This is a genomic window from Arthrobacter sp. 05T47 (genome assembly GCF_056395825.1).
Map to the genome: position 1 here is coordinate 57,672 of NZ_JBFTKG010000013.1, position 50,280 is coordinate 107,951.

A 50,280-nucleotide genomic window follows, 5' to 3' on the forward strand; every position below is an offset into this window, starting at 1 on the left:
GGGCCGGGCTGCCGGAGGCGGCGCGGTGTCCGATCTCGGTGAAGGATTCCTCGCTGAAGGACAGGCAGAGATCGCCGGTCAGGATGGCCGCCGCATGCCCGAACCGCTCGCTGTCCAGCGCCCAGCCCTGGGCCTCGTGCAGTTCGATGAACCGGCGGTGGACGCTGGGGCCGCCCCGCCGGGTATCCGAGCGGTCAATGATGTCATCGTGGATCAGGGCCGCTGCCTGGAACAGCTCCAGGGCCGAGCCTGCCGTGACCACCTCAGCCGCGCCGGCCTCGCCGCCGGCGCCACGCCAGCCCCAATAGCACATGAGTGCCCGCAGGCGCTTTCCGCCCGTGACCAGGTTTGAGATCGAGCCCATGAGCGGATCAATGTCCTGGGAGATCGAGGACATGACGGCCTGGCGGCTGGTCAGGAAATCCGTGAGCTTGCCGGCGACGGCGGCCACGAACTCCGCCTGCTCGAGCCGCAGCTGTTCAGCGAGACTCACTTGACGGACTCGGCAGCCACGTTCGCGCCAATGGTGAAGGTGGACACACCCGATTTCTCCATGACGGAGATGTTCACGGTCTCGTTGTCCCCGCGAAGGAAGTCCTTGGAGGGCACGGCGCCTACGGATTCACCGGGCACCGCCTTGAAACCCTGTGCCTCCAGCCCCTTGGTATAGAAGGCCAGGACGTCTGCGGCAGGGGCCGTGATGCTGCCGACCAGTGCCACGGTTGCCGGCACGGTTGTCTTGTCAAAGCTGCTGGACACCACCTTGGCTCCGGGCATGAGTGGCAGGAGCGCCTGCGGGAAGCCGGGAACCAGGGCGCCGACCGTGGCCGAGGTGCCGGGCTCCGCGGAGGGGCTGGGAGGAGCCGTGGTGGAGGACTGCGGCGATGCGGAGGAGCCCGACGCCGACGTCGCCGGGCTCCCGCTGCCGGCTGGCGTGCATGCCGCCAAGGCCAATAACGTGCCCGCCGCCGCGAGGGCCGCTGCGGCACGTTTGCGCTGTCCAAATACCTTCACAGGGATTTTCCTCCTGGTGTTGACACGGTGTTGACGCGGAATCAGCCTCCAGTTTAGTCAGTCCCCGGGCATAGGATTGAAGACGTGGGGCCGGACGCAGACAATCAGCAGGGGGCGCAGGGGAATGTGCGCCACTATCCGTCGTCGAATCCGGTGCCGAATCCGCCGTCGAATCCGGTGTCGAAGCCGGTGTCGGCAGCGTCGAATTCACAGCCACGGATCCAGCTCAAAGATCAGCCAGCTGTCCAGCCTGCTGCGCGCCTCAGCGGGGAATCCCTGCTCGAACTCCGGCGCAGCAGCATCATGCACGTTGACATGGACGCCTTCTTTGTCTCGGTGGAGTTGCGCAGCCGTCCCGAGCTGAAGGGCAGGCCGGTGATTGTGGGCTATCCCGCGGACCGCTCTGTAGTGCTCTCCGCCTCCTACGAGGCCCGGGCCTTTGGCGTCAGATCGGCCATGCCCATGGTGGTTGCGGCACGCATGTGCCCACAGGCGGTCATCATCGAGCCCCGGCACAAGCTCTACTACGAAGTGTCCGGCCAGATCATGGAAATCTTTGGTTCCATCACCGATCTCGTCGAGCCGCTCAGCGTGGACGAGGCGTTCATGGACGTCGGGGGAGCCATCCGGCGGCTCGGTCCGCCCCGTGAGATCGGCGAACTCATCCGGGCCCGCGTCGTCCGGGAATTGGGAATCACGGCGTCGGTGGGCATTGCCGCCAGCAAGTTTGTGGCCAAGATCGCCTCCACCCGGTGCAAGCCGGACGGGCTGCTGCTGATCACGCCGGAGGAAACTGTTCCGTACCTGCACAGCCTCCCCGTCAGTGCGCTGTGGGGAGTGGGCGGCAAGACCGTGGAAGTACTCGCCCGGAGGGGCATCCGGACGGTGGCGGACGTCGCCGCCTCGCCGCTGCCCTCGCTGCGGAAACTGCTGGGTGCCTCGGGAGAGCACGTATACCGGCTCTCGTGGGGCATCGATCCGCGCCCGGTGACGCCGGCCCGGCTGGAAAAGAGCATTGGAGCCGAGGAGACATTCGCCACTGACACCGCGGATGACACCCTGCTGCACCGTGAACTGCTTCGCCTTTCACACCGGACGGCGGAACGCCTCCGCAGCGCCGGCCTGCATGCCCGCACCGTGGCGCTCAAGCTGCGCTACGCCGATTTTTCCACCATCACCCGCAGCCGCACCGTGAGCACACCGATCGACAGCGCCCAGCTCCTCTACGCGGTGGCCGTCCAGCTCCTGGAATCGGTGGGCGACCGGCCCATGACGGTCCGGCTCGTGGGCATCCGGGCCGAACAGCTCGAAGAGGCTGCCGACGCCCCTCTTCAGCTCAGCCTGGACCGCCGCGACGACAACTGGCGCGCCGCCGAACAGGCCCTCGACGCGGTCACCCGGAAATTCGGCAATAAGTCAGTTCTCCCGGCCCGGCTCCTGGATCCGGGGGCGCCCACGGACGAGCCCGGATAAGGATTTGGTGCGTCCGTCACGCCGCGGACATCCGCGCACGCGACAGGGCCTTAAGACTGTCTTTCAGAACAGGCCGCGACAATCTATCCTTATTAATACCTAGGTTTAGGACAGCTGGGTCGTGCGGACGGCCCAGCCAGCTGAGGACCGGCACGGGACTTTTGAATTGACCCTTCACCAAGGGCGGTGAATGGGAACCACTTCGGAAGCCCGGGCGTTAGGGGATTAGGGCAATGGCCACGTCACGCCCGGACGTTGGCGGATATGAGGAGGTCGTGATGCCGCTCTCGGAGCACGAACAGAAGTTGCTGGAGCAACTAGAGAAGCAGCTGCATGAGGACGACCCGAAGTTTGCAAACTCGATGGGATCGGTCCCAGGGCGATCTTGGTCCACCCGCCACCTCGTCATCGGTGTGCTCGCGACACTTGCGGGCGTGCTGTTGTTGTTAATCGGGGTTTCGATGCAAAACATCTTCGTTGGAGTCCTCGGCTTTGTGGTGATGGGCGCTGGTGTCTATTTCGCCACAATGCGCAGTTCCGCCGTCGGCAAGGCCAGGGCAGCTGGCGGCCGCAAGCAGGGCAAACCCCGGAGCTCGTTCATGAGCAACCTGGAGCAGCGCTGGGACGAGCGGCACGGGGGCGAATCCTGAACCGCTCCGTCACGGCCCCGTAGGCCCTCCACTTCCCGCCACCGGTTCGCCGGGGGACGGCGAAAGACCCGCTTCGGCGGGTCTTTCGCCATTTAAGGCGGCATTTTCCGGATGCTCGGGACCACCAAACAGCACGAAACGGGACACGCCGCCAAATTCCATCACGCGGGCGATCGCTCCGCGACGTCGATCGGCGACGGCGGCCGAGGCAAGCAGGCAAAATCGCTCCACTTTCCCCCACCAATCCCGTTTGCCTGCAAATGCAGGGAAGAAAGGGGATAAACATCCGCAGATTTGTCTAAACTTCACGGGCGTGTCGTTGACTGTGGAGCGATGTGGAGTAATGTGGAGGGCGTAAGAGGGTAGTGGCAACACAGGGGACGTTGGGCTAACTAGAACAGACAGGCGGTGGGCCGTGTTTCTCGGCACACATTCGCCACGTCTGGACGAAAAAGGTCGAATTATCCTCCCCGCAAAGTTCCGCGAGGAACTTGCCAGCGGGCTGGTTCTCACAAGGGGCCAGGAACGTTGCATCTATGTCTTCAGTGAGGCGGAATTCGGCCGGGTTCACGAGCAGATGCGGGAGGCTCCAATTTCCTCCAAGCAAGCACGTGACTACATCCGTGTTTTCCTCTCTGGGGCCTCTGACGAGGTACCTGACAAGCAGGGGCGCGTGACGATTCCGCCGGCGCTCCGGGAATATGCAGGTCTTGGCCGGGAACTCGCCGTCATTGGCGCAGGATCCCGCGCGGAGATCTGGGACGCCCAGGCTTGGAGTGAGTACCTGGCCGAAAAGGAAACCGCCTTCTCGGAAACCGACGACGCCATCCCGGGGATTCTCTGAACCCCAACTGAACCACCAGCACACAACGTTCCTTGATCGAGATCTCCAGCCGCCCATCCGGTTGCTGTCCTGGCTCACTTCCCCGGAGTCAGGCCGGCGCAGGGTAGGCGCGGATGGGGATCTGGACCAAGGAACGTTGCTTAAGAGCCACAACCAGCAACGCGGAACCAGCAAAACGCAATGAACACGGTCAACGAAAGGACGAAGGCATGACGGATCCCGACCAGGCGAAGCCTACGTCCGAACGCCATGTACCGGTCCTCAAGGACCGGTGCATCAATTTGTTGGCCCCTGGATTCGAGGCAGCCCGGAGCCGCGGCGAAACCCCCGTGGTGATCGACGCGACCCTTGGCATGGGCGGCCACTCCGAGGCCCTCCTCCAGCGCTTTCCCGACCTTCACCTCATCGGCATCGACCGCGACGAGGAAGCCCTGGCTCTGGCGGGGGCGCGACTGGCTCCCTTCGCCAACCGGACCGACCTCGTTCACGCCGTCTACGACGAAATCCCGGACGTGCTCGCGGACCTGGGCTTCACCGAAGTCCACGGCGTGCTCATGGACCTCGGCGTTTCCTCCCTCCAGTTGGACGAACGGGAACGCGGCTTCGCGTACTCCTTCGACGCGCCACTGGACATGCGGATGGACACCAGCCGCGGCCAGACGGCCGCCGACGTCGTCAATAACTACAGCGAAGAAGAACTCGTCCGGATTATCCGGAAATGGGGCGAAGAGAAATTCGCCGGGCGCATCGCGAACAGGATCGTGGCAGCGCGTGCCGAAAAGCCCTTCACGACCACCGGCGAACTCGTCGAACAGATCCGCTCCGTGGTACCCGCCGGCGCCGCCAAATCCGGCGGCCACCCCGCCAAGCGCACCTTCCAGGCCCTCCGGATTGAGGTCAACGAGGAACTGGACGTCCTGGAGCGGGCCATCCCGGCAGCCATCGAGGCCATCGCCCTCGGCGGCCGCGTGGTGGTCATGTCCTACCACTCCCTGGAAGACAAGATCGTCAAGGGCTTCTTCCAGGCCGGATCGAAGTCCTCGGCCCCGCTCGGCTTCCCGGTCGAGCTCGAAGAGCACAAAGCCGAACTCAAAACCCTGACGAAGGGCACCGAGGTACCCACCGCCGCTGAAATCGCCGAAAACCCCCGCGCAGCTTCCGCCCGGCTGCGCGCCGTCGAACGCATCAAAGCCAGGAGAGCAGCATGAGCACCGCAGCCGTCAACAGCTACCCCGTTGCCCAGGGCGCCACTGCCCGTGCCCTGCCAGGCGGCCGCCCGGGAATTGAGCAGACCCGGAAGGCACGCACTCCGCTGTCCGTGGTCCGCTCGGTGCCCCGCAAGCGCCGCGCACCGTTCGTGGTCCTCTGCTTCGGCCTCCTGGCCATTGCCCTCATGGCTGTCCTGGTCCTGAACATCTCCGTTTCCTCCGCCCAGTACCAGCTGGTCCAGCTCCGCAGTGAACAGACCACCCTGACCAAGCAGAACCAGGACCTCACCCAGCAGGTCCAAAATTTCGACGCCCCGCAGAACCTCGCGGCCAGGGCCACGGAGTTAGGCATGGTGGCTTCCCTCGCCAAGGGCCAGATCGACCTTTCGACCCTCAGCGTCACCGGAAAGGCCAAGCCGGCGGTCAAGGGCGACGCGCCCGGTGCCGTTATCGCCGCGCCGGCCCTCGCCGGGGCGCTCAACGTCGTCCCGCCGGCCACGGAAAATGAACCGCTCGCCCAGCGCAAACCGGCAGAAACGGACACCGCGCCTGCGGCCGCAAAGCCCGCACCCGCGCCGGCCGCGGCGGCCCCCAAGACCCCTGCGGTGGAGCTCCACGGCGGATCGGTTCCGGCCCCAGCGCAGAAGACCCCCGGGCAGTAACGTTCACTGACCACCAGCAAGGCAAGCAGCAAGGACTCACCGTGGCGAAGAACTCCGGCAAGGCAAGCAAGGCGAAAGCCCCAAGCGCCACCCGGCGGCTCCGCTGGGGACTCGGCATCATGTTGACCCTCCTGCTGGTGGTCGGCGGCAAGCTGTTCATGGTCCAGGGGCTGGACGTTGGGGGCATGGCGGAAGCCGCGCTCAACAACCGGCTCACGCCCATAGTGCTGCCCGCCGAGCGCGGCAGCATCCTCGATTCGTCCGGCACGGTCCTGGCCAGCAGCGTCATCCGCTACAACGTGGTGGTGGACCAGACCGTGAACACCAAGACGGACACCTTCCGCCGGCTCGAAACCATCGACGGCAAGGAAGAGCTCGTCAAGGTCACCCGGGACCAGGGCATCTCCGAACTGGCCGGCGTGCTCGGCATGGACCGCGACGCCCTGCGCCAGGCCCTGACCGGAACCCAGCGGTACTACATCGTGGCCAAGGACCTGAAGCCCGACGTCGAGGACCGCGTCTCCAAGCTGCAGATTCCGGGCATTGTCACCGAAGGCACCAGCAAGCGCGTCTACCCCAACGGCTCGGTGGCCGGCGGAATTGTCGGGTTCCTCAAGGACGGCACTACCGGGCAGGCGGGGCTCGAGCAGACCCAGGACGAGATCCTCAAGGGAACGCCGGGCAAGCGCGTGTTCGAGATCGGCGCGGACGGGCTGCGGATCCCGGTCGGCGTGGACGAGCTGACGCCGGCGATCAACGGCAAGGACATCAAGCTCACGCTGAACTCGGACCTGCAATATTTTTCCCAGCAGGCCATCCAAAGCCAGAAGGACAAGCTCGGCGCCGAATGGGGCGTGATCGTCGTCTCTGACATCAAGACCGGCAACATCATCGCCATGGCGGACACCGACGCCCCGGATCCCAATGATCCCGGCAAGGTTCCCGCCGAGGACCGCGGAGTCCGGGCCGTTACCGCCTCCTACGAGCCAGGGTCCGTGGAGAAAATGATCACCGCCGCTGCCGCGATCCAGGAGGGCAAGTCCAGCCCGCTGGATACCTTCACCATTCCACCGACATACACCGTGGACGGGCAGACCTTCAGCGACGCGTTCGAGCACGGCACCGAGCAACGGACACTGGCCGGAATCGTCGGCTACTCCATGAATACCGGCACGGTCATGGTGGGGCAGCGCCTGAGCAAGGACCAGCGTTATAACTGGCTGCGGAAATTTGGCATCGGCGAGGCCCCCGACATCGGACTCCCGGCCGAATCCAAGGGCATCCTGACCCCCGCCGACCAATGGGACGGCCGCCAGCAATACACCGTCCTCTTCGGCCAGGGCGTCGCCCAGTCCACCCTCCAGACCGTCCGCGCCTACCAGAGCATCGCCAACGACGGCGTGATGCTCCAGCCGCGGCTGATCGACAGCTACATCAGCCCGGACGGAACCGAGGAGAAAGTCCCGGCCAAGGACCCGCAGCAGGTCGTTTCCAAGGAGACCGCCAAGCAGGTCCGCGACATCCTCGAGAGCGCCGTCACCGAGGGCGAGATCAAGGAAGCGGCGATTGACGGATACAGGATAGGCGCCAAGACAGGCACGTCCGAGTCCCCGTGCGATGACGGCAAATCCGGGTTTTGCGGCTACACCGCTTCGATCATCGGAATGGCGCCCATGGACGATCCGCGGTTTATTGTTGAGGTGGTCCTGCAACGGCCCAAGGGAAGCATCTACGGAATCACCAACGGACCGGTGTTCCGTTCGGTGATGAGCCAGACGCTGCGCACTTTCAACGTCCAGCCCTCCACCGGCGAACCCGCCCGGTTGCCGCAGTACGCGAAATAGCGCCTGTTCCATCCGGCGCCCGGCAGTCACCAGCCGGCGCCACCCCCAAGTGCCTATGCACCCGAGCACGCCTTCGTACGTGCCCCCATTGCATGGGCCCGATCCACTAGCACCACAACGGAGATCCACTTGTCAGAGCTCACCGACCCCGATGCTTCCGTGCCGTTCGGCCACGATTCCACGCCGGGCTTCCGGCCCACTGCGGTTGCCGCGGTGCCGCTGGCCGCCATCGGGGAGGCAATCGGCGTCGCCGTTCCCGGGGCATCCAGCACTGTCACGGTCACCGGGATCTCCCTGAACTCCCGCTCGGTCCGCCCGGGAGACCTTTACGTGGCCCTGCCCGGCGCCACCAGGCACGGTGCCGACTTTGCCTCCCAGGCCATCGATGCGGGCGCCGTAGCCGTCCTGACAGACGACGCCGGGGCGCGCCTGCTGGCCCTGGCCACTGACATCCCCGTCCCCGTCCTGTTGGCCGAGGAGCCGCGCAGCGTCGTCGGCCGGCTCTCCGCACTGATCTACCAGAGCCGGCCCGACGGCGCCGGGGCGCCCGCGCTCTTCGGGGTCACAGGCACCAACGGCAAGACCACCACCACCTACTTCATCAACGCCCTCCTGCAGGCGCTCGGCAAACGGACCGGGCTGATCGGGACCATCGAGATCCTTGCCGGCGCCGAGCCGATCCCGAGCCTGCTGACCACCCCGGAATCCACCGACGTGCACGCCCTGCTCGCGCTCATGCGCGAACGCGGGCTCGATGCCGCCTCCATGGAGGTCTCCTCCCACGCCGTGTCCTTCCACCGCGTGGACGCCGTGGTGTTCGACGTCGCCGGGTTCACGAACCTCACCCAGGACCACCTGGACCTGCACGGGACCATGGAGGAATACTTCCAGACCAAGGCCCGGCTGTTCACGCCCGAACGCGCCCGCGCCGCCGTGGTGACCGTCGATGATGCCTGGGGCCGGAAGCTCGCGGCCGCCGCCGAAATCCCGGTCACAACCCTCGCCACGGCCGGGCAGCCCGGCACCGGGACCGGAGCCGCCGGTCAGGCCGCCGACTGGATCGTGGCCACGACAACCCCGCGGGGACTCGGCTCGGACTTCGTGCTCCGGCACCGCGACGGCGCCGAGCTGCGCGTCCACACCGGCCTGCCGGGAAGCTTCAATGTGGCCAACGCCGCGCTGGCCACGGTGATGGTGCTCGCCGGAGGCCACGAGCCTGCCGGCGTGCAGGCCGCCCTCGACGCCGCAGACCCCTTCACCGTCGCCGTGCCCGGCCGCATGCAGCTGGTCTCCACGGCCCCGGCGGCCGTGGTGGACTTCGCGCACAACCCCGACGCCCTGGAACGTGCCCTCGAGGCTGTCCGGTCACCGGAACCCGGGTCCAAGGTGATCGTCGTTTTCGGCGCCACCGGGCAGCGTGACCAGGGCAAGCGCCCCGCCATGGGGGCCATCGCCGCCCGGCTCGCGGACACCGTGATCATCAGCGACGACGACCCCCACGACGAGGACGCGGCAGCCATCCGCGCCGACGTCCTTGCCGGGGCCCTGGCGGCCAGGGACGAGGAAGGCCTGGACTGCACGGTCCTGGAGGTTTTCCCTCGCGACGCCGCCATCCTGAAGGCAGTGGAGCTCGCCGGAGCAGCGGACACCATCCTGGTGGCCGGGCGGGGCCACGAGGTGTGGCAGGAGGTCAAGGGAGTCAACCTGGCACTGGATGACCGGGTGGAACTCCGGAACGCCTTGACAGCACGGGGATTCACCGTTCTCGAAGACCACCGGATAGAGTCCTAAACCGAGATGATTGCACTTACAGCGGCGGAAATCGCCGACATAACCAACGGCCGGCTTGCCGCGGAACCGGGAATTACGCCCGCCTCCGTGGTGACCGACTCCCGCGAGGCCACGGCGGGYTCCCTCTATGTGGCCAAACCGGGGGAGAACGCCGACGGCCACGACTTCGTGGGCGCCGCCTTTGACCGGGGAGCCGTCCTGGCACTCGTGGAGCGCGAGGTCGCCGACGCCGCCGGAACGAACTACCCCGCCGTCGTCGTCGAGGACGCTGTCCTCGCCATGGGCGCGCTGGCCGCCGAAGCCGTCCGCCGGATCCGGGCACACCGCGAGGCTGCCGGCGCCGCGTTCACGGTGATCGGCATTACCGGCTCCGCCGGCAAGACCACCACGAAGGACCTTCTGGCCGGCATCTTCGCTGCCGCCGACGCCGAAGGCTCCACCGTTGCGCCCCAGGGGTCCTACAACGGGGAGATCGGCGTCCCGCTCACCGTCTTCAAAGCCGACTTCGACACCCGCTACCTCGTCATCGAGATGGGCGCCACGGGCATTGGCCACATCCGGTACCTTGCGGACATGGTGAAGCCGGAGATCGGCGTCGTCCTCGGCGTCGGCACCGCCCATGCCGGAGAATTCGGGGGCGTCGAGAACATCGCCGTCGCCAAAGGCGAACTTGTGGAGGCCCTCCCGGCCTCCGGCACGGCCGTGCTGAACCTGGACGACGCCCGCGTCGCCGCGATGGCCACCAGGACCCGCGCCCACGTGCTCGGCTACACCTCCCGCCCGGCCGTCAACGGCCAGGACAGCGACGACAAGGACAGCAACGGCCAGGACAGCAACGCCCGGACCGACCTGGTCCGGGCCGTTGACGTGGACCTGAACGCCGAAGGCCACCCTGAATTTGAGCTTCACCTGCCCGGCGGCGAGTCCGTTCACGGGACCGCCACCCAGGGGACAACACAGCATCACGTCGCCGCCAAGCTGATCGGCGCCCATCACCTCGCCAACCTCCTCGCCGCGGCGGCCGCGGCACATGCGGCCGGCATCCCCGGCGCGCAGATCGCGGCCTCGCTCAGCGCACAGACCGCCGCCAGCCGCTGGCGGATGGAGCGCACGGAGCGTCCCGACGGCGTGACGGTCATCAACGATGCCTACAATGCCAACCCGGAATCCATGCGGGCCGCACTGCGGACGCTGGCCGAGCTCGGCCGCGGCCGCCGGACCTGGGCCGTCCTGGGCGCCATGCTGGAGCTTGGCCCGGATTCGATCCGTGAGCACATGGCCGTCGGCACCCAGGTGGTCCGGCTCAACATCTCCCGCCTCGTGGTGGTGGGCCGGGAAGCCCGGTCCCTGTATGTCTCCGCCGTCAACGAGGGCTCCTGGGGCGACGAATGTGTTTTCGCCGAGACCGCGGACGAGGCCTACGAGCTGCTCCAAACCGAGCTCCAGCCCGGCGACCTGGTCCTGTTCAAGTCATCGAACGGCATCGGGCTGCGCCATCTGGGGGATCGGATAGCATTACCCCCACAAGCCCCCCAAGACTCTCCCGAGCGACCTGCTGAGGGAATTGCCGCAACAGCCACCGAAGGGAGTGCACAGCTGTGATTGCACTACTGATGGGCGCTGGAATGGCCCTGTTCCTCGCGTTCGTGGGCACGCCACTTTTCATCCGGTTCCTGGTCCGCAAGGGTTACGGACAATTCATCCGCGATGACGGACCCACCTCGCACCACACCAAGCGCGGCACGCCCACCATGGGCGGCACCGTTGTGGTCCTGGCGGTCCTTGTCAGCTACGGGCTCACGCACCTGATTATGTGGATGATGAATCCGCATTCCCCGGGACCGAGCGCCTCCGGGCTGCTCCTGCTGTTCCTCATGGTGGGTATGGGGCTGGTGGGATTCCTGGACGACTTCATCAAGATCTCCAAGCAGCGCAGCCTGGGCCTGGATGCCAAGGCAAAGCTGGTTCTCCAGGGCGCCGTCGGCATCATTTTCGCCGTGCTGGCGCTCAACTTCCCCAACGCCGCCGGCCTGACCCCGGCGTCCACCCAGATCTCGCTGGTGCGTGATATCCCGTGGCTCAACCTGGCCTTCGCCGGAACCGTGCTCGGCGCGATCCTGTTCGTGCTGTGGTCCAACCTGATCGTCACGGCCGCGACCAACGGCGTGAACCTCACTGACGGCCTCGACGGCCTCGCAGCCGGCGCCTCCGTCATGGTCTTCGGGGCGTACACGCTCATGGGCATCTGGCAGAGCAACCAGGCCTGCGGGTCCCCGCGGCAGGCCGGCAGCGGCTGCTACTCGGTCCGCGACCCCCTGGACCTGGCCCTGCTGGCAGCCATCCTGAGCGCGGCGATGGTCGGGTTCCTGTGGTGGAATACCTCGCCCGCGAAGATCTTCATGGGAGACACGGGATCGCTGGCCATCGGCGGCGCGGTCGCAGCCTTCGCTATCCTGTCCCGCACGGAACTGCTGCTGGCCTTCATCGGCGGCCTCTTCGTGCTCATCACGCTTTCCGTCATCATCCAGGTGGGCTACTTCAAACTCACCAAGGGCAAGCGGTTCTTCAAGATGGCGCCGCTGCAGCACCACTTCGAACTCAAGGGCTGGGCCGAAGTCACGGTGGTGGTCCGGTTCTGGATCCTGTGCGGATTGTTCGTCGCCGCCGGCCTGGGCGTCTTCTACGCCGAATGGGTGGTGCTCCTGTGACCGGACCTATCCCCGCCCCGCTCTCCACCTCGCCCCGGCTCCAGGACCTCGCCACGTGGGATTCCGACTGGTCCGGCCTGCGCGTCGTGGTCACCGGCATCGGCGTCTCTGGCTTCGCCGCCGCCGACACCCTCATTGAACTCGGTGCCCGCGTGGTGGTGGTTGACGCCGCCACCAGCGCCAAGGCACTGGCCCAGGCGGACACGCTCCGGATCGTCGGCGCGGCGGACGTCCTGCTGGGCGAAGAAGCAGTGGAGTCCGTTCCGAAGGTCGAGGGCCACAAACCTGACCTGGTGGTTACGTCCCCCGGCTGGCGGCCGGACCAGGCCTTGCTCGCTGCGGCCGCACGGGCCCACATTCCGGTGTGGGGCGACGTCGAGCTCGCCTGGCGGGTGCGCGAACGCAAGGGCCGCAAGACCGCCGACTGGCTGACCATTACCGGCACCAACGGCAAGACCACCACGGTGGGCCTGACCGAGTCCATGCTGCAGGCCGCCGGGCTCAAGGCGATCGCGGTCGGCAACGTCGGTACCCCGATCCTGGACGCCCTCCGCGACCCCGTGGAGTACGACGCCTTCGCGGTGGAACTCTCCAGCTTCCAGCTGCACTGGAGCCACACGGTCTCACCGGTGGCCAGCGTGTGTCTGAACGTCGCCGAGGACCACGTGGACTGGCATGGTTCCTACGCCTCCTACCTGGCCGACAAGGCCAAGGTCTACGCGAACACCCAGAAGGCCTGCATCTACAACGCCGAGCAGATCGAGACCGAACGCATGGTCGAGGACGCGGACGTCGTGGAGGGCTGCAGAGCCGTGGGCTTCACCACACTGACGCCGGCCATCAGCATGCTCGGCGTCGTGGAAGGACTGCTCGTGGACCGCGCGTTCATCGCCGAACGCAAGGACAGCGCGGCCGAACTCGCCTCGATTGCCGACCTTGGGTCGGCGGCTCCGCGCCACATGGTGGCGAACGCGCTGGCTGCGGCGGCCCTGGTCCGGGCCTACGGCCTGGAGGCGTCGGCAGTCCGCCAGGGCCTGCTGAACTACCTCCCGGGAGACCACCGGATCCAGCCCGTGGCCCGGCACGAGGGTGTCCTCTGGGTCAACGATTCCAAGGCCACCAACCCGCATGCCGCCGCCGCCTCTCTGTCGGCGTTCCAGAACGTGGTGTGGATCGCCGGCGGCCTGTCCAAGGGTGTGAATTACGACTCCCTGATCCGGGAACAGGGCAGCCGGCTCAAGGCCGTGGTGCTGATCGGCACGGACTCCAGTGACCTGCAGGCCGCGCTGAAGCGACACGCGCCGGATGTCCCCGTGATCGGGSCGGCMAAGGGCGASACTGAAGACGTGCAGACTGCCGGAACGGCCMAMGCCGCCGCAGGCCCCTCGCCRATTTTTGGCGAGACTGTGATGGCCCAGGCCGTTGCCTCGGCGGCGCAGGTGGCCGCCTCCGGGGACACTGTGCTGCTGGCTCCGGCGGCTGCTTCCATGGATCAGTTCTCTTCCTATGCTCACCGTGGCGACGCCTTCATCGAAGCTGTCCGCGAGCTCGTGGAAGGGCAGGCTCAGACCAGCGAGGAGTAACAATGGTCAGCACGCCCACACGTACGACGGCGGCCCGCGCCGGAGGCGGGGCCACCAGCGGCGGTGCCGCCGGCGCCAAGTCCGCCGGGGGCAGGACACCGCCGTCGGCGCGCCGGCCCACTCTGACGCCCGCGGCACGGGTGCGTGCCTGGATGCGGGGATTCTGGTCCGCGCTGGAAGGCACCGGCAAGTCCCGCAACGGATCCACGTACTACCTGATCCTTGGCTCCACCCTGGCCCTGACGGCGATCGGCATCATGATGGTCCTCTCCGCCTCCAGCGTGGAAGCCATCGCCGCGGGGGAGTCGCCCTACTCCGCGGCCCTCAAGCAGGGTGGCTTCGCAGCACTCGGCGTCTTCGCCATGTTTGTCCTCTCGCGCGTCAACGTCGTCTGGCTCCGGCGCTTCGCCTGGCCCATCATTTTCCTGGCCGTTGCGCTGCTGGGCCTGGTCCTCCTTGTCGGGCGCAGCGCCCTGGGCAACCAGAACTGGATCGACGTCGGCCCCTTCACCTTCCAGCCCTCCGAAGCCGCCAAGCTTGCCCTCGCACTGTGGATGGCCACGGTGCTGGACCGCAAAGCGAAGCTACTCCAGGAGTGGCGCCACGCCCTGATTCCCGTCGTGTTCCCTGGGTCCGCCGCCGTCCTGGGCCTCATCCTCGCCGGAAACGACCTCGGCACGGCCATGATTGTGATGATCATCGTGGCCGCCGGACTGTTCTTCGCCGGCGTCCGGCTCTCCTTCTTCGGCATATCCGGGGCAATACTGGCCATTGGCGCGACCGTCCTCGCCGTCACGAGCCCGAACCGGATGTGCCGCATCCTGTCCTGGACCGGCCAGACCTGTGCCGACGGCTCCGACCTGAACTACCAGTCCACCAACGGCCTTTATGGCCTTGCGTCCGGCGGCTGGTTTGGCGTGGGACTGGGCCAGAGCCGGCAAAAGTACAGCTGGATCCCCGAAGCCCACAACGACTTCATCTTCGCGATCATCGGTGAAGAACTCGGACTGGTCGGGACGCTGGTGGTACTGATCCTCTTCGCCATCCTCGGCACGGCCATCTACCGCGTTGTCGTCGCGCAGCACGATGTCTTCCACCGCGTCCTGGCCGGCGCCATCATGGTCTGGCTCCTGGGCCAGGCCAGCGTCAACATGGCCGTGGTGACCGGACTGGCACCGGTGATCGGCGTCCCGTTGCCCTTCATCTCCTACGGCGGCTCGGCCCTGCTGATGTCGCTGTGCGCGATCGGCGTGGTCTTGTCCCTTGCCCGGGCCCAAATGGACCCGGCGATGCAGCCTAAGAAGATGTTCAGGTTCGGGCCCGCCGCGTTCGCGAATTCCGTGCGGAGGACCCGCGCTGCCCGGGCGGCCGCCAAGGCATCCAGCCAGTCCGCCGACCGCGCCGCACCGAAGGGATCAGCTTCGAAGGGCGCCGCCCCAAAGGCAACCGGCAAGGGCGCCGCCCCGAACCCGGCCCGGAATCCCGCCGGCAATCCGTCCAAAAACGCACCAGCCAAAAGCACAGCAAGCAAAAACCCCGCCAAGAGCCGTACGAAAGCGTAAACAGCCCTTCATGAACACCGAATCGCCTTTGTCCGTGGTCCTTGCCGGTGGCGGAACCGCCGGTCATATCAGCCCGCTGCTGGCCATTGCCGGCGCCCTTCGCCAGTCCCTCCCCGCCGTGCAGCTCCTGGCTGTCGGGACACCCGGGGGAATGGAAGCGCGCCTGGTTCCGGCGGCCGGCCTGGAGCTGGCCACCATCAGCCGGGTGCCGCTCCCGCGCAAGCCCTCCACGGACCTGCTCCGGCTTCCCGGCCGGATGGTCGTTGCGGTGAAGCAGGCAGGGTCCATCCTGGATGCGGCAGGAGCCGACGTCCTTGTCGGAGTGGGCGGCTACGTGTGCACACCGATGTACCTCGCGGCCCGGCGCCGGAAGATCCCGATCGTGGTCCACGAGGCCAACACCCGCCCCGGCCTGGCCAACCGCGTAGGCGCCCGGCTCGGCGCGCACGTGGCCGTCGCCTTCGCCGCGACCAAACTCGGCCGCGCCCGGCACGTGGGCATGCCGATGCGCCCCGAGATTTCCGGCCTTGACCGCGCGGCCGCCCGCGCCGGGGCACGGCAGGAGCTCGGACTGGACCCGGACAAGCCAACGCTGATTGTCACCGGCGGATCCTCTGGCGCCCAGAGCATCAACCGGTCCCTCGCCGCGGCCGTAGGAGCCCTCGCCGAGGCCGGCGTGCAGACGCTGCACATCACCGGCCGCGGCAAGTCCATGCACGACGCCGCCGGCAAGCCCCTCGCCGCGCCAGGCTACCGGCAGGTGGAATACGTGGACGGCATGGAGACCGTGTACGCCGCAGCGGACCTGCTGCTGGCCCGGGCCGGTGCCGCCACTGTCTGTGAGGTGGCCGCCGTCGGCGTGCCCGCCGTCTTTGTCCCCCTCCCCATCGGCAACGGCGAGCAGGCGCTGAACGCCGCCGGACTTGTCGACGCAGGCGGGGCCCTGATCATCGACGACAAGGCCTTCTCCGCCGACTGGATCCGCGGGAACATCATTCCCCTCCTGCTGGACACGGACAGACTGGCCCGGATGGCGGCCAGCTCCGAACAGCTCGGCATCCGCAACGCGGACCGGCGCATGGCCGATCTCATCCTCGAAGTCGCGGCCCCGAAGCAACACCCGACACAGCAGCACCCCACCCAGGACGGCAGGAAGCAGTAGAGCCATGACCCAGCCCCAACACGGCACGCGATCCCTGGAGTCCCTGGGCCGCATTCACTTCATCGGCATCGGCGGCGTCGGCATGTCCGCCGTCGCCCGCATCATGGTGGCCCGCGGAATCCCGGTCAGCGGCTCCGACGCCAAGGACCTGCCCGTCATGGCGGACCTCGCAGCCGCCGGCGCCCGGATTGCCGTGGGCTATGGACCGGACAACCTGGGCGACGCCCAGACCGTGGTCGCCGGCTCCGCGATCCGGCCCGACAACCCCGAGCTCGTAGCAGCACGCGCCGCCGGGCTCCCGGTGCTGCACCGCTCCGAGGCGCTGGCCGCCACGATGGCGGCGGACACGGTGGTGGCAGTCGCCGGAACCCACGGCAAGTCCACTACGACGTCGATGATCACGGTGTTGCTCCAGGGCGCCGGACTGGACCCGTCCTTCGCCATCGGAGCGAACGTCCCGGCCCTGGGCGTCAACGCGGCGCACGGCGCGTCCGGGATCTTCGTCGCGGAGGCTGACGAGTCCGACGGCTCCTTCCTGAACTACCGCCCCTCGATCGCCGTCGTGACCAACGTCGAGCCGGACCACCTGGACTTCTACGGCACCGCCGATGCCGTCTACGCCTCCTTCGACAGCTTCACGGCGCTGCTCCCGGCGGACGGTGTCCTGGTGGCCTGCGCAGACGACCCCGGAGCGAGGGCCCTCGCCGAACGCACACGGGCCCGCGGCAACACCCGCGTGGTCCTGTACGGGACGGCGGCCGACGCCGACATCCGGCTGCACGACGCCGGACCCGGCCAGATGGGGATCTCGACGGCGGCGGGCACGTTCGGCGTCGAACTCCAGGTTCCCGGCCGGCACAACGCGCTCAATGCCGCCGCGGCCTTCGCGGTGGCGCTCGAGCTCGGCGTCGCGCCGGACACCGCTGCGGGGGCACTGGCCCACTTCTCCGGCGCCTCGCGCCGTTTCGAGTTCAAGGGGGAGGGGCGCGGAGTCCGCGTCTATGACGACTACGCGCACCACCCCACGGAAGTCCGCGCCGCCTTGTCCGCGGCGCGGGCGGTCGCCGGGCAGCACAAGGTGCACGTGCTCTTCCAGCCCCACCTGTTTTCCCGGACCCGCGAATTCGCCCGCGAGTTCGCCGAGGCCCTCAATACGGCGGACACGGCCCTGGTCCTGGATATCTACCCTGCCCGGGAAGATCCCATCCCCGGCGTCACCAGCGGGCTGATCGCCGAACACCTGGGCTCCGGCGGCAGCCTCGTCGGACCCGGCGGGGAAGCCGTGCAGGCGCTGCTGGCGGCCGCCGGACCGGGGGACATCGTGCTCACCGCCGGCGCCGGCGACGTCACCGCCTACGGGCCGCTGATCGTCGACGCCCTGACGGTCGAGGCCGCCGGTGCCTAGCACCCGGCGCCCCACTTACCGGGGCGGCTCCAACGCCTCCGGTTCCAACGCCCCTGGTTCCAACGCCTCTGGGGGAGGTTCCCGGCCGCCTTCCGGCGGAACAGGCACGGACGTCATTTCGGCGTCCAAGAACGCCGCAGACCCGGCGGGCGGCACCGCGCAGCATCCGCAGCGCCCACACAGCACGCAGAGCCCTCCGGAGATCGTCGCCGGCAAGGTGCTGACCTTCCCCGAGCCCAAGGGCAAGCGCCGCAGACGCATCGTGCTCAGCACCATAGGCATTGTGGCCGTGCTGATGGCGGGGATCGTCGCGGCTGCCGTCTACTCGCCCGTGCTGGCCCTGCGGACCGTCTCCGTGGCGGGCACCAAGCTGCTCAACCCGGATCAGGTGCAGGCCGCCCTCGCGCCCCTTCAGGGAAAACCCCTCCCACAGGTCAGCGAGGAGGAGGTCACGGCCCTGCTGAAGCCGCTGGTCCAGGTCAAGGACGTCACCGTGACGGCGCTGCCGCCCTCCACCCTGCAGGTGCGCGTCACCGAGCGTATTCCGGTGGCGCTGGTCAAGCAGGGCCAAACGTTCCAGCTCGTGGACGTCGACGGCGTCCAGCTCAGCACCACCACGGATGCCGCCTCGGTCGCACTCCCGGTCATCGACGGCGGCAGCGGGACGCTTCCGAAGGACTTGTTCCAGGCCATCACCGCGGTGCTGGGAGCGCTGCCTGCGGATGTGCTGGCCCGGCTCTCCAATGCCTCCGCCGCCTCCGCCGACGCCGTCGAGCTCAAACTCGTCGACGGGCAGACGATCGTCTGGGGCAACGCGGGGGAGAAGGAGCTCAAGGCGCGCGTCCTTTCGGCCCTCCTGAAGGTCCCGGCCGACCCCAAGAACCCGGTGAAGGTCTACGATGTCAGCGTGCCCCGGCACCCTGTCACGCGTTAGCCGGCCTCGAGCGGCCCAAGGCGCTACTTACAGGGGCTATTTGCCGGTATTCGCGCGACACGCCCCGCCGGTTATTGAATGTCCCCGGCATAGGAAATACCGTCACAGACATGAGTTACTTGACATAACTATAACCTTCAAGTCGAAGGTTAAGGTTTCCAGCTTCAAGCAGGACTCGATATGTTTTCGCATTAGTACACGAACAAGGGACACGTAACGTGGCAGCTCCGCAGAATTACTTGGCCGTCATCAAGGTCGTCGGCATCGGCGGCGGTGGCGTGAACGCAGTCAACCGCATGATCGAGGTCGGTCTTCGCGGCGTCGAATTCATCGCCATCAACACCGACGCCCAGGCGTTGCTGATGAGCGATGCCGACGTCAAACTCGACGTCGGGCGTGAGCTGACCCGTGGTCTCGGTGCTGGCGCGAACCCCGAGGTCGGCCGGCAGGCTGCGGAAGACCACGCCGATGAAATCGAAGAGGTCATCCGGGGCGCAGACATGGTCTTCGTCACCGCCGGCGAAGGTGGCGGAACCGGTACCGGCGGCGCCCCCGTCGTGGCCCGCATTGCCCGTTCCCTTGGCGCCCTGACCATCGGCGTCGTAACGCGTCCGTTCACCTTCGAAGGCCGCCGCCGGGCCGGCTCCGCCGAGGCCGGCATCGACGCCCTGCGCGACGAAGTCGACACCCTGATCGTGATCCCGAACGACCGCCTGCTCTCCATCAGCGACCGCAACGTCTCGGTCCTGGATGCGTTCCGCTCCGCCGACCAGGTCCTGCTCTCCGGCGTCCAGGGCATCACGGACCTCATCACGACCCCCGGCCTGATCAACCTCGACTTTGCCGACGTCAAGTCCGTCATGCAGGGTGCTGGTTCCGCGCTGATGGGCATCGGTTCTGCCCGCGGCGAGGACCGTGCCGTCAAGGCTGCGGAGCTGGCCATTGCCTCCCCGCTGCTGGAAGCATCGATCGACGGTGCCCACGGCGTCCTGCTGTCCATTCAGGGCGGCTCGGACCTGGGCCTGTTCGAAATCAACGAGGCAGCCCGCCTTGTCCAGGAAGTAGCCCACCCGGAGGCGAACATCATCTTCGGCGCCGTGATCGATGACGCCCTTGGCGACGAGGCCCGGGTCACCGTGATCGCCGCCGGCTTCGACGACGTCAAGGCCACCTCGCCGTCCATGGACCAGTCCCTGCCGGCCGCGCCGCAGCGCCCTGCGACTGCCGCTCCCGCTCCGGCGCAGGCTCCCGCCTCCGCCCCCGTCCAGCCGCTGCACGCCACGGTTGGTGCCGCCGGCTACGGCGGCTGGGGCCAGCAGCGCCCCTCCGCAGTACCGGCCGACTCCGGCTTCGACGTCGACCTGCCTGCTGTCGTGGAGCCGGACCTCTCCGGCCGGCACTCTGATGACCTGGATGTCCCGGACTTCCTCAAGTAAACCGTTCCGCTTCAGCATGGCACCGCCGTCCGGCGGTGCCATGCTGCTTTGCGGCGGGTTACGGTGGATTGTATGAACGAAAGAATTCCCGGACATGTTGATGGCGGTGTTGTGATTGTTTTGCTGGCGGGCTGAAGTCCGGCCGGGCGTGTGGGTGGCTTTCACCGACGCCGGAGCCGGGAACCTTGCACTGCATGTTGGCGACGACCCCGCGGCTGTCCACCAACGCCGCGCGGAACTCGAAGCGGCCGCCGGTCTTGGCGGACGGAGGTTCCGGTACATGAACCAGGTCCACGGCAACGATGTCGCCATCGTCGGCAGTTCGACGGCGACGTTTGACCCTGCAACCTTGGAAGCAGCGCCTCTGGACTCGGCGGCTCTGGACTTGGCGGCCGTGGACACGGCGGGTGCGGCTCCGGCTGCCCCCACGGCCGATGCCATGGTCACCCGGACCGAGCCGCTGGCCGTCCTGGTGGCGGACTGTGTGCCGGTGGTGCTGGTCGGTGAGGACCTTGCCGGGGACCCTGTCCTCGGCGTCGTGCACGCCGGACGGCCCGGTGTGGCCAACGCAGTCGTACCGGCCGCGGTCGCCCGCCTGCGGGAGCTTGGCGCGGACCGCATCAGCGCCTGGGTGGGGCCCTCAGTCTGCGGCCGATGCTACGAGGTCCCCGAAGGGCTGCGCGCAGACGTCGCCGCGGCCGTGCCCGCAGCGTGGTGCACGACCTCCACCGGCACCCCCGGGCTGGACCTGCCGGCAGGGGTCCGGAGCCAGCTGGAAGCAGCGGGCGTCGAAGTCGAATACTCCGGGGGCTGCACCCTCGAGGACGAGACCCTGTTCTCCTACCGCCGCAACAGCCACACCGGCCGCTTCGCCGGGTTGGCGTGGACGGACCCGACGCACGCGGATCTGGCGCATGGCGATGACTGAGCCGGTAACGGGACCAGGCCACCGGCAGGATGCACTGGAAGGCCCCCGGCTGACCCAGCTGGAGGCKAACCTCGCGGCCGTCCGGCGCAGGATCGACGCCGCGGTGGCCGCCGCCGGCCGGCAGGGGYCACCGCCACGCCTGATTGTCGTCACCAAATTTCACCCTGCGCAGGACATCCGGCGGCTGGCGTCGCTGGGCGTCGCCGACGTCGGGGAAAACCGGGACCAGGAGGCGGCGGAGAAAGCAGCCCAGCTCGAGGACCTCGGCCTGAGCTGGCACTTCATTGGCCAGCTCCAAAGCAAGAAGGCCAAGTCCGTGGTGAAGTACGCGCAGTCCGTGCATTCGGTGGACCGCGCTGCACTGGCTGTCGCACTCGCCAAGGCGATGGAGGCCGAAACGGAACGCACTGGGCGCCCGCCCCTGGATTGCTTCATCCAGGTCAGCCTGGACGAGGACGCCGGGGCGCACCGCGGAGGCGCGGCTCCCGGCGAGGTTCCCGCGCTGGCCGAAGAGCTGGCAGCGGCCCCCGGCTTGCGGCTCGCGGGCGTCATGGCCGTTGCCCCCCTCGGCACGGATCCGGCGGCCGCCTTCGAGAAGCTGGCCGCCATTTCCGGGCGGCTTACAGAACAGTTTCCGCACGCCACGGGGATATCCGCCGGTATGAGCCAGGACCTCGAAGAGGCCGTCCGGTTCGGGGCGACACACCTGCGCATTGGCTCCGATATTCTCGGTCCGCGTCCGGCGCTGCGGTAAGTTCAAAGTATTGGAAGGTAATGGCGGGGATTCCAAGGCTGTCTAGTCATTAAGCGGCCCGCTTACGGACAAGATTAGGAGTCGACCATGGCTGGCGCTCTGCGCAAGACAATGATCTATCTTGGGCTCGCCGACGGCGACGAACATTACGAGTCTGAGCACCCCACACCGCACAAGGATGAGGACGAATCCATGGAGCACGACCGCGAGGAACGACGTGCGCCGGCGCCCGTCCGCGAGGTCCCCCGGGAAGAGCCTCAAGCCGMTGAAGAGGAATATCGCGCACCTGTGACACCCATCAAGCGTGCGGCATCGAGCCGCGAAGAGACCACCGGACTGCGGCAGATCACCACCATCCACCCGCGGTCCTACAACGACGCCAAACTCATCGGCGAAAGCTTCCGCGACGGCATCCCCGTCATTATGAACGTCACCGACATGGGCGAGGCTGACGCCAAGCGCCTCGTGGACTTCTCCGCCGGACTTGTTTTCGGGCTCCGCGGCAGCATCGAACGGGTGACGAACAAGGTGTTCCTGCTCTCGCCGTCGTACATCGAGGTCATTGGCGATGACAAGAAGGCCAGCGAGACACAGGCAAGTTTCTTCAACCAAAGCTAGGCCCGAATATTCGGTACGGATGCCAGGCAGGGAGACCTGCCTGGCATCAGTGCGGAATTATCCGTGTTGAAATAGAAGTGACACTTTCCTTAGGACACTTCGGTATCCGGAATGAACATGGAGATATGAGTTAGCTCATGGGAATTGTTTTCGGGCTCGTCTATATCGCTCTGTTGCTTTTTTTCGTGGCATTGATCATCCGCCTGGTCTTCGACTGGGTGCAGATGTTTGCCCGAAGCTGGCGGCCGCGCGGGATGGCACTCGTGGCCGCCCATGCTGTGTATTCGGTCACGGACAAGCCCCTCAAGCTGCTCCGCCGGCTCATCCCGCCGCTGCGTCTGGGCGGAATCTCATTGGACATCGGCTTCCTGCTGCTGTTCGTGGCCGTCAGCGTGGCGATGTGGATCGTCAAGGGCCTGGTGTACGCCCAGCCGATCGCAGCATAAGCCGCCGCCGCACAGCAGGCGACCTGGGCCGACGCCCAAACTGCTAGAAAACTCCGGTTTGACACTGCGGTGTTGAATTAGAGGAACCAGACCATATTTAGGTACCGTAGTTTTGACGGCCGGAAGGCCTACTGACTAACTAGACCAACGAGGTGACCAGATGGCTTTGACGCCAGAAGACGTTGTCAACAAGCGCTTTCAGCCGACCAAGTTCCGCGAAGGCTACGACCAGGACGAGGTTGACGACTTCCTGGACGAGATCGTCGTCGAACTTCGGCGCCTGAACCAGGAGAACGACGAGCTGCGCAAGAAGCTCGCCGAATCCGGCGCCGGCACGCCTGCCAGTTCCGCAGCCGCCGCACCCGTGGTGGAAAAGGTCCCGGCGCCCGTCAAGGCCGAGAAGGAAGACACCGCCAAGGCAGAAGCCGAGGCCAAGGCAAAGGCGGCAGCAGAAGCCGCCAAGAAGAAGGAAGCCGAGCAGGCCGCCAAGGCTGCCCAGGCTGCCCAGGCAGTCGAACCGGCACGCAACGCTGCCACCCCGGCCTCCGAGTCCGCCGCCGGCCTGCTCGCCATGGCGCAGCAGATGCACGACAAGCACGTCGCCGACGGCGAGCAGCAGCGCGACAAGATCATCGCCGAAGCCCAGATCGAGGCCAGCAGCCTGGTCAACGATGCGCAGGAGAAGTCCCGCAAGATCCTCGGTGCCCTCGAGCAGCAGCGCTCCGTCCTGGAACGCAAGGTCGAGCAGCTGCGCGGCTTCGAGCGTGACTACCGCTCGCGCCTGAAGGCTTACATCGAAGGCCAGCTCCGTGACCTGGATGCCCGCGGCTCCGTCGCGGCCCCCGAGGTTGGCGAAGCCAGCTAGGGCAAAAACCAAGTATTCTGAAAGCCGGTGGCTGGGGACTCCTCTGCCGCCGGCTTTTCATTTTCCCGCATCTTGTTTTTCCCCACTGCGCCGCCGCCGGGTCCGCCGGCCGGCACCAGCCGGGCACCCCACCCCAGTCTCAGCACTGGCTCCCGAACGAAAGCCCTATGACTGACGCACCATCACCAGAGCCCATGCTGCCCGTCGAGGCGGCACAGCCTGTGCACACCCGGCCGCGCCGGGCAAAGCTGTTTGTCCTGTTCGCCGGCTTCGCCGTGTTCGCCTACGTGTTCGACCAGCTGACCAAGCTCTGGGTCACGAGCACCATGACCGAGGGTGAACGGATCCCCGTCTTTCCGCCGCTGCTGCACTGGTTCTACATCCGCAACTCCGGTGCCGCGTTCTCGATCGGCGAGAACGTCACGTGGGTGTTCACGATCATCATGGCGGCTGTGTCCGTCGCGATCCTGCTGCAGCTGCGCAAGCTTGGCTCGCTCTGGTGGGCGCTGGCGCTCGGGCTCCTCCTAGGCGGCGCACTCGGCAACCTGACGGACCGTCTCTTCCGCGAGCCTGCCTTCGCGATGGGCCACGTGGTGGACTTCATCCAGCTTCCGAACTTCGCGATCTTCAACATCGCCGACTCGGCGGTGGTCTCCGCCGTCGTGATCATCTGCCTGCTCACGCTCCGCGGAATCTCCCTGGACGGCTCGCGCCACACGAAGGATACGGTGGCCAAAGATGTCTGAACCTGCAGATCTCCCCGGGGAGCCCGGCGCCGCACCTGCCGGGCCCCGGCGCTTCACCGTCCCGGAAGACCTGGCGGGCGCCCGCGTGGACGCGGGCCTGGCCAGGCTGATGGACATCTCCCGCTCCCAGGCAGCCACCCTGATCGCCGAGGGCAACGTCACCAGCAATGCCAAGCCGGTGGGCAAGTCGCTCAAGCTCGCCCCCGGCACCGTGCTCGACGTCGTTGTGCCGGACCGCAGGGACCCCCTGGAAATCGTGGAGGAAGTAGTGGACGACCTGTTGATCCTGCTGGACGATGACGAATTTGTCGTCATCGACAAACCGGTCGGCGTGGCAGCCCATCCCTCACCCGGCTGGGTGGGCCCCACCGTGGTCGGCGGCCTCGCCGGTCTCGGTTACCGGATTTCGACGTCGGGCGCCCCTGAGCGCGCCGGCATCGTCCACCGGCTCGATGTCGGAACCTCCGGCGTCATGGTGGTCGCGAAGACCGAAAACGCCTACACCGTGCTGAAGCGGGCCTTCAAGGAACGCACCGTGGACAAGGTCTACCACGCCGTCGTCCAGGGCCTTCCCGATCCGCTGGCGGGCACCATCGACGCGCCCATCGGCCGCCACCCGGGCCACGACTGGCGGTTCGCCGTGATCGAAGACGGCCGGGATTCGGTGACGCACTACGAGGTCCTGGAAGCCTTCGGGAAGGCCTCCCTGGTTGAGGTGCACCTCGAAACCGGCCGCACCCACCAGATCCGCGTGCACTTTTCCGCCCTCCGGCACCCCTGTGCCGGTGACCTGACCTACGGCGCGGACCCGCGGCTCGCCGCCACCCTGGGACTGACCCGGCAGTGGCTGCACGCCCGGGAACTGGCCTTCGACCACCCGCGGACGGGGGAGCGGGTGACCGTCACGAGCGAGTACCCACAGGACCTGAAGTATGCGCTCGAGGTCCTGGAATCAGGGAACGCCTGAGCCCTTGCACGTCGCCGTCGCGGCTCGGCACTAGAATGGTGCGGTGACTTCCAGCAACGACTCGTTTGTCCATCTCCACAACCACACCGAGTACTCGATGCTGGACGGTGCCGCCCGGCTCGGTGAGCTGTTCGACGAGACCGAGCGGCTCGGCATGCCGGCCCTGGCCACCACGGACCACGGTTACCTGTTCGGCGCCTTCGACTTCTGGAAGCGGGCCACCGACCAGGGCATCAGGCCCATCATCGGCGTCGAAGCCTACGTGACTCCCGGGACGGCCCGCACGGACAAGACCCGCGTGCGGTGGGGCGAGGAGCACCAGCGCAAGGATGACATCTCCGGCGGTGGCTCCTACACGCACATGACGCTGCTCAGCTACAACAACGTGGGCATGCGGAACCTGTTCCGGGCCTCCTCGATCGCCTCGCTGGACTCGGTCTTCGGCAAATGGCCCCGGCTGGACCGGGAGCTGCTGAACACCTACTCGGAAGGGCTCATCGCCACCACCGGCTGCCCCTCCGGTGAGGTCCAGACCCGGCTGCGGCTCGGCCAGTACCGCGAAGCGGTCGAGGCCGCGGCCGAGTTCCGCGACATCTTCGGCGCGGAGAACTACTTCTGCGAGCTCATGGACCACGGCCTGGACATCGAGCGGCGCGTCACCGGCGACCTCCTGCGCCTGGCCAAGGACCTGAACCTGCCCCTGGTGGCCACCAACGACCTGCACTACACGCACGAGCACGACGCGAAGGCGCACGAGGCCCTGCTGGCCATCCAGTCCGGTTCCACCCTCCTGGAGCCGACCTACGACAACGGCGGCTCGCGCTTTGCCTTCTCCGGCAGCGGCTACTACCTGAAGTCACCGCAGGAAATGCGCGAGCTCTTCCGCGACCACCCGGAGGCGTGCGACAACACGCTGCTGATCGCCGAGCGCTGCAACGTCTCGTTCAACACCGGCGCCAACTACATGCCCCGGTTCCCCTGCCCGGAGGGGGAGGACGAAACCTCCTGGCTGGTCAAGGAAGTGGACAAGGGACTCCAGTACCGCTATCCCAAGGGCATCCCGGACAAGGTCCGCAAGCAGGCCGACTATGAGCTGGAAGTCATCACCTCCATGGGCTTCCCGGGCTACTTCCTGGTGGTGGCCGACTTCATCAACTGGGCCAAGAACAACGGCATCCGGGTCGGTCCCGGACGCGGCTCCGGTGCAGGCTCCATGGTGGCGTACGCCATGCGCATCACCGACCTCGACCCGCTGCACCACGGCCTGATCTTTGAGCGCTTCCTCAACCCGGACCGCGTCTCCATGCCTGACTTCGACGTCGACTTCGATGACCGGCGCCGCTCCGAAGTGATCGACTACGTCACGCGTAAATACGGCGACGAGCGCGTGGCCATGATCGTCACCTACGGCACCATCAAGACCAAGCAGGCCCTCAAGGACTCCTCACGCGTGCTGGGTTACCCGTTCAGCATGGGCGAGACGTTGACCAAGGCACTGCCGCCGGCCGTGATGGCAAAGGACATTCCGCTCGCGGACATCCAGAACCCCCAGTCCAAGCGCTACGGCGAGGCCGGTGACTTCCGCCAGCTGATCAGCACGGACCCGGAGGCTGCCAAGGTCTTCGAAACGGCACTGGGCATCGAAGGCCTGAAGCGGCAATGGGGCGTGCACGCCGCCGGCGTCATCATGTCCTCGGATCCCATCATCGACGTGATTCCGATCATGCGCCGCTTCCAGGACGGCCAGGTCATCACCCAGTTCGACTATCCGACGTCCGAAGGCCTTGGCCTGATCAAGATGGACTTCCTCGGGCTGCGAAACCTGACGATCATTTCCGATGCCCTGGAAAACATCAAAATGAACCGCGGCGTCGACCTGGACCTCGAAACCCTCGAGCTGGACGACACGGCGTCCTACGAGCTGTTGGCCCGCGGAGACACGCTGGGCGTTTTCCAGCTCGACGGCGGGCCCATGCGCTCCCTGCTCAAGCTGATGAAGCCTGACAACTTCGAAGACATCTCCGCCGTGCTGGCCCTCTACCGGCCCGGGCCCATGGGCGCCAACGCCCACACCGACTACGCGCTGCGCAAGAACAAGATCCAAGAGGTCATCCCGATCCACCCGGAGCTCGAGGAACCGCTCTCCGAAATCCTCGGCGGCACGTACGGGCTGATCGTGTACCAGGAGCAGGTCATGGCCGTGGCGCAGAAGCTCGCCGGCTATACCCTGGGCCAGGCCGACATCCTGCGCCGCGCCATGGGCAAGAAGAAGAAGTCCGAGCTGGACAAGCAGTTCGCCGGCTTCTCCCAAGGCATGCAGGACAACGGCTACTCCATGGCCGCGGTCAAGACCCTCTGGGACATCCTGCTGCCGTTCTCCGACTACGCCTTCAACAAGGCGCACTCGGCCGCGTACGGCGTGATCTCCTACTGGACCGCCTACCTGAAGGCGCACTACGCCCCGGAGTACATGGCGGCCCTGCTGACCAGCGTCGGCGACGACAAGGACAAGTCCGCGATCTACCTCAACGAATGCCGGCGCATGGGCATCACGGTGCTGCCGCCGGACGTCAATGAGTCAGCGCTGAACTTCACCCCGGTTGGCACCGACATCCGCTTCGGCATGGGCGCCATCCGCAACGTCGGCGTGAACGCCGTCGAAGCCATGGTGGCGGCGCGCGAAAAGGAAGGCGCCTACACGTCCTTCAAGGACTACCTCATGAAGGTCCCCGCGGTGGTCTGCAACAAGCGCACCATCGAATCCCTGATCAAGGCCGGCGCCTTCGACTCGCTCGGCCATCCCCGCCGTGCCCTGGCCATGATCCATGAAGAAGCGATCGACTCCGTCATCACCCTCAAGCGCAACGAGGCGATCGGCCAGTTCGACCTCTTCGCCGGCTTCGAGGACCAGGAGCCCGAGGCGTCGCTCAGCACGGAAATCCCGGACCTGCCGGAATGGGAGAAGAAGGACAAACTGGCGTTCGAGCGCGACATGCTCGGCCTCTACGTCTCCGACCACCCGCTGCAAGGGCTGGAAGGGCTCCTGAGCCAGCACGCCGACCGGTCGATCACCTCCATCATCGCCGAAGACGGCCCGCCGGACGGCTCGATCGTGACCATCGCGGGCATGATCACCTCACTCAGCCGAAGGATCGCCAAAGCCAGCGGCAACGCCTACGCCCGCGCCGAAATCGAGGACCTCGCCGGTTCCATGGAGGTCATGTTCTTTGGCCAGGTCTACGGCCCCATCGCCTCGGTGCTGGCGGAGGACCTGATCGTGGTGGTCAAGGGCCGCCTGCAACGGCGCGACGACGGAGCCGTCACCTTGAACTGCATGGAACTGTCCGTCCCGGACCTCAGTGACAGCCAGAACGGGCCCGTGGTCATCACCATGGCCACGCACAAGGCCACCGAGGCCGTCGTGACCGAGCTCGGCGACGTCCTGCGCACCCACCGCGGCAATTCCGAGGTCAGGCTGCACCTGCAGGGCGACACCCGGGTAGAGGTGATGGGCCTGCCGGTGCATCTGCGGGTCAATCCGAGCCCGTCACTGTTCGGCGACCTGAAGGTGCTGCTCGGCCCGACCTGCCTGGACAATTAATCCGGGCGGGGAACCAGCGCGGCGGCGGCCCCTGGAGCCCGGCGCTCAGATTTCGTAGTCGAGCGGAACAGGCTGGCCGTACGCCCCGGAGTGATAGAGCAGGGGAGCGCCGTCCTCGCCCACCTGGCCCTCCACTACCTCAACCACCACGACGGCATTGTTCTCGAACGAGAGCCGCATCTGGACTTTGCCGATCAGCCAGCCGGCGACACCCTTGAGCACAGGCACGTCATGGGGTCCGTGTTCCCAGTGGTCGCCGTCGAACCGGTTGCCGGCCCGAGCGAAGCGGTCGGCGAGTTCCTGGTTGTCCAGCCCGAGCATGTGGACGCCAATGTAGGTCGTGTTCGCCACGGCCGGCCAGGAACTGGAGGTCCTGGCCATGTTGAACGTGAAGCGCGGCGGCTTGGCGGACAGCGAGGCGACAGAGGTTGCCGTGAATCCGAACGGGACGTCGTTGAAGTTGGCCGTGATGATGGCCACGCCCGCAGCGTGACGGCGGAACATTTCCTTGAACGTTCCTTCGAAAATTCCTTCATCTGTGGCCACTGCGATCCAACTCCCTGCTGCACGTGCGTGTCATGGTTCCTACTCTTCCAGCGTATTGCGCCGGTGATCCAGTAGGACATTTTCTTTACTTCTGCCGTCATGTGCTGCCGGGAGGCGTCATGCGCCGGCGGAATTTCTTGTTACCGTTTGTTGCATGACACAGCCCGCAGTAGACGGCCCCGTCCACCACGACGGGGAGCCCGCGCAGCCGGTGCTGCCCGCGTATCCGGGACAGCAGCCCGGACCCGGCCGGCGGCCCTTGCGGAAGGCCGCGATCATCGCGGCCGCCGGCGTCCCCGTGGGCCTGCTCTGGTGGCTCCTGGCGCCGTCGGGGTTGAACCTGCTGACCGGAAACCCGGACCTCGCGGCCGGCACCAACACCGCAACCTGGCTGCCCAGGGACCTGGTGCTGGCGGGACTGTGCCTGCTCGCCGGATGCGTCGCCGGCTCGTTCGTCGCCGGTTCCAAGCACTACCAGCCCGGCCCCGGCACCGTGATCCTGGTGGTCCTCGCCGGCGTTGCCGGCTCGCTCATCGCCTGGGGAACCGGCGTGCTCAGCGCCCACTTGTGGGGAGCGCCGGCGGACACCTCGGCCAGCGCAAGCGTTGCCTTCTCACTGCGCTCGTATGCCGTCCTCGCCATCTGGCCGGCGGCGATCGCGCTGGCCATCTTCCTGAACAGCCTCTTCCCGGGCTCCGGCGGCAAAGCCCGCCGCTGACCCGCGGCTCCCCGCGGCACAGTGTCGGCTTCCCGCGGCGGGGCCGCGTCACAGCTTCGGGCCGCGTCACAGCTTCGGGCCGGTGCGGCGGGGCACGTAAAATGATCGGGTGAGCCTAACTCCAGACAGCCCCGCCCAGATGACCGCCGCCCTCAACTTCCGCACGGTGGACGTGCGCGGCCAGCACCTGTCCCTCGCTGGACTCCGCGCTGCCGTGCCCCGGGCACAGTCGGGCACCATGGCCGACGCCGAGGGCAAGGTCCTGGACATCATCTCTGCCGTCCGCGCGCGGGGCATCGGCGCCCTCCGGGAGCTGGCACTGGCCTTCGACGGCGTCGAACAGACGCACCCCCGCGTCCCGGCCGAGGCGCTGCGTGCGGCCCTTGAGGGCCTGGATCCCGCCGTGCGCGCCGCCCTCGAGGAATCCATCCGCCGGGCCCGCAGCTTCGCGGACGCGCAGCGCCCGGCGAACATCGACGTCGAACTCGGCGAGGGCGCCGTCGTCAGCCAAAACTGGGTGCCGGTGGCGCGCGTCGGGCTCTACGTCCCCGGCGGCCTGGCCGTCTACCCGTCCTCGGTCATCATGAACGTGGTCCCCGCCCTGGCCGCCGGCGTCGAATCGATTGCACTGGCGTCACCGCCGCAGAAGAACTTCGGCGGCCTCCCGCACCCCACCATCCTGGCGGCGGCCTGCCTCCTGGGCATCGAGGAGGTCTACGCGATCGGCGGGGCGCAGGCCATCGCGGCCTTCGCGTACGGCATCCCGGCCGATGCGTCCGGCAACCTCCCCGGGATCGACCCCGTGGATGTCGTCACGGGTCCGGGCAACATCTTCGTGGCCACCGCCAAGCGGCTGGTCAAGGGCGTCGTCGGGATCGACTCCGAGGCCGGCACCACCGAGATCGCCATCCTCGCCGACTCCACCGCCAGCCCCGCCCTCGTGGCCGCGGACCTCATCAGCCAGGCCGAGCACGACCCCAAGGCGGCGTCGGTTCTGTTCACCGACTCCGAGGCCCTGGCCGCCGAGGTCCGGGTGGAGCTGGAGCGGCAGGCCGCAGCCACGAAGCACTCCAGCCGCGTCCGGGAGGCCCTGTCCGGCCCGCAGTCCGGCGTGGTGCTGGTCGAGGACCTGGAGCAGGGCATCGCCGCCTGCGACGCCTACGCCGCGGAACACCTTGAAATCATGACCGCCGATGCCGCCGGGGTGGCAGCCCGGATCCGCAGCGCCGGTGCGATCTTCGTGGGGGACTACAGCCCCGTGAGCCTGGGCGACTACTGCGCCGGGTCCAACCACGTGCTGCCGACCAGCGGCACGGCCGCTTTCTCCTCCGGACTGAACGTGACCACGTTCCTGCGGGCCATCCAGGTCATCAACTACAGCCGCTCCGCGCTGGAGCAGGTCAGCGGCCACATCGTCAGCCTCTCCGGCGCGGAGGATCTGCCCGCGCACGGCGAGGCCGTCACGGTGCGGTTCGCCGCCCGGTAGCCGGCCCCCAACCACTACATGTAGTAATTACAGGCTTGTTATTCAGCTACATCTAGTCGTAAACTGGGTTCACAGAGCGGCACCGAAACCGCGCTTTTTAAAGATTGGTGCCTTTTTAAGGATTGGCGCCTTCTAAGGATTACCGCCTTTCACGGATTGCGGCTGCTCGAGGATTGCGACAGGGGAGGAAACGAGATGTATTGCCCGTTCTGCCGGAACCCTGATTCGCGCGTCGTGGACAGCCGGATAGCCGACGACGGCTCGGCCATTCGCCGCCGTCGCCAGTGCCCCGAATGCGGGCGCCGCTTCACCACGGTGGAAACCACCAGCCTGACCGTCATCAAGCGTTCGGGCGTCGGCGAGCCGTTCAGCCGCAGCAAGGTTATCAACGGCGTCCGCAAGGCCTGCCAGGGCCGCCCCGTTACTGAGGACGATCTCGCCCTGTTGGCTCAGGAAGTCGAGGAGACGATCCGGGGCTCCGGCGCGGCCGAAATCGAAGCCCACGAAGTAGGCCTGGCGATCCTGGAGCCGTTGCAGCGCCTCGACGAGGTCGCCTACCTGCGCTTCGCCAGCGTCTACCAGGCCTTCGAATCGCTGGAAGACTTCGAAGCGGCGATATCCCTGCTTCGCCATGAGGCGGAGACCAAGGGCCGGGACGGCAAGAACCCGGACAAGAGTCCGCTTCAGGCGCCGTCGTAAGATTTGTGTTCTTAAGTCCCGGGGACTGTTCCGGGTTAACTGGGTCAAAGGGCACCACCACAGACTCCGGTGGTGGCAGCGGAGGGGAAGCCGCGGCCACCACCGGCTCCACCCCGCCTGGCTCGCGGCGGGTCGTTGGATCTAGCGGCCGCCAGCGACCGGGAGCACCGCTCCGGTGATGTAGGAGGCCTCCCCGGACAGAAGCCACAGGACTGCTGCTGCAATCTCGTCGGGCTCCGCGCCGCGGCCCATCGGGATCGTAGGATTGAGCCGCTCCACCCGGTCCGGCATGCCGGCGGCGGCGTGCAGTCCGGTGTTTGTGCTCCCCGGAGCCACGGCGTTAACCCGGATACCCTGCGCCGCGACTTCAGCCGCCAGCCCCACGGTGAGGACGTCGACGGCGCCCTTGGACGCCGCGTAGTGCGCCCACGTTCCGGGCGAACCGGCTTTTGTCGCCGTGGAGGAAATGTTGATGATGGAGCCGCCGTTGCCGCCGTGGTCGCGGCCCAACCTGCGTACCGCCTCCTGGCAGACAAAGATCAGGCCCGCGACGTTGACGTCGAGGACACGGCGGACGGTGTCCTCCGGCACGTCCGCCAAGGGGCCGATCAGGTTCCCGGTGATTCCTGCGTTGTTCACGACGGCGGCCAGCGGGCCCAGGCCCATGGCGGCGTCGAACAGTCCGGACACCGCGGCCGGATCGCTGACATCGGCGCGCACTGCCTGCGCAGTTCCCCCGCTCCCGGTGATGGCATGTACCACCTCAGCGGCACCGGCGGCGTCGTTGGAGTAATTGACTACGACGGCGTAGCCGGCTGCCGCGGCACGCAGGGCGATCGCCGCCCCGATGCCGCGGCTGGCGCCGGTGACGATAACGACCCCAGAGCCTCGCCCGGTCATGGGGCTACTTGGCCAGCTTGTGCTTCAGCGCGATCTCGACGGCCGCGCCCACGATCCCGGCGTCGTTCTTCAGTTCGGCCGGAACGATCGGAGTGCGCAGCTTCATGTGCGGCAGGTACTCGTCGGCACGCTTGGAGATGCCGCCGCCCACGATGAAGAGCTCGGGGGAGAACAGGAATTCGACGTGGGAGAAGTAGCGTTGCAGCAGCACGCTGTACTGTTCCCAGCTGAGGCCGTCGCGCTCACGGGCCACGGCCGAGGCCTTGGTCTCGGCGTCGAAACCGTCGATCTCCAGGTGGCCGAGTTCGGCGTTGGGAACCAGCTTGCCGTCGAAGATGAAGGCCGAACCGATGCCGGTGCCCAAGGTGATCACCAGGACGGTGCCATCGACTCCTTCGCCGGCACCGAAGCGGGCCTCGGCGAGGCCGGCGGCGTCGGCGTCGTTGATGACCTCCACGGGACGGCCGAGGCGTGCCGTGAGCATGCCGTCGATGTCGGCCTCCAGCCACGACTTGTCCACATTGGCGGCCGAGTGGACCACGCCGTGCTGGATGATGCCCGGGAAGGTGACGCCCACGGGGGTGTCGGAGTCGGGGGCGTCGGGACGGGCGGAGAGCTCGGCAGCGACCTGCGCCACGACTTCGGCCACGGATTCGGGGGTGGAGGGCTGCGGCGTGGGGATGCGCACGCGGTCGCCGATCAGCTTGCCCTTCTTCAGGTCCACGATTCCGCCCTTGATACCGGTGCCGCCGATGTCAATGCCGATCAGATGGGCGTTCTTCTTCGACTTCTCGTCCTTCTTGGCCAATGTCATTCCGTTCGTGGCAGGGGCGGGCGGTAGGAGCCGGACAAGGCCGGCGGGTGAAGAGCAGGGTGATGCAGTGAAATACCGGGTGTTGMGCGAGTCAGGGCAGCGTGAGGACCTCGGCGCCGGACTCCGTGACGAGCAGGGTGTGCTCGAACTGGGCTGTGCGCTTGTGGTCGCGGGTCACGACCGTCCAGTCATCGGCCCACATGTCCCAGTCAACGGTGCCCAGGGTCAGCATCGGCTCGATCGTGAACACCATACCGGTTTCCATGACTGTGTTGTATGCCGGCGCGGCGTCATAGTGCGGAATGATCAGCCCGGTGTGGAAGGCTTCGCCCACTCCGTGTCCGGTAAAGTCGCGGACCACGCCGTAGCCGAATCGCTTTGCGTAGGACTCGATGGCCCGGCCGATCACGTTGATCTCGCGTCCCGGCGCTACGGCCCGGATGGCGCGGTTCAGTGATTCCTTGGTGCGCTCGACGAGGAGGCGGGATTCCTCATCGACGTCGCCGACCAGGAACGTGTAGTTGGTGTCGCCATGCACGCCGCCGACGAAGGCCGTGATGTCGATGTTGAGGATGTCGCCGTCCTGGACCACGGTGCTGTCCGGGATCCCGTGGCAGATGACCTCATTGAGTGAGGAGCACAGCGACTTCGGAAAGCCCCGGTAGCCCAGGGTGGACGGGTACGCGTTGTGGTCCAGCAGGAATTCGTGGCCTACCCGGTCCAGGTGGTCCGTGGTGACACCGGGCTCGATGTGCTTGCCGACTTCCACGATGGCCTGGGCCGCGATCTTGGCGGCGATCCGGATCTTCTCGATGGTCTCTGCCGACTTGACCTCTGATCCCGTGAACTTCGCCGGACCGGGCTTGCCCACATATTCCGGCCGCGCGATGGACGGCGGCACAGCAAGCTGCGGGCTCACTGTGCCCGGGACAAGCGTGCCGATGGGTGCAGTTGAGGCTAGAGAAGGCATAGATTGATCATATAAGCAGGCGGGCGAAGCCCGTAAATACAGCCCGGAAAACAGAGCCGGAAAACAGAGCCGGAAAACTGAGCCGGAAAGACGGCCAGCAAAACAGCCGTAAGAACAGCTGCAAAAACAGCCTGAATCAGCGGAAATCAGCGAAGGAGCACCGATGCCCGAATACTGGTACAACGTCAACACTCACGAGATCGAGGAAGACGCGATGTCCGACTGGAGTCAGTTGATCGGACCGTACAAGACCCGTGAAGAAGCCGAGCACGCCCTGGAAAAGGTCAAGGCGCGCAATGAGGCGTGGGACAAGGACGAGGACGACTAACCCGTTCCGCCTAACCCGTTCCGTTTGACCCGTTCTACTTGTCCCGTTCTACTTGTCCCGCCGGGCCCTGATACTTCTCGGGCCGTGATTCTCACCCGGTGAGGGTGAGTGCCGGCCGGTGACCTCCGGCCATACTGGGAAAATGCCGACGAGCGTTATCCGCACCCGCGGCGTCCGAGTCACCGACCTGGCGAGGCTGGCCGTCGCCTGGGCTGCCTCGACTGTTGCCCTCATTATTACCGGCGCGCTGCTCCCGGGGTTCTCGGCAACGAGCTGGTGGGCCTACGCCGCGGTGGCAGCGGCGGCCGGGGTCGCCGGTCTGGTCCTGCGCCCCGCACTGGTGGAGATCTCGGCCAGGGTGGGCTGGACGGGAGTGATTCTTACGGCCCTGATCGGCCAGGCCCTGATCATGTACGTCGCGATCCGCCTGGTGCCCGGCATCGAGTCGACAGTATGGACCGCCATTGCGGCAACCTGGGTCAGCGCCATTGTGGGCACGCTCATTTCGTGGGCCACTACCGCCGGCACTGATGACGGCCTGATTACCTCGTTGGCCGGACGGGCGCGGCGACCGGAAACGGTGAGTGATCCGGAGGTTGACGGCGTCCTGTTCGTCCAGCTCGACGGCGTCCCCTTCCCGGTGCTGCAGTGGGCAGTCCAGTCCGGGGCCGTACCGCACATCCGGCGCTGGCTGACATCGGGCGATTACAAGATCCGCGAATGGACGCCCCAGCTGCCGTGCACGACGCCGGCCAGCCAGTTTGGCATTCTGCACGGCACCGTCGATGGGATCCCTGCGTTCCGGTGGTACGACCGTGAGCTCGGCCGGGTCCTAGTGGCCAACCGTCCGGCAGACGCCCGGGTGATAGAGGAAAGGCACACCACCGGCCTAGGCCTGCTCTGCGACGACGGCGTTTCCATTTCAAACCTGTTCACCGGAGACGCGCCCCGATCGTTGCTGACCATGAGCCGGGTGGAAGTCGGCCGCGGCTCCACCCAAACCCGCCGCGCCTTCGCCTGGTTCTTCGCTTCGCCGAACGGATTCATGCGCAGCTTCACACGGACCGTCGGGGAGATCCTCAAGGAGCGTTGGCAGGCCCGACGGCAAGTCAAACGCAACCTGGACCCGCGTGTGCACCGGGACTGGACCTTTGCCCTCCTGCGGGCGGTCACGAACGCCCTCCTGCGGGACCTGAACACAGCCCTGGTGGCAGAGGAACTGCGCCGCGGCACGAAGTGCATTTATGTGGACTACGTGGACTATGACGAGATCGCCCACCACGCGGGTGTGTTCCGGCCCGAGTCGCTCGCCGCACTCGATGGCCTGGACCGCACGCTGGGATCCCTGGCCCTGCTGGCCGCGGCCGCTCCCCGCCGCTATCGGCTGGTGATGCTCTCGGACCATGGCCAGTCCCAGGGCACCCCGTTCGCTGACCGATACGGCCAGTCGCTTGGCGATCTGTGTGAGGAACTCATTCATGAACACGTTCAAAACGTGGACGCGTCCGTCGAAGGGCTCGGGCGCGCGGACTCCCTCGCCGGGGACATCGCGGCTGGCGGGATGACCGGGAAGCTCGCCGCCCGTGCCGACGAGATGCTGACCAGGGCACAGCAGACGCCTTCCCGCCAGACTCCGGCCCAGCAGACTCCGGCCCAGCCCAAGCCGGCACAGCAGACTTCACCCCAGCAGACTTCGCCCCCGCAGACTCCGCCCCCGGGCGGCACCGAGGAGGACCCGGTGGTGGTGCTGGGCTCGGGCAACCTGGGCCTGGTCTACGTGCGCGGTGACCGGCGCTGGACCCTCCAAGACCTCGAACGGGAGTGGCCGGCGCTGATTCCCGGACTGGCAGGCCATCCCGGCGTAGGGTTCGTCGCCGGCATCGATGAAGACGGCCAAGAGTGGGCAATCGGGAGCGCGGGGCGCATCAACATCGCAAGCGCTGCCGTGGAGGGCACCGACCCGCTGGCCACCTTCGGGTCCCACGCGGCACGGGTGCTCCGCCGCGCGCTGATGCACCCCGAGGCGCCGGATCTCTACGTCAACAGCACCGTTGACCCGGTGACCGACGACGTCGCCGCGTTCGAAGGCCTGGTCGGATCCCACGGCGGCCTGGGCGGGTGGCAGGACCGCGCCGTGCTGCTCGGCCCGGCCGATCTCATGGCCGGCCTGCCCGAGCGGATCGAAGGTGCCGATGCGCTGCACAGGGTGCTCGTGGGGATGCTCGAGGCCAGTGGCCAGCGCACCGCGACGGCGTTCCGCGGATGATCGACCGCCGGTTCGCCCCCGCCGGCGGTCCGGTCCTGCTCCGGTGGATCCAGTGCTGTTCCGGTAGCTGCCGGAGGCCGGCTCAGGGCGGCAGCACCCACGATTCGCCGGGTGCGAGGACCACCGCGGTGCAGCCCGGAGCCTGCTCCGCCACGGCGTCGGCAAAGCGGCGCCCGGGCTGTTCGAGCCAGGTCCGGGCGAAGAGTGTGACCATAGGCGGGTGCAGCGTTCCCCAATGCACCGGCACGGCGAATCGGGCGCCGCTCATCGCCACAGCCCGGGCCGCGCTCTCCGGAGTCAGGTGTCCCGCCGAAAGCCTGGGTCCCCACCCCCAGACGGGCACCAGGGCCACATCGATGGGCCCGCCAGCCATGACGGGGATCGAGGCCATCTCCGGATACAGTCCCGTGTCGCCGGCGATCCACACGGTGCCCGACGGTCCCCGGACCAGCTGTCCGTTGGCGTCGTTGGGGCGGTGTGGCATGGGGCGGCTACGGTGCTCGGCCGGCACCTGGCGTATCTGGACCCCGGCCTGGGCTCCGGTGTCTACGGGGGTCCAGTCGTCGCCCAGGGCAACTGCGCGCAGCAGCAGCCGGCGCCTCAACCACTCGACGTTCGCCGGAGCGCTCATCAGCGTCGATCCGTGCAGCATGCGCAGGGAGCGCAACTCCGCGTGGTCGTGGTGCAAGTGGGAGAGGAGTACAACGTCCGGCCGGCTCCACGCCGTCGGGGCCGGCCGCGGTGCCAGGCGTCGCAGCAGTCCCGCATGAGGACGAAGCAACGGATCGGTCAGGATCCGTGCCCCGTCGATGTCCAGGACCACTGTGGAGTGACCCAGCCAGGTGAGTCTCATGGCTTCCCTTGCCCCGCCCAGGGCGGTGGCCGCGAGGGCGGGGCGTAGGCCCGTTGACTGTGTCAGATGTCGGCGTCTGGTGTTCTACGTCAGGCGTCCGTGTCAGGCCAGGGCCTTTGTCTTGAGGGAATCAAACTCGGTCTGGTTGATGGCTCCGGAATCAAGCAGAGCCTTGGCATCGGCGATCTGGGCGGCCGGACTGGCCGACTTGCCTGCGACCTGCTGGATGTACTGCTGCTGGGCGGCCTGCTGCTCGGCAACGGCCTTCATCGAGCGTTCCGTCATGCTGCGGCCCCGGGCAATCAGGTAGATAAGTGCGCCGAGCCACGGCACGAAGACGAGCAGTATTACCCAGCCGGCCTTGGCCCAGCCGCTCAGCGTGTGGTCGCCGAACATGTCAATCAAGCAGCGGAACCACACCATCAGCGCGGCGATCCAGATGAAGAACCAGAAACTCCACAGGATGACGTTCCAGAAGTTACCCGTGTCCATCGCTACTCCTCTCTAAGTGTCCGCCGGTGTCTGGCCCATCGCTTCATGCACGAATTTGGGTCGGCGGAACAACTGCCCAGGTCCTGTTGCGGGCCTTTGATGTCAGCGTGCCCGGACTCCCGGCGCAACGCATCCTCCGAGAAGGATGAGGTATCGCCGCAGGTCACGCTGTGGACATCAGGAGCGAATGCCTTCTGGGCACTCGGGTGGCTTGGAAAGAGGGCTCCGAGAAGGCTTAGAAGGAGTGCTCCGGGCCGGGGAACTGGCCGGAACGGACGTCCTCGCCGTAGGCCGTGGCGGCGTCACTGAGTGAGGTCCGCAGGTCAGCGTACTGCTTGACGAATTTCGCCATCTTTCCACCCCGCAGGCCCGCCATGTCCTGCCACACCAGGACCTGCCCGGTGGTGGCGTTGCCGGCGCCGATGCCGACGGTGGGGACCTCGACGGCGGCATCCACGGCCGCYGCCGTCGCGGCCGGGACCATTTCCATCAGTACGCAGAACGCGCCGGCTTCGGCCAGCGCGACGGCGTCCTCGATCAGCCGCTCGGCGTCATCGCCGCGGCCCTGGACCCGGTAGCCGCCGAGGGCGTGCTCGCTCTGCGGGGTGAAACCGATATGCGCCATGACGGGAATGCCGGCCTGGACCATGGCGCGGACCGTCTCGGCGTAGAACTTCCCGCCTTCGATCTTGACCGCGTGTGCCAGGCCCTCCTTGAGGAACCGGACGCCGGTGGCCACCGCCTGCTGGGCGGAGACCTCGTAGCTGCCGAAGGGCAGGTCCGCCACCACCAGGGCCCGCCGCGCGGAACGGGCGACGGCCCGGCACAGAGGAAGGAGCTCGTCAACCGTCACGGGAAGGCTGGTCTCGTTGCCGAAAACGTTGTTGGACGCCGAATCACCCACCAGCAGCACCTCGATGCCGGCCTGGTCAAAAATCTCGGCGGTGTACTGGTCATAGGCGGTCAGCATGGCGAAGCGCTCACCGTTGACCTTGGCCTGGTGCAGATGATGCGTGCGGATCCTGGCCGCCGGCTTCCGGGACGCATCGGCTGTCCCGCCAGCGGCACTACCACCGCCACCACCAGGGGCAATACCAGCGGCGCCGCCGCCGGTTCCGCCGGCTCTAGCCACCGAGGCCGCCGGGCCGGTGCCGTAGGGGGCCGCAAGTTCTGCGGGCGTGCTGGAATCAGAGCTGTTGCTTGTGGCCATGCCACGAGCGTAGTGCGATACGTGGCGTTGCAGCCACCCGGGGAACTGGCCCGGGCCAGTGAATCACGTCACTCGGGCGCCCCGCGCCGATGGCCAACGCCGCCCCGCGCCGCGAAAACCTCCGCCTTTGTGTTAACGGTGTGTTACGCGGGGGTCCGGCTTCAGCAATCGGTGGCAATGATTAGTAAAGTGAATCGTGAGCAACCGCGGGGCCCATGAAAGGCCGGGCCTGGGGCGGATGGAAGAACCGGAAAGAGGCCAGAATGGACCGCCAGCAAGAGTTTGTCCTGCGGACGATCGAAGAGCGCGATGTGCGGTTTGTGCGCCTTTGGTTCACCGACGTCGTGGGATCGCTCAAGTCCGTGGCCCTGGCCCCGGCCGAAGTGGAAGGCGCATTCGAGGAAGGGCTCGGATTCGACGGGTCATCGATCGAAGGCCTGGCCCGCGTCTTTGAATCCGACATGCTCGCCCAGCCGGATCCGGCCACGTTCCAGATCCTGCCGTGGCGCGGCGAGACAGAGGCGACCTCGCGGATGTTCTGCGACATCCTGACGCCCGACGGCGAACCGTCCGCAGCCGACCCGCGCAACGTCCTCAAGCGGACCCTGGCCAAAGCCGCGGACATGGGCTTCACCTGCTACACCCACCCCGAGATCGAGTTCTACCTGCTCAAGTCCCAGCAGCCGGGCCCGGACGGGTCGCCGGTCCCCGTGGACGAGGGCGGCTACTTTGACCACGTTCCTGGCGGCGTGGCCCAGGACTTCCGCCGCACCGCCGTGACCATGCTCGAATCCGTGGGCATCTCGGTGGAATTCAGCCACCACGAGGCCGGCCCGGGCCAGAACGAGATCGACCTGCGCTACGCGGACGCCCTGCAGACCGCGGACAACATCATGACCTTCCGGACGGTSATCAARGARGTCGCGCTGCAGCAGGGSACCTACGCCACCTTCATGCCCAAGCCCTTCACGGCCCACCCCGGATCCGGCATGCACACGCACTTCTCGCTCTTCGAAGGTGACACCAACGCCTTCTACGAGGCCGGTGCAGAGTTCCAGCTGTCCGAGACGGCGCGTCAGTTCATCGCCGGCATCCTCAAGCACGCACCCGAATTCACAGCAGTCACCAACCAGTTCGTGAACTCCTACAAGCGGCTCTGGGGCGGGGGAGAGGCGCCGAGCTACCTGAGCTGGGGCCACAACAACCGCTCCGCGCTGGTCCGCGTCCCGCTGTACAAGCCCGGCAAGGGCCAGTCCGCACGGATCGAGTACCGTGGCATCGACTCCGCCGCCAACCCCTACCTGGCCTACGCCGTGCTCCTCGGTGCCGGTCTCAAGGGCATCGAAGAGGGCTACCAGCTCCCCGCGGCGGCCGAGGACGACATATGGTCGCTGAGCTCCGCGGAACGCCGCGCCATGGGCCACGACCCGCTGCCGGCGAGCCTGCACGACGCCATCCGGACCATGGAGGATTCCGAACTCATGCCGCAGATCCTCGGCGAGCAGGTGTTCGAGCACTTCCTGCGCAACAAGCGTGCCGAATGGCAGGACTACCGCCTCCAGGTGACGCCCTACGAGCTGCAGCGCAACCTCGGCATTCTGTAGGCTGCCCCAGTGAGCCTGGCACGGCGCCTCATTGCCGCCGGCTTCAGTGATCTCGACAAGGGCGAGCGGTTCCTGGCTGCCCGGGAACTGGAGGGTCTCGACCAGGATGCCCTCTTTGCCGGGCTGCAGCTGGCGGCCAACCCGGACACGGCGCTGCAGTCCTTGGTCCGGCTGATCGAGAAGCACCCGGAGCTGCGCAAGCTCGCCGTCGCCGATTTGGAAAGCAGCGAAGCGCTGTACCGGGTCCTGGGTGCCTCCGAGGCGCTGGGGGAGTTCCTGATCCGCCACCCGGAGCACCTCGACGCGTTCGATGTCAGGGCCAGTCCGGAACCGATGGCCGCGAATGCCGGAGACCTGCGGTCCCGGCTGCTCCAGTCGGTGCGGGCCGATCCCAAGTCCGCCCGGCCGGTGGCGGGCCTAAGCGGCCAGGAGGCCTATGCGGCCCTGCGGACCGCCTACCGTCGCGGACTGGTGGAACTCGCCATCAAGGACCTGTGCGCCGCCGATCCGCTGGACTTCATGCCGGCCGCCGGTGCCGAACTGGCCGACCTCGCCGGCGCCGCGCTTGAGGCGGCCCTCGCCGTGTCCCGGGCCGAGGCCGCGGAGAAGTTCGACGCCGCGGAAGTGTCCGACGTCGGCCTCGCCGTGATCGGCATGGGCAAATGCGGAGCCCGCGAACTGAACTACATTTCCGACGTCGACGTCATCTACGTGATCGATGCCGGGACACTGGAGGACGCCCAGGCCATTACGATCGGCACCGTCCTGGCCTCCGGGATCTCGCGGGCGATCATGTCCACGAGCCGCGAACCGGGGCTGTGGGAAGTGGACGCGAACCTCCGGCCCGAGGGAAAGTCCGGGCCGCTGGTCCGGACCCTGGCCTCGCACGAAAACTATTACGCCCGCTGGGCCGAGAGCTGGGAATTCCAGGCCCTCCTGAAGGCCCGGACCATCGCCGGCGACGCCGCCCTGGGGGCGCGCTACGAAGCAGCCGTGTCGCCGTTGATCTGGTCCTCGGCCGGCCGGGAAGGTTTTGTCGAATCCGTCCGCGCCATGCGCCGGCGGGTCACCGAGCACATTCCCTCCGATGAGGAACAGCGGCAGATCAAGCTGGGCCGCGGGGGACTGCGCGACGTCGAGTTCACCGTCCAGCTGCTGCAGCTCGTGCACGGCAAGTCCGATGAATCACTGCGCTGCCGGGACACCACCTCGGCCATCGCCGCGCTGTCCGCGGGCGGGTACATCGGCCGTTCGGACGCCGCGGAATTCGACCGCGACTACCGCTACCTGCGCCTGCTCGAACACCGGATCCAGCTGTTCCAGCTGCGGCGCACCCACCTCATGCCGGTGAACGAAGCGTCGCTGCGCTCCCTCGCCAAGGCCGTCCTTGGGCCGTTCTCCGCCGAGCGGCCCAAGCCGGACGCCCTCGTGGCCGCCTGGCGGAAGACCAAGCGCTCGGTCCGGGAACTCCACGAGCGCATTTTCTACCGCCCGCTGCTCAATTCCGTCGCCACTTTGAGCAGCGAGGAGGCGCGGCTTACGCCGGAGGCCGCCCAAGGCCGTCTCGCCGCCCTCGGCTACCTCGATCCCCGCGGCGCCATGCGGCACATTGAGGCCCTCACCGCCGGCGTCAGCCGGCGCGCGGCCCTCCAGCGCCAGCTCCTGCCGATCCTGCTGGACTGGCTCGCCGACGGCGTGGACCCCGACGCCGGGCTGCTCGCCTTCCGGCGCGTCAGCGAGGCCCTCGGCACCACGCACTGGTACCTGGGCATGCTCCGGGATTCGACGGCCGCGGCCGAGCGGCTCTGCCATGTGCTCGCCAACTCCCGGCTGATCGCGGACCTGCTGGAGGTTTCGCCGGAGTCAGTGGCGTGGCTCGGCACGGACAAGGACCTGGTGCCGCTCAGCTTCGAATCCCAGTGGCTGGAGATCACCTCGAAGATGTCCCGGCACTCGGACCCCGAGAGCGCAATGCGGCTGATCCGGCTGATCCGGCGCCGGGAAATCCTCCGGATCGCCATTGCGGACAGTGAAGGGCTGCTCGACCAGGGCCAGGTGGGTGTGGCCCTCGCCGATACCGACCGGGCAGCAGTCCTGGGCGCGCTGCGCGTGGCGGAGACGATCGTCACCGCCGAGGAACCGCTGAAGACGCACCTGTTGGTGGTGGCGATGGGGCGCCAGGGCGGCCGGGAGATCGGCTATGGCTCGGACGCCGACGTCATGTACGTCCACCGCGGACTCCCGGGCGTGCCGGACGAGGAGGCGCAGGCACAGGCCCTGCAGATCGTAGGCAAGCTCTCAAGCCTGCTGACCCAGCCGCTCAAACCGGCGATCCTGGCCGAACGGGTGCTGGCGGTGGACGCGGACCTGCGCCCCGAGGGCAAGAGCGGGCCCATGGTGCGGTCCCTGGAATCCTATGCCGAGTACTACCGCCGGTGGTCCCTCGTCTGGGAGGCCCAGGCGCTGCTGCGGGCGCGCCCCATGGCCGGCGACGATGAGCTGGCAGAGGATTTTGTGGCGCTGATCGATACGATCCGGTACCCGGAGTCGTTGTCCGACCAGGACGCGCGGGAGGTCCGGAGGGTCAAAGCCAGGGTCGAGGCGGAGCGCCTCCCGCGCGGGGCCGATCCCGCCCGGCACCTGAAGCTTGGCCGGGGCGGGCTGAGCGACGTCGAATGGCTGGCGCAGCTGCTCCAGCTTCAGCACGCCGGCGAGCACCCTGAGCTGCGGACCACATCCACCGTGGAGGCCCTCGAGGCGGCCGCGGCCCTGGACCTGATGGACGCGGGGGACACCGTCATCCTCCTCCGGGCGTGGCGGCTGGCGAGCCGGATCCGTTCGGCCAACGTCATCTGGACCGGCCGGACCTCGGACCTGCTGCCCTCCTCCCGTCGCGACCTTGAGGCCGTTGCGCGCTGGTGCGGCTACGGCCAGGGCAACGCCRCGGAGCTGGAAGAGGACTACCTGCGGCTGAGCCGGCGCGCCCGGGCAGTTTTCGAGCGCGTCTTCTACGGCAACTAGCGCCCCGCCGGCGGCCCACGGATTACTGGCACCGGCCCTACAGACACGTGCTGCCGGGCGATGCTACCTTGGGCGGATGGCCAGGCAACTGTTTGTTAATCTTCCCGTCCGGAATCTCGATACGACTGTTGAATTCTTCACAGCGCTGGGATTCACCTTCAACCCCGCCTTCACCGATGAAAACGCCACGTGCATGATCGTCAACGACGGCGCCTACGTGATGCTGCTCGTCGAGTCCTACTTCAAGACGTTCACCTCGAAGTCAGTTGCCGCTACGGCTGACACCGCCGAGGCCATCATGTCCTTCTCGCTGGAGAGCCGGGAAGCCGTGGACGAGGTCATCCGAACCGCCCTCACCTCCGGGGGCACGGCCTCGGAAGAAGCCCAGGACTACGGCTTCATGTACACCCACAGCTTCCAGGACCCCGACGGCCACCTCTGGGAAGTGTTCTGGATGGATCCTGCGGGGCCGCCCAAGGAGGCTGCGCTCTAGCCCTGTCCCGTTGACGGGAGGCGCTGCAGGCACCGTCCGCGCGGGTACGCTGGCTACATGTCCGGACATGTTTGGCTGCTGCCTCTGAAGAACTTCGACAACGACGCCCGGGACATCAAACTGGGGGAGATCGCTCTGCTGGAACTCGGCGAGGGGCAGCAAAAGTTCGTCGGCGAGCCGCTGCGGATGATGCTGATCGCGCTCGAAGAGGAGTCCCGGTATCCATTCGCCGTGGATCAGAACGGCACCGCCGTCGGCGTGCTGACGCTCCAGGCCGGAGCGGCGACGCTTGCGGGCTGGCCCGACGACGACTCGGCGTGGCTCCTGCGTGGCTTCCTGATCGACCGCCGGCAGCAGGGCAAGGGCCTCGGCACCAGCGCCGCGGACGCCGCAGTGCGGGAGGCTGCCAAACTGACGGCGGGCCTGGGCACTGGCCAGTCCGGCGTCGTCCTCTCCGTCAACGAACTGAACCCCGGCGGGCTGGCCGCCTACCGCAAGGCCGGTTTCGAGGACCGCGGCCGCTACGAAGGCGGCGACGCCGGCCCGCAGCGCATCATGTACCGGGCATTCTGAACAGAGGTTAGTTTGGCGTCCGTGGGCCAGCGGTACTGGTTGGCCCTGATGACGAAAAGAGAGCCCGCACAGGCCGCCATCGCCGAAGCTCTGGCAGCCCGTGCGGGCTCTCTGTGGACTAAATCTGGTTTAGCCAGTGATCTAACTAGACGCCGTAGTAAAGCTCGAACTCGTACGGGTTCGGGCGCAGCGAGAGCGGACGGATCTCGTTCTCGTACTTGTACTCGATCCAGGTGTCGATCAGGTCCTGGGTGAAGACGCCGCCGGCTTGCAGGAACTCGTTGTCCTCGGCCAATGCCTCCAGGGCCTCCTCGAGGGTGCCCGGGGCCTTGGGGATGTCCTTGGCTTCTTCGGCCGGGAGCTCGTAGAGGTCCTTGTCGATCGGAGCCGGGGGTTCGATCCGGTTGCGGATGCCGTCAATGCCGGCCATCAGCTGGGCGGCGAACGCCAGGTACGGGTTGGAGGAGGGGTCCGGCGCGCGGAACTCGATGCGCTTGGCCTTCGGGTTGGAGCCCGTGATCGGGATACGGATACCGGCGGAGCGGTTGCCCTGCGAGTAGACCATGTTGACCGGGGCTTCGAAGCCCTTGACCAGGCGGCGGTAGGAGTTCACCGTCGGGTTGGTGAAGGCCAGGACGGCGGAGGAGTGCTTCAGCAGGCCACCGATGTACCAGCGGGCGGTGTCGGACAGGCCGGCGTAGCCCTTCTCGTCGTAGAACAGCGGCTCGCCACCGGTCCACAGCGACTGGTGGCAGTGCATGCCCGAGCCGTTGTCACCGAAGACCGGCTTCGGCATGAAGGTGACCGACTTGCCCCAGGCATCGGCGGTGTTCTTGATGACGTACTTGAACTTCTGCAGGTCATCAGCCGCGTGGGTCAGGGTGGTGAACTTGTAGTTGATTTCAGCCTGGCCGGCGGAGCCGACTTCGTGGTGGCTGCGCTCGACCTCAAGGCCGGCCTCGTCCAGTGCAACACACATGGCGTCGCGCAGGTCGGCCTGCTTGTCGGTGGGGGAGACCGGGAAGTAACCGCCCTTGACGGGGGTCTTGTAGCCGAGGTTTCCGCCCTCTTCCTCGCGGCCGGTGTTCCAGTGGGCTTCCTCAGAGTCGATCTTGTAGAAGCTGCCCTGCGGGGAGGACTGGTACTGGACGTTGTCGAAGACGAAGAACTCAGCCTCGGGGGCGAAGAACGCGGTGTCCGCAATGCCGGTGGAGGCGAGGTAGGCTTCGGCCTTCTCGGCCACGCCGCGGGGGTCGCGGTGGTACGGGTCGCCGGTGCGCGGGTTCACGATCGAGAAGTTCAGCGCAAGGGTCTTCTCCATGCGGAACGTGTCGATGAATGCCGTGGTCACGTCCGGGATGAGCTGCATGTCAGACTCGGCGATGCCCTGGAAGCCGCGGATCGAAGATCCGTCGAAGAGCTGGCCGTTGACGAAGAAGTCGGCGTCAACACTCTTGGCCGGCACGTTGAAGTGCTGCTGAACGCCAGGAAGATCGGTGAAGCGGATATCGACGAATTTGATGTCTTCGTCCTTGATGAACTTGAGGACTTCGTCCGCAGTCTTGAACATCTATGCTCCTTACGCATATGAAAAATCTGGCCGTCAGGCACATTGGTCCAGCGCAGTCCAACAGCGGAGAAGGCAAAAAAGCTTCCCCGCTTCGCAGTCGCTAGCAACTGTTACCACCCTAAGGACGTGGGATTTCCCCGCAGTGTCCGTATTGTTTCGGGGAGGTTACAGAATGCCCTGACAAGTAAACGCTAGTCGCCGGTCCACACTGTGACCTACATGGTCCACAGTGTGACACACTACCGCCCACACTGTGGACGGGCCAGAGCCGATAAGATTGAACCGTGGTTGATCGCAAAGACATCGGTTCATGGCTCACCGGGCCGGACACATCCGGCATATCCAGGTACCCGGGGGAGCGGCTGGGATTTCCCGAGGCCGGCCCCGGATCGATTGCCCGTGCCGGCCGGCGCATCCTGGCGATCTGCATTGACTGGGCCATCGCGCTGCTGATCAGCAATTTCGCCTTCGCCGGCGATTCCTGGGCCACCCTTGCCGTGTTTGCCATCGAGCAGATCCTGCTGATCGGCACCCTCGGCTACAGCATCGGCCACAGAATCGTGGGTATCCACGTGGTCCGGCTCGGCGGCGGTCCGGCGGGCCCCCTCGCCGCCCTGGTGCGCACAGTGCTGCTATGCCTCGTGATCCCGGCCGTCATCTTCGATCCAGACCAGCGCGGCCTCCACGACAAGGCCATGGATACCGTACTCGTCCGCATGTAGGACCTTCCCGCCGGATGCGCGACGTCGGTCCTTGCCGGTGCGCGCCGGCCAGACCCGTTGGGTCGGGCCCGGCCTGTACTAACTAGCGTCGGTCGGTAGCAATCAGCGCCGGTCAGTACCAATCAGCGCCCGTCGGTAGCAATAAGTATCAGACCCGGGCGGATAGGTCGTCGTCGTCGCGCGTCACTTCTTTTTCCTGTGCCCCTGCAAATTCCTGTGCCCGTGCGGGTTCGCCGGCGGCATTGAGGTGGCCCCGGCGCCCGGCCCAGCGTTCAAACCAGATGGTTGCAAAGGGAAAAACGGCGGACAGGCCGGAGAGCAGGGCAACCCGGAACGGCCAGCGAAGCTTCGCCCACAGGCTCAGTGCCGCGGCTGCGTAACCGATGAAGAACGCGCCGTGGATCGGGCCGGCAATCTCCACGCCGAGTTCCGTCGTCCGGGTGACCCATTTGAGCACCATGCCCACCAGCAGCGCGGCCCAGCTGAACGCTTCGGCAATGGCCAGCCCCCGGAAAATGCGAATGATGGTTGCGGTCGGTGGAAATGTCATGCGTTTCTCCTGGTTCCTGGCGTCAGTCGGGTCGGTCTTCAGCGCTCACGGAGTTGATCTGGGGCGGTAATGGAAACGCCCCGGCTGGCGGCCTGGAGCGGCCGTGAACCGGGGCGATTCTGTAGTACGGGTGGTTCTGAAATGCGTGGATGCTGCCGGCGGGGCCTAGCGACCGCGGGTCGGGCGGGCCTTGTAGGGATCGATGCCCTTCGGGATGGGCAGGCGGCCGCCGAGCGAGGAAATTCGCTTGGACACCGCGCTGACCTCGGTCTTGGTCAGTTCGCCCTTGAGCTTGTTCATCTTGCGGGCGACCTGGCTGAGCGGCACCTGGCCTTCGCCGCGGCCGCTCTCGATCACGTGGATGGTGACGTTGGGGAGGATGCGTGCAAGACGTTTGCGCTCGGCGTCAACCAGCGGCTTGACCCGGGCGCTGGGGCCTTCGCTGACGAGAACGACGCCGGGACGGCCGATGGCGCGGAAGACGGCGTCCTGCGTGCGGGGGTTCACGGCGACGGGCTGGTCCTCGGTGATCCAGCCGCGCTTGAGCGTGCCCAGTGCGGCACCTGAAGCGCCCGGCTGGTTCTCGATCTGCGCAAATGCAGCGCGTTCGGCGCGGCGGGACAGGATCAGCGTGGCCGCAAGGGCGCCCAGCGCGATGCCGATGATCAGGCCGGTGACCCAGTTTTCCAGCAGGAAGCCGACCAGGAGGCTGACGGCGACAACGCCCAGGAACGCAAGCAACATGAGCCACGGAACCATGGGGTCGTGGCGGCGCGTCATCTGGAAGACTTCGCCGATCTGCTTCAGCCGGCTCGGCTTCTTGGCCTTTGCTTCCTTGGGCTTACGGGAGAAAAGACCGCGCTTCGGAGCATCGGAAGCCGGGCTGGAGCTGCTGGGATCAGGGGAATTCGCCATAGTGCCTTAATTCTACGTGATTCACGGCCAAGGGCCGGCACCAGATGACTCCGGCGCCGGCCCTTGGCTGGAAGGGTGTTGCAGTTGGGTTCAGGAATGGGCGGCGAGCAGGGAGCTGGCTTCCTGGCGGGTGCTGCCGGAGCTTTCGATGTGCGCGAGTTCGGCGGGGATTTCCCAGCCCTTCTTGCGCATCGCGGTGGCCCAGAGCCGGCCGGCGCGGTAGGAGGAGCGCACCAGCGGCCCGGACATGACGCCGAGGAAGCCGATCTCGTCCGCCTCGTTCTGCAGGTCCACGAATTCCTGCGGCTTGACCCAGCGGTCCACGGGAAGGTGGCGCTCGGAGGGGCGG

General features: G+C 67.0%; 45 protein-coding genes and 1 pseudogene (1 of these 46 cut by a window edge). 33 read left to right on the forward strand and 13 right to left on the reverse strand.

What is annotated here, in order from left to right; genetic code table 11:
* Both AC1DEY_RS11345 and AC1DEY_RS11350 read right to left on the reverse strand, forming a co-directional pair.
* Positions 1-493, reverse strand: partial view of a polyprenyl synthetase family protein gene (locus AC1DEY_RS11345; protein ID WP_441410378.1) — the start only. It extends 602 nt beyond the left edge of the window; 493 of the gene's 1,095 nt are visible here — the first part of the coding sequence; its start codon is at positions 491-493; its stop codon lies beyond the left edge, outside the window.
* Positions 490-1,014: a hypothetical protein gene (locus AC1DEY_RS11350; RefSeq protein WP_441410377.1), complete on the reverse strand. Its 525-nt coding sequence runs from the start codon at positions 1,012-1,014 to the stop codon at positions 490-492. The genes AC1DEY_RS11345 and AC1DEY_RS11350 overlap by 4 nt, the downstream gene beginning before the upstream one ends.
* A gap of 219 nt (positions 1,015-1,233) precedes the next feature.
* On the opposite strand from AC1DEY_RS11350, the gene dinB reads away from it, so the two are divergent.
* The 23 genes from dinB (at position 1,234) to dnaE (ending at position 29,201) form a co-directional block, all read left to right on the forward strand.
* Complete coding sequence (gene dinB / locus AC1DEY_RS11355; protein WP_476868050.1) at positions 1,234-2,487, forward strand: DNA polymerase IV; 1,254 nt, start codon at positions 1,234-1,236, stop codon at positions 2,485-2,487.
* Positions 2,488-2,765: 278 nt separating this feature from the next.
* Complete coding sequence (locus AC1DEY_RS11360) at positions 2,766-3,137, forward strand: DUF3040 domain-containing protein (RefSeq protein WP_441410375.1); 372 nt, start codon at positions 2,766-2,768, stop codon at positions 3,135-3,137.
* A gap of 415 nt (positions 3,138-3,552) precedes the next feature.
* On the forward strand, positions 3,553-3,981 hold the full coding sequence (mraZ, locus tag AC1DEY_RS11365; RefSeq protein ID WP_090956633.1) for a division/cell wall cluster transcriptional repressor MraZ: 429 nt from the start codon (positions 3,553-3,555) through the stop codon (positions 3,979-3,981).
* Between the two features lie 209 nt (positions 3,982-4,190).
* The gene (rsmH, locus tag AC1DEY_RS11370; RefSeq protein ID WP_091564374.1) at positions 4,191-5,189 is read left to right on the forward strand and encodes a 16S rRNA (cytosine(1402)-N(4))-methyltransferase RsmH; all 999 of its coding nucleotides are present in this window, start codon (positions 4,191-4,193) and stop codon (positions 5,187-5,189) included.
* Positions 5,186-5,851 carry a cell division protein FtsL gene (gene ftsL, locus AC1DEY_RS11375; protein WP_441410374.1) on the forward strand — a complete coding sequence of 222 codons (666 nt, stop codon included), beginning with the start codon at positions 5,186-5,188 and terminating at the stop codon, positions 5,849-5,851. The genes rsmH and ftsL overlap by 4 nt, the downstream gene beginning before the upstream one ends.
* A 41-nt stretch (positions 5,852-5,892) precedes the next feature.
* Positions 5,893-7,695, forward strand: coding sequence for a peptidoglycan D,D-transpeptidase FtsI family protein (locus AC1DEY_RS11380; RefSeq protein WP_476868020.1), 1,803 nt, complete (start codon positions 5,893-5,895; stop codon positions 7,693-7,695).
* 129 nt (positions 7,696-7,824) lie between these two features.
* Complete coding sequence (locus AC1DEY_RS11385) at positions 7,825-9,486, forward strand: UDP-N-acetylmuramoyl-L-alanyl-D-glutamate--2,6-diaminopimelate ligase (RefSeq protein ID WP_476868021.1); 1,662 nt, start codon at positions 7,825-7,827, stop codon at positions 9,484-9,486.
* Between the two features lie 6 nt (positions 9,487-9,492).
* Positions 9,493-11,088 (forward strand): UDP-N-acetylmuramoyl-tripeptide--D-alanyl-D-alanine ligase, encoded by a 1,596-nt coding sequence (locus AC1DEY_RS11390; RefSeq protein ID WP_476868022.1) that lies wholly within the window; start codon positions 9,493-9,495, stop codon positions 11,086-11,088.
* On the forward strand, positions 11,085-12,194 hold the full coding sequence (gene mraY / locus AC1DEY_RS11395) for a phospho-N-acetylmuramoyl-pentapeptide-transferase (protein ID WP_441410370.1): 1,110 nt from the start codon (positions 11,085-11,087) through the stop codon (positions 12,192-12,194). The genes AC1DEY_RS11390 and mraY overlap by 4 nt, the downstream gene beginning before the upstream one ends.
* Positions 12,176-13,777 (forward strand): UDP-N-acetylmuramoyl-L-alanine--D-glutamate ligase, encoded by a 1,602-nt coding sequence (gene murD, locus AC1DEY_RS11400; protein WP_476868023.1) that lies wholly within the window; start codon positions 12,176-12,178, stop codon positions 13,775-13,777. Before mraY ends, murD begins: the two co-directional genes overlap by 19 nt.
* A gap of 2 nt (positions 13,778-13,779) precedes the next feature.
* Positions 13,780-15,339 (forward strand): putative lipid II flippase FtsW, encoded by a 1,560-nt coding sequence (ftsW, locus tag AC1DEY_RS11405; protein ID WP_476868024.1) that lies wholly within the window; start codon positions 13,780-13,782, stop codon positions 15,337-15,339.
* 10 nt (positions 15,340-15,349) lie between these two features.
* Positions 15,350-16,501, forward strand: coding sequence for an undecaprenyldiphospho-muramoylpentapeptide beta-N-acetylglucosaminyltransferase (gene murG / locus AC1DEY_RS11410; protein ID WP_476868025.1), 1,152 nt, complete (start codon positions 15,350-15,352; stop codon positions 16,499-16,501).
* A 4-nt stretch (positions 16,502-16,505) separates the two neighbouring features.
* Positions 16,506-17,906, forward strand: coding sequence for a UDP-N-acetylmuramate--L-alanine ligase (gene murC, locus AC1DEY_RS11415; protein ID WP_476868026.1), 1,401 nt, complete (start codon positions 16,506-16,508; stop codon positions 17,904-17,906).
* Positions 17,899-18,840, forward strand: a complete 942-nt coding sequence (locus tag AC1DEY_RS11420) for a cell division protein FtsQ/DivIB (RefSeq protein WP_476868027.1) — start codon at positions 17,899-17,901, stop codon at positions 18,838-18,840. Before murC ends, AC1DEY_RS11420 begins: the two co-directional genes overlap by 8 nt.
* Positions 18,841-19,058: 218 nt before the next feature.
* Entirely contained in the window at positions 19,059-20,276 is a 1,218-nt protein-coding gene (gene ftsZ / locus AC1DEY_RS11425) for a cell division protein FtsZ (RefSeq protein WP_476868028.1), read from the forward strand.
* A gap of 115 nt (positions 20,277-20,391) precedes the next feature.
* Positions 20,392-21,204 (forward strand): laccase domain-containing protein, encoded by an 813-nt coding sequence (locus tag AC1DEY_RS11430; protein ID WP_476868029.1) that lies wholly within the window; start codon positions 20,392-20,394, stop codon positions 21,202-21,204.
* Entirely contained in the window at positions 21,197-21,958 is a 762-nt protein-coding gene (locus tag AC1DEY_RS11435; RefSeq protein WP_476868051.1) for a YggS family pyridoxal phosphate-dependent enzyme, read from the forward strand. Before AC1DEY_RS11430 ends, AC1DEY_RS11435 begins: the two co-directional genes overlap by 8 nt.
* Before the next feature lie 87 nt (positions 21,959-22,045).
* Positions 22,046-22,576 carry a cell division protein SepF gene (locus AC1DEY_RS11440; protein ID WP_476868030.1) on the forward strand — a complete coding sequence of 177 codons (531 nt, stop codon included), beginning with the start codon at positions 22,046-22,048 and terminating at the stop codon, positions 22,574-22,576.
* Between the two features lie 137 nt (positions 22,577-22,713).
* Complete coding sequence (locus tag AC1DEY_RS11445; RefSeq protein ID WP_390202917.1) at positions 22,714-23,022, forward strand: YggT family protein; 309 nt, start codon at positions 22,714-22,716, stop codon at positions 23,020-23,022.
* 160 nt (positions 23,023-23,182) lie between these two features.
* Complete coding sequence (locus AC1DEY_RS11450; RefSeq protein WP_390202918.1) at positions 23,183-23,887, forward strand: DivIVA domain-containing protein; 705 nt, start codon at positions 23,183-23,185, stop codon at positions 23,885-23,887.
* A gap of 167 nt (positions 23,888-24,054) precedes the next feature.
* Positions 24,055-24,633: a signal peptidase II gene (gene lspA, locus AC1DEY_RS11455; RefSeq protein WP_476868031.1), complete on the forward strand. Its 579-nt coding sequence runs from the start codon at positions 24,055-24,057 to the stop codon at positions 24,631-24,633.
* Positions 24,626-25,600: an RluA family pseudouridine synthase gene (locus AC1DEY_RS11460; protein ID WP_476868032.1), complete on the forward strand. Its 975-nt coding sequence runs from the start codon at positions 24,626-24,628 to the stop codon at positions 25,598-25,600. Before lspA ends, AC1DEY_RS11460 begins: the two co-directional genes overlap by 8 nt.
* A gap of 43 nt (positions 25,601-25,643) precedes the next feature.
* Complete coding sequence (gene dnaE, locus AC1DEY_RS11465) at positions 25,644-29,201, forward strand: DNA polymerase III subunit alpha (protein WP_476868033.1); 3,558 nt, start codon at positions 25,644-25,646, stop codon at positions 29,199-29,201.
* 45 nt (positions 29,202-29,246) lie between these two features.
* On the opposite strand, the gene AC1DEY_RS11470 is transcribed toward dnaE, so the two are convergent.
* On the reverse strand, positions 29,247-29,705 hold the full coding sequence (locus AC1DEY_RS11470) for a flavin reductase family protein (protein ID WP_441410424.1): 459 nt from the start codon (positions 29,703-29,705) through the stop codon (positions 29,247-29,249).
* Between the two features lie 196 nt (positions 29,706-29,901).
* On the opposite strand from AC1DEY_RS11470, the gene AC1DEY_RS11475 reads away from it, so the two are divergent.
* The 3 genes from AC1DEY_RS11475 to nrdR all read left to right on the forward strand — a co-directional run bounded on the left by AC1DEY_RS11475 (position 29,902) and on the right by nrdR (position 32,650).
* Positions 29,902-30,465 carry a hypothetical protein gene (locus tag AC1DEY_RS11475; RefSeq protein ID WP_476868034.1) on the forward strand — a complete coding sequence of 188 codons (564 nt, stop codon included), beginning with the start codon at positions 29,902-29,904 and terminating at the stop codon, positions 30,463-30,465.
* A gap of 139 nt (positions 30,466-30,604) precedes the next feature.
* A complete protein-coding gene (gene hisD, locus AC1DEY_RS11480; protein WP_476868052.1) occupies positions 30,605-31,951 on the forward strand; it encodes a histidinol dehydrogenase in 1,347 nt (448 codons plus the stop codon).
* 195 nt (positions 31,952-32,146) lie between these two features.
* On the forward strand, positions 32,147-32,650 hold the full coding sequence (nrdR, locus tag AC1DEY_RS11485) for a transcriptional regulator NrdR (RefSeq protein WP_476868035.1): 504 nt from the start codon (positions 32,147-32,149) through the stop codon (positions 32,648-32,650).
* A gap of 141 nt (positions 32,651-32,791) precedes the next feature.
* On the opposite strand, the gene AC1DEY_RS11490 is transcribed toward nrdR, so the two are convergent.
* From AC1DEY_RS11490 to map, 3 genes are all read right to left on the reverse strand, one after another.
* On the reverse strand, positions 32,792-33,550 hold the full coding sequence (locus AC1DEY_RS11490) for an SDR family oxidoreductase (protein ID WP_476868036.1): 759 nt from the start codon (positions 33,548-33,550) through the stop codon (positions 32,792-32,794).
* Between the two features lie 4 nt (positions 33,551-33,554).
* The gene (ppgK, locus tag AC1DEY_RS11495) at positions 33,555-34,358 is read right to left on the reverse strand and encodes a polyphosphate--glucose phosphotransferase (protein ID WP_476868053.1); all 804 of its coding nucleotides are present in this window, start codon (positions 34,356-34,358) and stop codon (positions 33,555-33,557) included.
* Positions 34,359-34,455: 97 nt separating this feature from the next.
* A complete protein-coding gene (map, locus tag AC1DEY_RS11500; RefSeq protein WP_476868037.1) occupies positions 34,456-35,334 on the reverse strand; it encodes a type I methionyl aminopeptidase in 879 nt (292 codons plus the stop codon).
* A gap of 163 nt (positions 35,335-35,497) precedes the next feature.
* Here map and AC1DEY_RS11505 point away from each other — a divergent pair, with 163 nt between their 5' ends.
* Positions 35,498-35,662: an SPOR domain-containing protein gene (locus AC1DEY_RS11505; RefSeq protein WP_018772367.1), complete on the forward strand. Its 165-nt coding sequence runs from the start codon at positions 35,498-35,500 to the stop codon at positions 35,660-35,662.
* 142 nt (positions 35,663-35,804) lie between these two features.
* Positions 35,805-37,928 (forward strand): phage holin family protein, encoded by a 2,124-nt coding sequence (locus AC1DEY_RS11510; RefSeq protein WP_476868038.1) that lies wholly within the window; start codon positions 35,805-35,807, stop codon positions 37,926-37,928.
* 82 nt (positions 37,929-38,010) lie between these two features.
* Here AC1DEY_RS11510 and AC1DEY_RS11515 read toward each other — a convergent pair whose 3' ends face one another.
* The 3 genes from AC1DEY_RS11515 to panB form a co-directional block, all read right to left on the reverse strand.
* Positions 38,011-38,781, reverse strand: a complete 771-nt coding sequence (locus AC1DEY_RS11515) for an MBL fold metallo-hydrolase (RefSeq protein WP_476868039.1) — start codon at positions 38,779-38,781, stop codon at positions 38,011-38,013.
* Positions 38,782-38,883: 102 nt separating this feature from the next.
* The gene (locus tag AC1DEY_RS11520) at positions 38,884-39,273 is read right to left on the reverse strand and encodes an SHOCT domain-containing protein (protein WP_441410353.1); all 390 of its coding nucleotides are present in this window, start codon (positions 39,271-39,273) and stop codon (positions 38,884-38,886) included.
* A gap of 235 nt (positions 39,274-39,508) precedes the next feature.
* Positions 39,509-40,483, reverse strand: a complete 975-nt coding sequence (panB, locus tag AC1DEY_RS11525) for a 3-methyl-2-oxobutanoate hydroxymethyltransferase (RefSeq protein ID WP_476868040.1) — start codon at positions 40,481-40,483, stop codon at positions 39,509-39,511.
* 263 nt (positions 40,484-40,746) lie between these two features.
* Between panB and glnA (AC1DEY_RS11530) the strand changes: the two genes are divergently transcribed.
* The 4 genes from glnA (AC1DEY_RS11530) (at position 40,747) to AC1DEY_RS11545 (ending at position 46,174) form a co-directional block, all read left to right on the forward strand.
* A complete protein-coding gene (glnA, locus tag AC1DEY_RS11530; protein ID WP_120954845.1) occupies positions 40,747-42,087 on the forward strand; it encodes a type I glutamate--ammonia ligase in 1,341 nt (446 codons plus the stop codon).
* 9 nt (positions 42,088-42,096) lie between these two features.
* Positions 42,097-45,108 (forward strand): bifunctional [glutamine synthetase] adenylyltransferase/[glutamine synthetase]-adenylyl-L-tyrosine phosphorylase, encoded by a 3,012-nt coding sequence (locus tag AC1DEY_RS11535; protein ID WP_476868041.1) that lies wholly within the window; start codon positions 42,097-42,099, stop codon positions 45,106-45,108.
* Between the two features lie 76 nt (positions 45,109-45,184).
* Positions 45,185-45,601, forward strand: a complete 417-nt coding sequence (locus AC1DEY_RS11540) for a VOC family protein (RefSeq protein ID WP_476868042.1) — start codon at positions 45,185-45,187, stop codon at positions 45,599-45,601.
* Positions 45,602-45,658: 57 nt separating this feature from the next.
* Positions 45,659-46,174 (forward strand): GNAT family N-acetyltransferase, encoded by a 516-nt coding sequence (locus AC1DEY_RS11545; RefSeq protein ID WP_476868043.1) that lies wholly within the window; start codon positions 45,659-45,661, stop codon positions 46,172-46,174.
* A 145-nt stretch (positions 46,175-46,319) separates the two neighbouring features.
* On the opposite strand, the gene glnA (AC1DEY_RS11550) is transcribed toward AC1DEY_RS11545, so the two are convergent.
* Positions 46,320-47,744 carry a type I glutamate--ammonia ligase gene (glnA, locus tag AC1DEY_RS11550; protein WP_223985745.1) on the reverse strand — a complete coding sequence of 475 codons (1,425 nt, stop codon included), beginning with the start codon at positions 47,742-47,744 and terminating at the stop codon, positions 46,320-46,322.
* Positions 47,745-48,028: 284 nt separating this feature from the next.
* On the opposite strand from glnA (AC1DEY_RS11550), the gene AC1DEY_RS11555 reads away from it, so the two are divergent.
* Entirely contained in the window at positions 48,029-48,466 is a 438-nt protein-coding gene (locus AC1DEY_RS11555; protein WP_441410347.1) for an RDD family protein, read from the forward strand.
* A gap of 148 nt (positions 48,467-48,614) precedes the next feature.
* Here the strand turns inward: AC1DEY_RS11555 and AC1DEY_RS11560 are convergent, their stop codons facing one another.
* The 3 genes and pseudogenes from AC1DEY_RS11560 to AC1DEY_RS11570 form a co-directional block, all read right to left on the reverse strand.
* The gene (locus AC1DEY_RS11560; RefSeq protein ID WP_476868044.1) at positions 48,615-49,016 is read right to left on the reverse strand and encodes a DUF3817 domain-containing protein; all 402 of its coding nucleotides are present in this window, start codon (positions 49,014-49,016) and stop codon (positions 48,615-48,617) included.
* Positions 49,017-49,181: 165 nt separating this feature from the next.
* On the reverse strand, positions 49,182-49,931 hold the full coding sequence (locus tag AC1DEY_RS11565; RefSeq protein WP_476868045.1) for a DUF4191 domain-containing protein: 750 nt from the start codon (positions 49,929-49,931) through the stop codon (positions 49,182-49,184).
* 90 nt (positions 49,932-50,021) lie between these two features.
* Positions 50,022-50,280, reverse strand: a pseudogene (locus AC1DEY_RS11570) (lipoyl synthase); the annotation flags it as partial.

What these genes read in the sequence shown, in the direction of transcription:
- AC1DEY_RS11360 (WP_441410375.1), top strand. Translation starts at nt 2,766, where the DNA reads ATGCCGCTCTCGGAGCACGAACAGAAGTTGCTGGAGCAACTAGAGAAG.
- rsmH (WP_091564374.1), top strand. Translation starts at nt 4,191, where the DNA reads ATGACGGATCCCGACCAGGCGAAGCCTACGTCCGAACGCCATGTACCG.
- ftsL (WP_441410374.1), top strand. Translation starts at nt 5,186, where the DNA reads ATGAGCACCGCAGCCGTCAACAGCTACCCCGTTGCCCAGGGCGCCACT.
- ftsW (WP_476868024.1), top strand. Translation starts at nt 13,780, where the DNA reads ATGGTCAGCACGCCCACACGTACGACGGCGGCCCGCGCCGGAGGCGGG.
- murG (WP_476868025.1), top strand. Translation starts at nt 15,350, where the DNA reads ATGAACACCGAATCGCCTTTGTCCGTGGTCCTTGCCGGTGGCGGAACC.
- murC (WP_476868026.1), top strand. Translation starts at nt 16,506, where the DNA reads ATGACCCAGCCCCAACACGGCACGCGATCCCTGGAGTCCCTGGGCCGC.
- AC1DEY_RS11445 (WP_390202917.1), top strand. Translation starts at nt 22,714, where the DNA reads ATGGGAATTGTTTTCGGGCTCGTCTATATCGCTCTGTTGCTTTTTTTC.
- AC1DEY_RS11450 (WP_390202918.1), top strand. Translation starts at nt 23,183, where the DNA reads ATGGCTTTGACGCCAGAAGACGTTGTCAACAAGCGCTTTCAGCCGACC.
- lspA (WP_476868031.1), top strand. Translation starts at nt 24,055, where the DNA reads ATGACTGACGCACCATCACCAGAGCCCATGCTGCCCGTCGAGGCGGCA.
- AC1DEY_RS11460 (WP_476868032.1), top strand. Translation starts at nt 24,626, where the DNA reads ATGTCTGAACCTGCAGATCTCCCCGGGGAGCCCGGCGCCGCACCTGCC.
- AC1DEY_RS11470 (WP_441410424.1), bottom strand. Translation starts at nt 29,705, where the DNA reads ATGTTCCGCCGTCACGCTGCGGGCGTGGCCATCATCACGGCCAACTTC.
- AC1DEY_RS11475 (WP_476868034.1), top strand. Translation starts at nt 29,902, where the DNA reads ATGACACAGCCCGCAGTAGACGGCCCCGTCCACCACGACGGGGAGCCC.
- hisD (WP_476868052.1), top strand. Translation starts at nt 30,605, where the DNA reads ATGACCGCCGCCCTCAACTTCCGCACGGTGGACGTGCGCGGCCAGCAC.
- nrdR (WP_476868035.1), top strand. Translation starts at nt 32,147, where the DNA reads ATGTATTGCCCGTTCTGCCGGAACCCTGATTCGCGCGTCGTGGACAGC.
- AC1DEY_RS11490 (WP_476868036.1), bottom strand. Translation starts at nt 33,550, where the DNA reads ATGACCGGGCGAGGCTCTGGGGTCGTTATCGTCACCGGCGCCAGCCGC.
- map (WP_476868037.1), bottom strand. Translation starts at nt 35,334, where the DNA reads ATGCCTTCTCTAGCCTCAACTGCACCCATCGGCACGCTTGTCCCGGGC.
- AC1DEY_RS11505 (WP_018772367.1), top strand. Translation starts at nt 35,498, where the DNA reads ATGCCCGAATACTGGTACAACGTCAACACTCACGAGATCGAGGAAGAC.
- AC1DEY_RS11510 (WP_476868038.1), top strand. Translation starts at nt 35,805, where the DNA reads ATGCCGACGAGCGTTATCCGCACCCGCGGCGTCCGAGTCACCGACCTG.
- AC1DEY_RS11515 (WP_476868039.1), bottom strand. Translation starts at nt 38,781, where the DNA reads ATGAGACTCACCTGGCTGGGTCACTCCACAGTGGTCCTGGACATCGAC.
- AC1DEY_RS11520 (WP_441410353.1), bottom strand. Translation starts at nt 39,273, where the DNA reads ATGGACACGGGTAACTTCTGGAACGTCATCCTGTGGAGTTTCTGGTTC.
- AC1DEY_RS11540 (WP_476868042.1), top strand. Translation starts at nt 45,185, where the DNA reads ATGGCCAGGCAACTGTTTGTTAATCTTCCCGTCCGGAATCTCGATACG.
- AC1DEY_RS11545 (WP_476868043.1), top strand. Translation starts at nt 45,659, where the DNA reads ATGTCCGGACATGTTTGGCTGCTGCCTCTGAAGAACTTCGACAACGAC.
- glnA (WP_223985745.1), bottom strand. Translation starts at nt 47,744, where the DNA reads ATGTTCAAGACTGCGGACGAAGTCCTCAAGTTCATCAAGGACGAAGAC.
- AC1DEY_RS11560 (WP_476868044.1), bottom strand. Translation starts at nt 49,016, where the DNA reads ATGACATTTCCACCGACCGCAACCATCATTCGCATTTTCCGGGGGCTG.
- AC1DEY_RS11565 (WP_476868045.1), bottom strand. Translation starts at nt 49,931, where the DNA reads ATGGCGAATTCCCCTGATCCCAGCAGCTCCAGCCCGGCTTCCGATGCT.